The organism is Chryseobacterium sp. OV279 (genome assembly GCF_900128945.1).
Taxonomy (GTDB): Bacteria; Bacteroidota; Bacteroidia; order Flavobacteriales; family Weeksellaceae; genus Chryseobacterium.
Genome location: NZ_FQUD01000003.1, coordinates 461,372 through 519,042, shown reverse-complemented (window position 1 = coordinate 519,042; position 57,671 = coordinate 461,372). Strand labels below are relative to the sequence as shown.

The following is a 57,671-nucleotide window of genomic DNA, read 5'->3' as shown; positions in this document are numbered from 1 at the left end:
CAAATCTTTTCCGCTTGCGGTTACTTTTACATCAATGATCTGTTTAGATCTGCCTAAACCGTCAAAATATTCTACGCTTTCAAATTGTTTGGCGGTAGAACTGCTGCTGGTTACAGGTTCAAGATACACCCGGCTGTGTACGTAATTTTCAGCCGTACTGATCTGAGCATGAAAAATGCCGGTTAGAAATATGGTACCTATTGGAATTATGAGTTTTTTCATCGTTTGTTAGTTTTTATAATTGTAATTGAATTCTTTCAATATACTTCCGTTAACATCTGCTACCTGCTTCAGCCTGTTTGCGTCGTCATAGATGTACAATTCTCTCATTCCCGATGGTGGAGTAAGACTTGTCACCCCAATCAAAGGATCATAGGTGTAGGTAGTAATCAGCAAACCAGCGTTGCTTTTACGGAAAATATCGAGTGCATCAATGAATGTATTTTGTGTACTTACATTAATATCCAAGCCTGATTTTGTGACCATATCATTATACCCGGCAAGAGCTATTGCCTGATCATAAGTAACTCCCTCAATTTTTGCAATAACTTTTGTATTGCTATATCCCCAGATAAGAGCTACAGGTATTCCTTCCTTACTGGTATACTGCAATAGATTTCCTTTAGCATCGTATCTGTTATACGTAACTTCTGTATCCGTACTGCTGAGATCGAGACCGCTTGATAAAACGGAAGAAGGAAGAAAATTGTTCAGGTTATCATATTTGGTTTCTATTCGACTTACAGCGGTAGCTTCTGAGGTCGTAGATATTTTTAAAGGTATTCCGGTCATACCCTTATTGATCAAACGTGTATTCCCTGTATCAGATGCATAGTCATAATTGGTCGTTATCACTTTACCCTCACTGGTTGTTAAGATACTCGTATCTAAATCACCGGAATTGGTATAGCTAAAAACTGTTTTTTCCACCAACGCTTTATTTCCAAAATGAGAAGTGTCAAACATACTCATCAGTCTTCTTTTACCTGTGATTAAAGGACTAAAAATAAAACGGTATTTAGTGGTTGATAATGGATTTTGGTAAGTATTCCCTGTATAGGACAATCCTATTACAGTACAACCATTTGAATAGGGATAAAAATTGTTGGAAGGATCCATTGAACCTACAGATGAATTGATCATACTAAATGAAGGATAAACCCCATATGTATTCGGTAGATCATCAAAAATATACCTCTGGGATGAAATTATATTTTGGTTATGGTCATATTTCTCTATCATCGTATTTTCCCCATTGGAAGGAATATCAACCCTGGGTACTCCTTTTACCAGTGAATTCGTAAATTCATTATTCGTAAAATAATATACGGTAGACCCTTTAGTTGTTCCGTCTAAAACATTAATATCTTTTTCTGTCACCTGGCTGTAGCCAAAAGGTTTATTACCACTTATTCCAAAGTCATTGGAATTAACGGAGAGGTCATTGAATATCGTAACATATTCCAAAAAACAGCCACCTGTCAGAACAGGAGGCTGACTTTTAGATGTTGCTCCCGGTATAAGTGTTAATGGTTCAAATTTATAAATTAGCTTTCCTCCCGTATACGTGTATGCTTTATGAGATAATAGAGTACTGTTTTCATAGTTCTTGATTGATTTTACTCTTATACCGCTCCCGTATGAGATAGATTTATCAATATTCGTATCATCATAATACCGGAACCGGGTTGATACAATGGCACGATGCATTCCGTCATTACTACGGTATTGAAGCGGGTTTTCTATACGCACATAGTACTCTGTGGTAGGGTCACTGTCATACGCAACGGTTAAGTCTTCATCCCAGATACGCGAATGGGTCTGTTCAAAAGTGGGTCCGGGTACATCTATTGCCCATTGCTTAATAAGAGTAGATACCTGCTGCCCGTTCACTGTTTTTCTTTTAAAAAATTTTATTTTACAGTCCCACATTCCATAAGGCTCGTAGTGTACTTCCGGATAAGAAGGTCCCATGTAGCCGTCGTAAATTGTGTTATAAAATTTGATGACCTGTGTCTGTGAGAGCTTAAAAACAGGACTTTCAGAAAAGTTATTACCACTGGGCTCTGCGCCTCTGTGATTTAAGCTGACATCCTTATTGGCAGACAATGCCTGCTGCGGTGTAGGAATAAACTGATTGGAAAATGTATTGGATTCATATTCAAATTCTGTACGCGCTCCGGTAGGGTAAAATACTTTTTCTAAAATATTTGTCGCAGTATACTGGGTATCTGTAAACCTCATTGTCCCGTTATAAGGATAATTAACAGTCAGTCCATAGTTTTTATAAGGACTTTTGTTGAGATAATCAAAAAATGCCAGATCAGGAAGAAGCGTACTGCTGTTTGAACCATTATTGTATCCGTAAAAATCCGAGCTTGACATTTTGGAAGGCATCGTCTTGGTCATATTATATTCAAAAGAATATGGTGGAGTACTCTGTACAGCGGCTCCCATTTCGTTATAATTAACTTCCTGGATAGAGTTCAGTTTTAATCTTTTATATCGGTAATTTTCCTCTGCTGAACCCGATGAAGGATTAAAATAACTGGTCCCAAAAACGAAACTTTTAATTTTTTTATTGGGGTATTTGGATTTGATATCTATAGAACTTAATTTTTTAATCGGTGTTGATAGAGAGGCCGGACGGATATCTTCTCTGTTATCCAAATTAAATTCAATTTTAGTGTCATCGGTTTCAATACCAATCAGTGTCTTTTTTTCATTGATCGTTGAGTTGTTATCATTAACTACACTTGAGCTTAAAGGCCCTGAAAAATTGGTAAGATGAGCAACCTGTGCAGGATATAGCAAGTTGGTAGTTTCATTCAGATAGCTGAACGTAATGGTTTTTCCACTGGTCAATTCTATTTGTGAAATCTTAAAGGTATACCCAATATCTGTATAGCTGTTTAGATCGGTTTTCGATTTTTCTACCGCATAAAAATAAAACTTATCCCCTCTATTAGTCGTAGCTACCCATCCCAGTCCATTTTTGGTAAATTTAACATCATCGTTACTTTCCATAAAAAGTATTTCATTGCCATTTTCAGGATTGAAGAAAAATTTACCGGAATACCCATAAAAATTATACGTAAAGATATCTGGTTGGCCTTTTTTCTCTTTTAAATCATTAATGATATAGGGCGAATCATCAACTGCAGGATTCGTTACAACCATTCCACCTGCATTGTAGCCATTATACCCTACCTGTAATCTTGTCATTTGGCTGTGTGCATGTACAGTGAAAAAATGACTTTTAAAAAGATTATATCCAGCATTATTGGAAAAACCATCGCCTCCTGATGTCCAATAATCTTCTTTTCCTCTCACCTCCTGCGTTATCGTTCCTTCAGGCATAAAATTCCAGCCTAAGCCTACCCAAGTCGCTTCATCAGCTACTTTAATTCCTGAAGTATGATAAGTCAGTGCCAGTGGGATTTCGATATTATCAACTTTTAAAGTATATAATGGGACAGATACCGCAGCAGTTCCTGTATAATGTCCTACCGGAATATCTCCGAATCTTCCCAGTAAGGCTACTTCAGGAGAAGTAGGAACATTTCTTACACTGGGATCGTATTGGCTCTGATTCCCTTGTCCGAATATATTGTTTAACGAAGCCAGTAGTATGATGGCTATTGTAGTTTTCTTCATGGTTATTTTTTAATCAGTTTGGCATTAGCCGTTTTGTTGTCATCGGTTTTAATGGTAATCAGATAAGCTCCCTGGATGAGGTTCTGCGTATTGATCTTGGTCACCTTATTTTTAGTTTTCACAGTCTGAAGCTGCCTTCCACCCATGTCATACAGGATAATATCAGCTTCTTTAAAGTCAAAGCCTATTTCTACATAGGTATAATCTGCTACAGGATTAGGATAAATTTTGATGTCTTGTTTTTCAATCAGCTTATCTAATTGTTTATCTCCAAGTTTCACAATCTTCCAGTTTTCTTTGCCCAGTTCCTCTGCACTGGTTCCCGCTAAAATTATTGAGCCATCTTTATTCAGTTTCAGATCAGAAAGTCTTTCCTCTTTTTTTCTGGATTCACCTTTCACATGTTTTCTCCACTGCTCATTTCCGTCCATATTCAGATACAGCATCCAGAAGGTCTCATCATCTTTTTCTATTTTTCCTTCTGCCTGAGTGTAGCCACCTACAAGGATACCTTTTGAGCCTTTATCATCTGCAGCATGCAGCACACTCATGCCCATTAAAATATCTCTGTTTTTAAAATTGTAGGATTTTTGCCAGATTTCTTCGCCTCTTTCATTTAATGAGATCAACCAAAGATCCGTTCCTTCTTCAATCCCTACGGTTTTGTTCCCTGACCGCTCAGATCTGGATTCACCGCCAATTAAATATCCCGTTGATGTTAATACTAACGTTCTTACATGATCATCGGCTTTCCCGCCATAGTTTTTTTCCCATTCTACTTTCCCGGTTTTATCCAGCTTAACGATCCAATAGTCGCCCCCACCGAAATTATCAGTAGACTTAGCGATTCGGGATACAGGATATGGGGTAGACACAGACGGCTTATCTGAGGAACTCGAACCCCGCATCTCGGAACTTCTCGAATACATTCCCAACAATGCTCCGCCATCTTTCGTAGGGATCATCTTTTCCACTTCATCCAATCCTTTTCCCCCTAAGAGGATTTCTGAAAGTACCTTTCCATTTTTATCCAGCCTGGTGACCACTACATCTTTGGAACCATATCCATCTGCTCCCTGAGAAGAATTAGCAGAAGGAAGACTTTGTCTGTTTCCTGCAACAAAAAATCCAAAATCAGTCGTCTGAATAACTGATCTGGCTTCTTCATCTGCACTTGAACCTATAGTCTTTTGCCATAATTCGTCTCCTGATTCGTTGATTCTGATCAGCCAAATATCTGAACCTCCTTTGGAATCATCTTTTTTATCCTGTCCTTTGCCGGAATAAGAGGTTCCTGCTAAAAGAAATCCTCCTTCCTGCGTCGCTACAGAAGTCGAAAGATAGTCGTGGTCCTGCCCGGAAAAATATTTTTCCCAGATCTGTTCCCCCTGTTGATTCAATTTGATTAAATGAAAATCGTAACCGTTGTTGGGTTTTTTGTTGGCAATTGCCTGCTGATTTTTTGTCTGAATACTGCTGCCTGTAATAAGATACTGCTGATCAATCGTTGTGATCACCTGGCTCAAAAAATCCTGAGTAGAGGATCTAATATCTTTTTGCCAGATAACTTCCTGACCAGAAACGCACAAGGCAGTGCATAGGAATAATGCACCTGTGTAGAGTTTTCGCATGGATTATTAGTTATTTATTTTTTGCTAAAATTTTGCTCGAATATAGTCTTTTCCACCCATTGGAGAAATAAGAAAAAAAGCAATTTTATGTGAAATTTATCATATTGTATCAATTAGGGACAAAATACAATAACAAGCCCTCTGGTCATGAATGGTTCAAAACAAAATCTAAATGATCCTAAAATAAAATCAAAAGACGGCAAGGAAAGAATTATTACAATATGTCAATCGTTTTGACCATTTGGAAAGATAATATGTATTAAATTGTGAAAATTTCACTGCAAGATTGTTGATTTATCTCATGAACAAAAAGTAAAAGAGGTCATAAATTCCAGATCTATAGTTTCTTTCGCTGTATTGACCAGACAGAGCCACAACAAATAAAATCCTGCAATGTTCATTACAGGATTTAAAATTTTAAAAATAGGTATCATCGTATTTAAGCCAAATAAAACTCCTGAAGCTTTTCCTCACAAAGTTCTTTTACCACTTCTATCCACCGGTCTTCATCATTCAGGCAGGGAATATAGTGGAACTGCTCTCCTCCAGCATGCTGGAACTGCTCTTTTCCTTCTACTGAAATTTCTTCCAGGGTTTCAAGGCAGTCTGAAACAAAAGCGGGACAAACGATCGCCAGGTTTTTCACTCCTTTTGCAGGAATGGTTTCTAAAGTTTCGTCTGTATACGGTTCCATCCATTTATCCTTCCCCAGCCTTGACTGGAAAGAAACGATTGTTTTTTCTCTTGGCAGGCCTAGTTTTTCAATCACTTTTTTAGTGGTATCAAAACATTGGTGCCGATAACAGAACTGATGGCTCGGATTGGTTTCTCTTGAGCAGCAGTCATTGAGATTACAGGTTTTGGTAGGATCTGTTTTGAAAATATGTCTTTCGGGAACACCGTGATAGGAAAACTGTAAAGCATCGAAATTTTCAGGAAGCTTTTCTTTAATACTTTCTGCCAGACAATTGATGTAGATATCCCTGTTGTAAAACGGCTGAATATAATTGATTTTTATACCCGGGAATTTCTTTTTTCGTACTTCTTCCGCTTTTTCTATCACAGATTCTGTGGTACTCATCGCATATTGCGGATACAGTGGGAAAAGTACAATTTCAGAAACGCCCTGATCCACCAATTTCTGAATGCCGGATTCAATACTGGGCTGTGCATATCTCATCCCTATTTCTACAGGAACATCAACGATTTTCTGAAGTTTTTCCTGCACTTTTTCAGTGATCACAATGAGTGGAGACCCTTTATCCATCCAAACTGTTTTATACGCTTCTGCAGATTTTGCAGGTCTGGTATTTAAAATAATCCCCTGAACAAGAAGAGCACGGAAAATCCACCGATAGTCTATTACTCTTTCATCCATCAGGAATTCATCGAGATATTCCCTTACATCCTTTACCGCTGTGGATCTTGGTGACCCAAGATTTACCAATAAAATTCCTTTTTTAGCCAATGTTCTATATTTTGGTTATACTCTTTTTCTAATCGTTGGTCAAAGACCTAATTCAATGCTTTCTTATACGTTTCCAATGCTCTTTCTCTGGCGAATTTGTGCTCGACCATCGGTTTTTGAACATAAGATTGCGGAAGCCATTTTCTGATGTATTTCAAATCTTTATCAAACTTTTTAGTCTGTTCTTCGGGATTAAATATTCTGAAATAAGGTGCTGCATCGCAACCACAGCCCGCCGCCCATTGCCAGTTTCCGTTATTGGCGGAAAGGTCATAATCCAGCAATTTTGTGGCAAAGTACGCTTCTCCCCACCTCCAGTCAATCAGAAGATGTTTGGTGAGAAAGCTCGCCGTGATCATTCTTACCCTGTTGTGCATAAAACCGGTTTCGTTGAGTTCCCGCATTCCTGCATCTACAATGGGATAGCCTGTTTTACCTTCACACCAAGCCTTGAATTCCTCTTCATTATTTCTCCACGGAATATCTTCGTACTTTTTCTTGAAACAATGGTTCACAACGTAAGGAAAATGAAAGAGGATCTGCATGAAAAACTCTCTCCAGATCAGTTCATTAAGCCAGGTTTCGTTATTTTCAAGAGCAAATTTCACACACTTTCTCACTGAAACAGTCCCGAAACGCAGGGCAATTCCTAGATGCGTAGTATGATCCATCGCCGGAAAATCTCTAAATTGGTGATAAGAGGCTACAATTTTCTTCTCAATTGTGGGTTTTGTGAATTCTATTTCTGTCTTTTTAAAACCGATATCTTCAAGGGTGAGAATCTCTTCGTGTTCTTTTAATAAGGAGAATTGACTGAAATCTGTACTATAAACTTCAATATTTCCTAAATTCTCTTTCCACTTTTTTGAATACGGCGTAAAGACTGTATAAGGAGACTGATCATTTTTAAGGATATCCTGTTTTTCGAATATCACCTGATCTTTGAAATCTGAAAATCTGATTCCTTTTTTTTCAAGAAAACCGGCTACCTCATCATCTCTTTTTATGGCTTGTGGCTCATAATCCCTGTTGCAAAATACGGTGTCAATTTCAAATTCATTCATCAGATTTTTGAAAATATCCAATGGTTTCCCATGATAGGTTTTCAATCCGCTGCTATGATTTTTCAGTTCTTGATTAATTGCATCTAAAGCCTGGTGGATATAATCTACCCTTTTGTCTTCCTTGTCTTCAAGATGATTCAGAATGTCGGTATCCAATATAAAAACAGGAATGACTTTAAGTCCGGAATTAAGAGCATGATACAGACCTGCATTGTCTTCCAGCCTTAAATCTCTTCTGAACCAAAATATATTAATTTTGCTCATTTTATCAGTTTTTTGAAGGCCGGGATCAGTTTTTTTCAAATGAATATTCGTCATATACGGTCCTGATCAGGTCTTTACTGTCAATATTCCTGCAGAAAATAGGATAATGAAAACGGTCCAGCTTATTAAGAATTCTGATAAGCTCCATTTTATCCTGATAGCCAAGATTTCCTGCCACAATATCCGTAGCGTTCCGGATTTTATCCATCTGCTGATCCAAAGCTTCAAGCCCGGCCGGAGTAATGCTGATCACTTTATTCCTTTTATCTATATCCGAATCTGCCTGCTCTATCCACCCGTGTTTCAATAATCTTGCGATAATCAGCATTCCTACAGGTTTATCCTGAATGTTCTTTTTAATAAGTTCCATTTTGGTCATTTGACCAAAGGCTTTTAAATTGATCAGATAAATAAAATCTTCCTGTGTCGCAAAATGGGAGTCTGAAATAGCAGATTTGGAATAGGTTTTTGCATACCTGTTGAGGTGTACCAGCAAAGTACTTATGGCACTTTCGGGCGTTCTTCCGTTTTCTTTCCCTTCCCAATAAGGTTCATTGATTTCAGGAGAAGTGGTTTTAGCAGACACCCACGCTTTAAAACCTTCAATGTCTGAACTATAAGAGCCGGAAGTATTTTCCGATTCAAATTCTTCCAGTAAAGTAAGTACGTCTTTTATGATGGGATAGTTCATTACAGTTTTTATAATTAAATACAAATATACTAATTAATAAAATATTAAAATATAAATAAACCATTAATCAAAGTACTAAAATATAAAACCCTCTAATTTTTAGAATTAAAGGGTTATTTTTTATGTTTCCAATAAATTTTATTAGTGTGATTAAAGATCATTTCATTGATTACTATTAGCATCACCTGAAGCCTGCCACTCAGCCTTATTGATCTGATAGACAAGATTCGTTACCGGCGGTTCCCCATTAAATGAGCGGGTATCTTCTCCTACCCTTCTGGCTCCAAGTTTTTCGGCAGCCCGGTAAGATCTGATATTAGACTGGCCAATATGCAATACCACATGATCAACATTTGTGAAAGCATAATCAAACATCAGTGATTTCACAGCCTTATTATAACCATTCCCCCAATAATCCTTTCCGAGAAAAGTATATCCTATCGCTACATGATTCTCAATACTGTTATAATCATAAAATCGTGTAGTCCCGATCACTTTGCCCGAAGATGCATCAATGATGACAAGTGCTGCATTACTGGATAAAGCCTGATCAAAGAAATGATCAAAAGAAGATCTTTCATGACGGTCCTTATTCGGATGCAATTCCCAAACCTGAGGATTGGCTGCCTGCTGAAAAAGCTCTTCTCTATGGTCCGGCAACAGAGGTTTCAAAATGATCTGATCTGAAAATAAATGAGGCTGAAAATCGAAAGTCATAAGTATTTTAAAATATTGACCGCGAATTTCGATATTCTTCGTGTACGTTTGCAAAAAACTATATTAAATTTTAAATAATTTTTGTCCAACCGTTTTACCACATCCTCATTTCCTTAGTCGAGCCATAAAGTTCCGATGGAATAGGTTCTAGCCTGCCCGCTGATGATTATTCTTTCTCCTTTGTTTTCACAGAGGAGTTTTCCCAGTCGTTCAGAAACCTGCATTGCATAAAGGTCATTCTTACCAAGCTTTTCAGCCCAATAAGGAATCAATGAGCAATGAGCAGAGCCGGTAACAGGATCTTCTAAAATGGAAGCTTGCGGGGTGAAAAATCTCGAAACAAAATCGCAATGATCCCCTCGTGACGTCACGATCACTCCACCGGGATCAAGATTTACCTGATCAAATAATACCCTGTTTATTTTTATATTTCTTACTTCAGTTTCAGTCTCGTATACCAGGACAAAATCTCTGGACTTTAAAACTTCTTTAGGCTGAATGTTCAATGATTCTTCAATATTCTTTGGCAAAACATCAGATACAGGCATCCGTGAAGGGAAATCCATCCGATACAGCTGATCCTAAACGGTAACCTTCAGATCCCCACTTAAGGTTTCAAAAACAATTTCATTGGCGGTATAATTCAAGATCGCTTTTAGGGAATGCGCGGTAGCGAGAGTAGCGTGGCCGCATAAATCCATTTCTATTTCAGGGGTGAACCATCTCAAATGTATTTTTTCACCTTTATCTACAAAGAAAGCTGTTTCTGCCACTGCATTCTCTTTTGCTATTTTTAACAAAATGTCGTCATCAAGCCATGCATCCAAAGGTACTACACAAGCTGGATTCCCTCCAAATATGCGATCTGTAAAGGCATCAACCTGATAGATATTATATTTCATTGATTTTTCTTTAAGCGGCTAAATTACAAAAAGTAAAAGATTGAGGTATTTGACAAAGCTTACATTAACTGATAATCTTATAATACGCTCCTACTAAAGATTTAGATGTTATAAAAATAAATTTTCCGGCAAAATAAACCTACTGCTATTTATATCTTCTTACAATTGATAGACTGCTTGCCCTGCGTCAGTTTTATGCCTGTCACTTTTCCTTTTTCGTTGAGTATTACGCTTTAAATAGGCTACTCATTGGACTCATTTGTTCTAAACTTTTGAAACAAATAGATATTCCACAAAATCATTTCATACCCATATACCGTATCTTCAACCGGAATGGTAAGCATTCTTATCCCTATAAAATTCTCAGGATTGTAGTTCACAACAGGAGATTCCAGACCGGTTCCGGTAAGTATGCCGTTTACAATGAGGAATCCCGGCATCAGTAAAAGATAAATCAAAGAAGCTTTCCCTATCCATCTTGCTTTCAGCGCAAAATACAGGGTGAACATACTGATGGCTGTGGATAAAAAAGTAATCAAAGTATAGATTTTATCATGAAAATAAACAGCCATTCCCAATGCAGAAATGATGGAAATGATCACAAATACTTTCTCTGGAAGCGGTTTCCAATCCAGGCGGAAAAATTTGTCAAGGCAGAAATAGGTGAACATACATGAAAACGGAATACAGAAAAAAAACAGTATTTCCTCAATTGGAAGGCCACCGATTCTGATTCCCAAAAGATAGGCATCATTGAACCACCAGACTCCTCTGCTGGTAAACCATATATCCCAAAAAATAAAGACAAGAGCCACTATGAACGCTGCCTTGAAAAAAGCAGGAAAATGTCTGTTGAATTTTATTTTAGAATGAAATGAAAAAACAAAACAGATGATTACTGTAAAAAAATTAATCAAAAGATAGGTGTAGTGCAACATGGTCAGACTTTAGATTTATTGAAATACATTTTAAAATATTTGATGGGCACCCAAAGAAAGCCAAAACACTCTCCTTTTTCTTTTCCGGTATGTTTATGATGCTGTTTATGGGCACGTCTGATAGCCAGCAGATATGGATTCTCTGTATTGCGAAGGATTTTAAGCCTTTGATGTATAAAGATGTCGTGGACAAAAAAATAAGCCATTCCGTATAATGCTATTCCAACCGCTATATAAAACCAGGCATTAAAATGCTGTGTTGTCCCGTAATACATCAAAAGTATTGTAGGTAAGGCAAAAATGAGAAAGAAATAATCGTTTTTCTCCATACTCCCTTCATTGCTGTGATCATGATGATCTTTATGAAGCATCCAGAGAAATCCATGCATGATATATTTATGGATGAGCCAGGTCATCCCTTCCATGATCAAAAATGTACTTACTACAATCAGGAAATTCATTACTTTATTTTTTTATTGAAACGTTCTTCTAAAACGGTGTACCTGTAGCTGAAAACATGCTCAAGCTTTTTTCTGACAAAGATTTTGTGGGCAATTTCACCCAAAAACCCTAAAGGAAGTTCATAATGTACCGTATCTTTCATTAACACTCCTTTTTCATTGACTATAAATTCATGGTGGTGATTCCATAGTGTATAAGGCCCTTTTTTCTGAAAATCCGTAAAACTTTTTTGAAAATCGACCTGAGTAATTTCCGTTTTCCATTTCATTTTTATTCCCAGTACAGGAGAAACATAATAATCAATAATCATCCCTTCAAAAATTTCATCATCCTCCATTTTCGTAAGCACTATAAAGTTCATATCCTTCGGGGTAATTTCAGAAAGATTATGGGCGGAAGAAAAAAACTTCCATGCTGTTTCTATATCACAATTGAGTTGCTGTTCCCTGTAAATTTTATGTATCATTTTCTATATGATTTAAATGTAAGTGAGTTTAAAGAAGCGACACTTTATACTGCAGATAGCTGCTCATCATTAAAGATAATTTTTTACCGTTGGATATTCTGATTCTCTGGTTAATCATATTAACGGCAGAAGTTCGTTTAATTTTCCGGAAAAGCGAGATGTAATACCGGTAAGCCAAATAAACCCCGAATCTGGCAGAGCCCGGCAGTTTTTTGATCCCTTCCAAAGCCATTTTAAATTCTTCTTCAATCTCTTTTTCAATATGAGCTTTTACGGTATTGTCAAAATACGAAATATCAACATTTGGGAAATAGCAGCGTCCTAAAATCTGATAATCATCTTTCATATCCCTTAGAAAATTGACTTTCTGGAATGCAGATCCCAGTATCATCGCATACGGTTTCAGCCGTTCAAATTCCCTGGAGTTTCCTTCCGTAAAAATATGAAGACACATCAGTCCCACTACTTCAGCAGATCCTACGATATATTCTTTATATAAATCTGAATTATAATCTATTTTCTGAAGATCCATTTCCATACTTTTCAGAAACTGATGGATAAGACTATAATCAATGTTATATCGGTGTACCGTTTCCTGAAACGACTGCAAAATCGGGTTAAGAGAGATTTTTTCTTCCAATGCCTCAAAAGTCTCGGCTTTGTACCTTGACAGAAGTTTATGCTTATCATAATCATGAAAGCTGTCCACGATTTCATCGGCCAGACGGACATACCCGTACACAGCATATATGGGATTTCTTATTTTCGGGGAAAGCGCCATTATTCCCAGAGAAAAACTTGTACTGTATTGTTTCGTTGTTTCTCGGCTTACTTTGTACGAAAGGTCGTCAAACAATTTTTTCATAATTAATTTATTTTACTGGCTTCGTTAGCTGCTATTTTACCTGAAATAATCGAAGGAGGAACTCCCGGACCAGGAACGGTAAGCTGTCCTGTATACAGAAGATTTTTTATTTTTTTATTCCGGATGGATGGTTTTAAGACAGCGGTTTGTGATAATGTATTGGCAAGACCATACGCGTTTCCTTTAAAGGCATTATAATCTTCTTTAAAATCGTTAATGCAATAACTTCTTTTATATTCAATTTTTGAAATAAGATCTGAAGTTCCGGTATGTTTTTCGAGTCTTCCCATCATTTCGTTAAAATACTTTTCCCTCATTTCCTCACCATCTCCTATTCCGGGAGCAACGGGCATTAGCAGAAATATATTTTCACAGTTTTCCGGAGCGGCAGCCTGATCAGTCTGAGATGGACAACACACATAAAATAAAGGCTTTGTAGGCCATTTTTTATCTTCATAAATTTCATGGGTATGAAGCTGCAAATCGTTCTCAAAGAAAAGGGTGTGATGTCTCAGATTCGGCACCTTTCCTTTAATCCCCAAATAAAAAATAAGACATGACGGGGCCAATGTTTTCTTCTCCCAATAGGACGATTTATAATTTCTGTATTGCTCAGGAAGAAGTTCACTTTCTGTATGCTGATAGTCTGAAGAAGCAATGACCATATCAAATTTTATGCTTTTTCCATTGACTATTAAACCATTGGTCAGACCTTTATCAACTGTAATCTTTTCTACATTTGAATTAAAATGAAAACTCGCTCCCTGCTCTACGGCGATCTTCATCATGGCTTCGGTCAGTTTTGAAAAACCTCCCATAGGATACCAGGTTCCCAACTTGTATCCTCCGTAATTCATCAGACTGTATAATGCCGGAATATCTTTTGGAGCTGCTCCGAGAAAAATAACCGGAAACTCCATTAGAGTAATCAGCTTAGGATTTTTAAAATATTTTCTGACGAAGCGCTTAAAATTGGTAAAAAGATCTAAGTTCAACGCACTTTTAGCTATGGTAGGAGAAACAAATTCCAGCCACGAATGACATGGCTTATTGACAAAATCTTTCATTCCCACTTCATATTTGTACTGCGCGTCATTCATGAATTCATCCAACTTTTTGCCTGCACCTGATTCTAAACATTCAAACAGGTCTTTCATTTCCTCAAAACCACTGGGAATTTTCATAATTCCATCAGAAAAAACCATTTCAAATTGCGGATCTAAAGCGACCAGGTCGTAAAAATCGGATGCTTTTTTCCCAAAATCCAAAAAGAATGCTTCTATAATATCCGGCATCCAATACCAGCTAGGTCCCATATCAAACGTATAGCCGCTTTCTGTTTTGAACGCTCTTGCCCTTCCGCCCACGCTGCTGTTTTTTTCGAAAACATGAACTTCATGTCCGTCTTTCGAAGCGTAAGCTGCTGCAGAAAGTCCTGAAAAACCTGATCCTATAACTGCAATTTTCTTTTTCATCTCCAGTTTTTTTTAAAATGAGTATTGGTTATATAGGATCTTCATAGATTCTCCCGGTAACGTCAGTATATTTTTTATGATGCGATAGTTCATTATAACGACTAATATAGTATACAAATATACCAATTTATACTAAAATAAAATATTTATATACTAAATAATTTTAAAACAGTTCACGACTATGGTTTCAAGGCATTTAATTTTCTATTGCAAAAATTTTATTACACGTCAAGTTCTGTCGTTACCCCGATAGATATTTGTTTAATAAAATTAATCAAGATGGAAAGGAACATTAGAAATCAGGGTGGACATCTTTTAGTCAGAAACCACCTTAAAAAATAAGACTAAATGAAGAGTACTCTACTAAAAAGAGCCTTCAATCCATATCAATTAAAACATTCTAAATTTTTAAGTTATGTCAAACTACATCGAACTCAACGCAAACAAAGTATATCCAAAAGGAAATGCTAAGATTTCTAAAAAAGATTCAGGAGAAATCCTGGTCACAGAATTATCTAAAAGTACCGACGGGGTGACCATCGATACCAACGGAGAAAATAAATTTGAACTTTCATTACAGCCGGTTAATATTAATGCCGGGCTTGTATTTGGAGCTTCCATGAATATTCTTGACAAATATAAGCGTGTAAAAACAGTAGCTCAATGGGCTTATCACTATGAACCCGGAAAAGACTATTCTGTTTTGGCGGTCAACAGTTTGCTGGAAGGCAAAGAGATTTTAGTCCAGTTCTTCAAGAATGGACAGGAAGTTCATCAATATACGGTAATCAACCAACCCGACTCACAACATACAAACTGGATCGGATTGGTATTAAGCCTGGTAGCCTCTGTAGCAACAGCTGTCATTTCTGCCATTGATTATGAGAAAACAACAACCGTGACAACCGGACCTGATGGGAAAACAACCACAACGGTAACCACTAAAAAATCTTTTGGCGGCGGTGGTTCAGCTAAAAAATCATCATCTCCGAACGACCCGAGCGGGCATGTAGATTTTGATCATATTTATATCACATCAAGCAGAGTCTTCGATACGGAAGTGTATGAAGAACTGGATGGCCCAATTAAAGAGGTAGTCTTTACCGGTAATTTTGAAAAGTTGGAATTACAATCAATATCTAATATATGATTCTAAAAAAGTGAGAAAGAAGATTAACAATTAATCTTCTTTCTTTTTTATGAGCAGACTCCAAGGTCGAAGAGTCATTTTCTATTAATAGTAATGTGGATTAATCACTTGAGCTGTGATCTGCTATTAACTGTTCAGCCAAACCAATCAGCAGTCCGTCCTTTGCACGAATATAGCATAAACGATAGGAATTTTCATACTGAACCAGCTCGCCTGCTAATGTCGCGCCGTGTTTCAGAAGTCTGGATACCAGTTCATCAATATCCTCCACCGTAAACATCACCCGAAGATAGCCAAGCGAATTCACAGGAGCGGTCCGATGGTCTGAAATCGTGGGTGGATGTATAAATTTAGAAATCTCCAGTCTGCTGTGTCCATCCGGAGTAACCATCATAGCAATCTCTACATTTTGTGATCCCAGTCCGGTAACCCGGCCGGCCCATTCTCCTTCAATGGTTGCGCGCCCTTCCAGTTTCAGTCCGATTTCCTCGAAAAAAACAATGGCTTCATCCAGTGATTCTACGACAATGCCGACATTGTCCATTCGCAGTAATTTACTTTTTGGCATAATTTGAATGTTTTAAATAGTACTTAAAATGAATACATTATGATTTAAAACTTACCTGTTAAACGGATATTCATTGATCCAGTGAAAACCACGCCTGTTCAGCTTGTAATCTTCCTTTTTCTTTTTTATTGTTTTCATCCTTACAGAGTCGCTACCAATATTTCCTGCAAAAATGATGCTGTCTTTCTGAACATTGTAATGCAGATAAGCGTATATATTATCCCTTTCCGTTTTACGAAGGGTAAGCGTTTTTTTTCCTGTATCTACAAGACCCTGAAACGCCCTGGTACTGTCATTATTAAGAATTATACTGGTCTTGCCAGCGTGACTGATTAGTATTTTTTTCCAGCCAACAGAATCGTTGCTACAGAGCGGTACTCTCTGATTGTTTATTATCAATTTTTCAACACTGTATGCGCCCTCCATAGGTACAGCCGGAGGTGTATAGAACAGCATTGATGAAGAACTGAATATAAAAAAAGCTATCACTAGGCACTTCACGCCAATTAGGGTATTACGCTTCCATCTTTTGTCGGATGTCCGTTTTTGAAAGCGTAATTGTGATGGCTGATGCAGAATAAAAAAGCGATACAACGCAATGGCATCACCGCTTACCATAAATACACAAAACAAAACAATATGGCTGGAAAATATTTTTACCGGCACATCATAGAAAAAATTAAGCAGGGCCACATTGATCATTACCGTCATGGAAAAAAGCGCTCCAAAAGTTTTGGTTCGTCTGAAAAGAAGCAAAAATCCACCCATCGCTTCCAGCAGTCCGGAAACAAATGTATACCCGGTGGAAGATCCCATCATGGTCCATACCATACCCATGGGTGACATATCGCCTACTTTTTCTTCCAGCCTCCCAATTGAGTTGGCGGGAAACTGACCATTGTGCAGTTTTGCAAAACCATATGAAAGCATGATCATTGCTACATAATAGCGCACCACCACTACCGTAAACCAATGAAGATCTTTAAATGTGCGCTGTTTTTTATCTGTAAGAATTACAACGAGTGCAGCTATTGCGGCTAAGCCAATATTGACAGCCACTACCCAATAATCTAATGTCGTATCGCCACTGCCAGTCATCTTAATATACTCCACCTGCTGCTGCTGAAAAACATGTTTACACAGCCACAAAACTCCGTTTTTATATAATTGTTCTAATGGCGAAAACTGTGAAGTGAAAATAAAAAAATACACATAAGAAATAACATAAAGGTGCAGGAAACGCAATACAGCATTGCGTTGTCTTTGATTAGGAAAATTGACGGTATTGTTATTGTCCATTATAATTCTATTTATTTAAAGGTAACAAAATTGAGTATACCAATTGCTTAGGTATGTAGTAAAAAAGGCTACCAATGGCAGCCTTTTCTATTATTAATCCTAAAAATTAATTATTTTTTTATTGTTTTCAAAGTTTTGATACTGCCATCATTCATTTTTAAGGTTATAAAATAAATGCCCTGTTTTAAATCACCAAGATGAATAGATGCAGATGGTTTCTCAATAGTTTTTACCCATCTTCCTAAAGCATCTGTAACGTTAACAGATTTTACTTTGGATATATCAGAAATCGTAATCAGATCACTGAAAGGATTTGGTGATACGCTGATCTTTTTTGCGTTTTCCGCTACTTCCTGGGTAGACAGCGCTGTACTGTCGTATGCTGAAATCTGGAATTCTCCACTACTTTCACCCGCATCATATTTCCATGCACTGATATACAATGTAGCTCCTGGAGTTTGTCCGGTTAAAGAAATCAGAGAAAAAAGTCCATCGCCGCCATCATCATTACAACCCACTTCTGTTAAAGAACCACAGGTTCCGCTAAAGACAGAAACGGATGAGTCTCCAAATGAAGACCCGGAAGTTTCTTTGGTTTCTATCGTCAGGTTACCGCTTGCCGGAACCACTACACTAAACCAAATATTCTCAACGGCATCAGCATTACACGAAGGTACTGCCCCGTCTGTTGTAGCTCCGGAATTGTTGGAAGTGATGGTTCCTGAAGCAAAATCTGTTCCTACAGTTAATGGTGTAGCCCCTGAGCAATTATCATTCGAAGGTGGCAAAGGATCATATGCTGAGATCTGGAATTCTCCGTTATCTGTATCTGAATCATATTTCCATACACTTACATAAAGCGTGGTTCCCGGGGTCTGTCCGGTTAATGAAATCAGCGAAAAAAGTCCCGAAGCATCGTCATTACAGTCAATCTCTGTTAAAGATCCACAGGTTCCACTGTACACAGTAAGTACTGAATCATCAAATAAAGACCCGGAAACTTCCTGGGTTTCTATCTTCAGGTTTCCACTTGCCGGAACAACTACGCTGAACCAGACATTCTCCACCCCGTCTGAATTACACGATGGAACAGAACCGTCAGTAGTAGCATTTGTATTGGTGGAAGTAATGGCACCTGATGCAAAATCGGCACCTACAGTTAATGATGTTGCTCCTGAACAATCATCATTTTGGGCGTATGCCAATGTGGCCGCCAGTAAAGACATGCAAAATAATAGTTTTTTTTTCATAATATTTTTTTAAAAAGTTTTTGGTGTATACCGTAACGATGATAGCATTGCTTTATTTTTTCAGTTTGACAGATGGACTCTCAGTCTGACTAAAATGATAACAATATTATTATTCTATTAACGGTGATCTCTTATCACAAATATATAAAATTAATCAAACACACTCCTTTTTAATATATTATATTCTTAAACGATCCAATTTTTAAATTTTTAATAAGGAAAACTTAGAAACAGCAAAGTCTCCCGGTTAACGTTCTAACGGATAAAACAGGCTGCTATACCCTGTTGATATTTACATTTATTCAATTTCTAGCAAAATGATTAATAGTCCGGAAAAATTACCTTGATTATACAAATGCAGTTTGATAAAGCGTAAACAATAGCCATTGAGTAGCTAAACACCACAGTTTTATTCCAGATTAACATTCTGAAATTCGTTTTTTTTCAGCAACTGCATCCCAGATAAATTTTAGAATCCCAGAAGTTTAAGCTTAAATTGAATGGCGAAATTATCTTTAAATTTTGGAGTATTGTAATAGCCTACCCTGTAGAAAAACCCTAAATTAAATTGGGAGGATAAGAAATTATTCCATTCCAGACCCAGTTCATTATATAAATGATCTAATTTTTTAAATTCAAACTGATGAAATTCCGGATTCTTCATATCGCCGATGGTTCCTCTGTAGATCACATCGAAACTGGAAACATTCTTCCCAAAGCTTTTGAAATACCAAGGCAGTCTATGCGTAAGATAAGCACCTACAAACTTGTCATTATAATATTTCCCGCCTTCCATGGTGGCAAAACCCAGATAGGAAGTAAGGTTGAAATTCAATCCTCCGTTTCCATTACCCAGCCCGTTCAGCGTAAAATTCTTCCAGATGGGCGCATCACCGGTAACCAAACCTCCATAAAGCCTCACTCCTGTTAAACCTAGCTTAGTCTTAAAATTATGGACAAATAGCGCATCAAATCTACTGAACTGAACATCACCTCCCAACGCTTTATATCCCTGTTCATAATTAAGATAGAGCTCCGGAAGATTCTGCTCGTAGGTGTATTTTCCGGTAGGAGTCATTATATTTTTAGAATTGGGAGAATATTTTAATGTGATGGTTGATGATGCAATATCGAAACGGCTTCCTAGCTCTTTAAAATTATAATTAAATTTTGATTCTTCCTGGGTTCTTTTAGTTGCAATATTAATCGTTAAGGCATTGGTAATGTCATTTTCATAACTCACTTTAAAACCTTTATACCCAAAAAAAACGTTATTATTCAGAGCAACTCCGGAGTTCATAATTTTCATTCTGAAATTCCATAAGTTTTCAGAAAAACGACCCGCTGCCATCACATCATCAAAGTATTCAGCCCTGAAAAATGAATTTTTCTGCAACGTTGTACGTACGTCTACTCCAACTCCGTATTTAAAATCCTGATCATAAATACCATACGCAAAATAAGCATCCGGAGAAATAAACTTATTGAACTTTTCATTCAGTTTGACACCGGCACCCAAACGGATGTGCTCATATTTATTGTAACCAATTACCCGAGCCAGGTCAAAATCAAACATTCCCAGTCTTACTTTGCCTTTGAGTAAACCGGTTAATGCTTTTGCCCTTTGGTTGAGTTTATATTTAGCACTTAAGCTATCGATTTTGGTATAAGTAGCTGCTTCCCGGCCGGTCAGATTTTCGGTACGGTATTGATCGATGCTGTTTCCGTCTGAATTTTTCACGCTCATCGTGTAGCCTTTAAAATCTTCAGGTATTTCTTCAATAGAGGTTTTGAAATCAAAATAATCAGCAGTAACAAAAGCATAACTGCCAAACTTTTTCATGTGCTTTTTAGCGGATTCTTTCTCCTCTTTGGTTTTATTTTTGTCCTTACTATCCTCATTATCAAAAGAGGCAGAACCCATTTTCAACTTGTAGTTTTCTTTGACAAGGAACCATTTATTTTCAACAGGTTTCCAGATGCTCGTAATACTGCCTTCACTTTTAATTTTACTGTTGCTTTCTATTTTTTTCAGCGCGTAGGTTGCTTTGTCCACATAGAGATACCCATTGTATTTTGTTTGTTTTGCAGACTGTTTGTAATCAACCTGTCGAAAGCGGATGACATAATTCTCCCGTCCTTCTATTTCGATAGAATCTGTTAAAAAGAAACGATAAAGATTCCTATTTTCCTCACGGACTTCCTTTGGAATCTGATTTCTGTTGGAACGGAAAGCCATCAGTTCATAGATAGGCTCTTTAAGACCTGCCACTTTGTTATCTAAAATATTGATTTTCTCCCCGTACTTTTTTGAATAGAGATTTTGAGAAGCTCTTTCCCACAAAAACATTTTACTTCCGCCTACCAGCTTCATCAGATTAACAGACTCCAGAGAATCTTTTCTCTCTGCAGCTTTCATGGATCGTTGCGGCAGCTTCTTAAGCGAGTCGATACGGTTGGTGATATAAGCATTGTAAGCATTGATACTGTCTTCATCAAAATCCAGAGAAATTTTCTCATAGGACTTGAATGAATAAGAATCTAAGCTCTTAGGAGAATTCTGCTGGTAATTTTCGTTGACTTTCCTGAGAATTTCCAATGCCTTGGGATCACTTTTATTCTCCAAAACTATGGCCTGAATATTTTTGACGTTGGGATCGGTCTTAGCTAAAAAGACTTCCATTACTTTATCAACAACAACATCATCACTCTGGAATCCGCTTGCAGAAATTTCTACTTTTTTACATTTTGTTGTAAAAACAGACATCCCTGATGCATCTGTCCTGCCTATTATCTTGCTGTTACAGGAAACGGTTGCATTAGAAATGGGTGACTGATCACCGGAATTTTTGACCATGACTTTTGACTGTGAAAAAATGCTGAAGTATCCGAATGATAACAGCAGGATAAGAGTTTTTTTCATATATGTTTTTTTCGCTATGTGATTTAATAGTTTATCAGCATATCACTTTATTTTCATATTATATAAGCAGTAAAGTAATATAAGCTTTAGTAATTCTAGCAAAAATTGGGCTAGTGTATCCTATTCTATCATTTAGAGGAAATCTATTGCTGAAAAATAATGATGATCATGTGCTTTATGACCAATGTAATAAATCCTTTTGAGCTCCAGGAATTAAAAATCCGCTTTAATACCCAGCACAAAATTTCTTTTCGAAGCAGGATTAAAATACCGGTTTCCAAAAGCATTACTATCAAAACCGGAAACATAGTTCTCATTATAAAGATTCTGAAGCTGCAAGGACAGATTTAGTCTTGTTTTATCCAAACTGACCGGAAACCTTAACTGTATATTTCCGATTAAACTCGGCTCTGACCATACAGAATTAGCATCATTCAAAGGTATTTTTGAAGTGTAAAAATGGGAATAATCGACAGACAGTTTTTTGAAAAAAGTAAAATTTAGCAAGCTGTTAAGCGTCGTTCCGGGAACCCCTGTCAGATCATTCCCGGAAAAATCATTTTCATTCTGCCGGTAATTTTGAAATCTAAACTGGTAAAACGCTCCTGAAAACCGAAACTTTATTCTATTGAAAAAATCATTTTTCAGATCAAAATCTTTAGTTTCCAAAAAAAATTCCCAACCTTTCTGAACTGTTTCTCCTGCATTGACAAAATATTCCTGGCCCGCTTCATTTTGCCTTCTCACAATCGCATCTTTCATACGGAAGTCAAAATAACTCCCTTCTATAAAAAGATAATTCCCCAACTGCTTTCTGATGCCAGCCTCTTTATTCCATCCGAATTCAGGGCTTAGGGTAACATTAAATTCCTGAGTGGATGATCGTATTTCTTCATTGGTAGGAGCAGAATTTCCCTTACCTATCTTTGCTCTGACTAAAAAACCTTTTGCCAGCATATAGGTCAGTCCAAAGTTGGGAAGCCATTGGTCCTTAAAATGTACGCTGTGGTTCTGTGACTGAGGATAAAGTCTCTCTCCTTTATAGGAATTTGAATTGAGACTCAAAGAAATGTCAGTAAAAAGTTTAGCATTAAAATTCAGTTTCTGGGACAGAAAATAAAAACCTGAAGTATTTCTGATCCGGTCAAAATTTTGAGGATTGCCTATATATCCCTTATTATTATCATAGTTTTTCACTAGGATATCGTTGAGGCCTCCTTCGAAGCCAAACCGCCAGGCTAATGAAATTTTCGTCCAGTTTTTCTCATAATTTAAATGGGTTCGTAAAGCAAAGTTCTTTTCAAAACGGTTCTCAAAATTGGTAATGAACGGGTTTTTAAAATCAACATATGATCCCTGAACTAAAATAAAATGGGAAAAAGCGGGAGTAAAATTATATTCATTCGAAAGACCTGCCAAAATCATTTTATTGCGGATTCCTGCATTTTGTTCCAAAGCACCAGGCAGCGCAGGAGTCGCAGGCCTTGCCAGTTTTCTATCAATTTGCATTTGTCCAAGAGTTAATCCCCCGGGAGTCCGGTAGTCCAGATCAGTATACATGAGCATAGCCCGGAGCAACCCTTTTTCTGAATATTGAAAATGATCTTTGATGAAGATCTGCTTCCTGAGCATTTCAGACTGCTGTCTGTACCCATCTGTCTGGTAGTGATTCTGAAAAATTTCAAAAAAATGTTTCCCAAGCTGTTTTGATAGATTAAAACTCTCATTAAAAGTTCCATAACTTCCAATGGAAAGGCGTGCAGAAAGGTTTTCCGAATCTTTGGTTTTAAGAAGAACAGTACCTCCCGTAACGGCTCCATAGTCTCCGCTTTCCGGGCCTTTGTAAATTTCCATCCTGTCGATCAGCTCAGGAGAAATCACATTCAAATACGTATTTCCGGAAGCATCAGATAAAATAAAATCATCCAGATACACTTTTACATTACGAACACCAAAAGGAGATCTCAAAGTGCTGCCTCGAATAGAAAGCCTGTAACTTACCGGAGACCTTTCTTCCATCCTGACACCAGCCGTCTGATTGATGGATTCCAGCATTCTTTCGGGGGTATTTTGACGGAGTAGATTTTCAGAAACCACAGAAACTGATTTTGTGGAAGACATAAAGCCTGACGGTTTTTTGTAAGCCTCAATTTTAACTTCTGATACAAGGGTTGCCGAATCTTCCTTTTGAGAAAATAAAGCCGTAACATACAATATAGAAAAAAAGAGAGATATTTTTTTCATAAACCAGGAATACGTAAAACTATACTTTTTCTTTCTATTGAACAACGAAAAAAACAGGGTCAGTACTCCATGATTGACTGAATATTACTAACAACAGGATTAAAGAAGCGTTTCTTAACTCTCTTTTCCAATCTTATCTATTTGCCACTAAAATATCATGGATAGAGCCATTTTTAAAAGAAATGAATGACTTGATCTAAAAATAAAAATCCTGTATTTCCGAAGAATTACAGGATTAATAAACTTTTCAAGCGTATTTGATGAAATTTAAATCATCTGCTCAGTGGAGAATACGGGATTCGAACCCGTGACCTTTTGACTGCCAGTCAAACGCGCTAGCCAACTGCGCCAATCCCCCTACTTGTTTAAAGCGATACAAAAGTAAGTATTTAAACCGCATATCCAAATATTTTCTCACTTTTTTTCTCAAATTTTACAGTAAACTTTCCTTTACTACTAACGATTTAAAGAGATTCATAAGAAATTTCGCAATTGTATTATCAACAAATAACTGGCAATCAATATATTTACTTTGAATTCTTTAATTGCAATGCCCTCTGATAAAAAGACTGCTCAGCAATTTTGGCTTCTGCTTCGTCAATAGCCTTCAGAAGATGATTTTGATTATCGGCAATCTCACCCAATACTTTTGAGACCAAATCCCAAACGGGTTTCATTTTTTCAATCAGTTCAATGCCTTTTGGAGACAGTACAATCAGTCTTCTGCGCTCATCCTGTTTGTCTTTTTTTGACTGGATAAGCTTTTGTTTTTCGAGTTCTTTAAGCAGGCTTATGGTTGAAGGATGCGTGTATCCTATTTCGTTTGCGATCTCTACAACGCTCAGCATGGTTTTGTGATGCAATGTAAAAATGACAGGAAACCATTTCGGCTCAAAATCAATTCCAAAGGATTTATAGATCAAAGCACCATCTTTTCTAAGTTGCTCACTGAGACGCTGAAGTCTGGTGGAAATTGCAAGAATCCCCGATTCATCTATTATATTCATACCGTCTGGTTTATGATTAAAGAATAAAAAACATTATCCGCACTCATCAATGGAAAACGGGCCGGCAGATTTTCTTTTTCCACCTGTACAAAATGGTTTCGTTCGTAAAAACGGATGGCTGCTTTTAATATATTAACTGTTCCCAGGTAGATCGCATCTATTCCACTTTCACGGCAGAAAGAAATCAATACTTCCAGAAGCTCCTGGGCAATATTCAGTTCTTTTCCTCTGAATTCCTTTTTGACGAACATTTTTCTGACTGCTCCTTCCCTTTCATCAAATTTAACCAATGCTATGGAACCCACAAGCTCTCCGTCAATAAAAGCTCCCCAGAAGTTTCCACCTGCTTCCGTGTAAAAGCTTTCGATCTGTTTAAGATCAGGTTGGTCTTCAATAGTAATAGGCACATTAAATTCTTTTTGCTGGATAGTTAGAATCATCTCGATAAGCTGATCGGAATACGTATTGTCTAGTTGTTGAATATGTACGTTCATGTCTTGTTTATTTTACAGTACAAAACTACGTAGTTTACTACATATATACAAATAAAATTATCCATTCTGTTGTTTTCAAATTTTAATAGACTATTATACTGACCTTTAATAATGATGTTTTTATTGTTGGAAAAGCGCAAAGGCGCAAGGATTTCAATATTAAAACGCAGATTTAAGGCGCAAGAAAATCAAAGATTTTCAGCTAAGGAAGATGATGAGATTGCTTCGTCGTTACACTCCTCGCAATGACAGTGTTCATCAATTTTATCGCAGATAAAATCTTTGAGCCTTAAAGCATAACCAAAGTCATTTTATTTGCGACTTTGCGTTTACCAAAAAAGCATTCAAAATTAATACTAAATAATTATTGCTGGAGAACGCTAAGACGCATAGGCTATTAATTTGGCCTTAGATCAGAGTCATATAAATTTTCAGTGCGTCTTTTCGATTAATCCAACAAACATACAGCCAATAAAAAAACGCACATCATTTCTGACGTACGTTTTTATTACTGATTGAATGAAAATGATTATTTCCATCCACCACCAAGAGCCTGATACAGCTCTACGGCAGCTTTCATTTTATTGTATTCCGCATTGGAGATATTCAACTCTGCGTTTAATGAATTCACACTTGCATTCAGTACTTCAAGATAGTTGGCCATACCGTAGTTGACTAATTCCTGAGAGTAGTCAACAGACTTTTTGTAGGCATCCAGTTCTTTCTGTTTTAATTCAATAAAAGAATCCTGAACTGAAAATACTCTGATCGCGTCTGAAACTTCTTTTCCGGCTGTAAGAACAGTTTTTCTGAAATTCAGATAAGCCGTTTCCTGATTCGCAAGGCTGACGTCGTAATTCGTCTGGATCTGTCTTTTATTTAAAATTGGCTGGGCAAGACCGGCAACCACATTTGCAAACAGTGAGTTCACACTGAACAAATGATCAAGGTCCACCGACTGCAATCCTCCGCTTCCTGTAAGCTTTAACGTAGGATAAAACTGAGCTTTTGCTGATTTGGTAAGCTCGAAGGCATTCATCAGACTATACTCCGCTCTCATCACGTCCGGACGGTTAGCCAGTAACTGTGCAGGATACCCCAATTTAAGATCAATCGGAAGTTTTTGTGTTTCCAGCGTAGATCTTGCAATCGAATGAGAAGGTTCTCCAAGAAGAAGGCTCATCGTGTTTTCAAGCAACTGAGTCTGCGTTTCAATATCGATCAGCAGGGACTTTGCATTGAAAACAAGCGCCTCACTCTGCTGTACCGCTACTTCAGTAACATTTCCTGAGATTTTTAATGCTTTGGTAGTTTCCAGGTTCTTTTCTCTTACCGCTATGGTTTCATTGATGATTCTTTTTTGAGCATCAAAAGTCAGAAGCTGGTAATAAGCCGAAGCAATAGAAGCTACCAGATCACTCTTAACCGCTTTATGAGCAGCAACAGTTCCTAAATACGTCGCCAGCTGAGCTTTTTCCTGAGCTTTTAATTTTCCCCAAAGATCTGCTTCCCATCCGATAGTTCCTGTAATATCAAACTGATTGACATAACGTCTTTCTCCAATGATCTGTCCAAACTGTGTATTGATAGACTGCGTCTGAAATGTATAGTTCGGTCCTACAGAAAGGGTTGGCTGGTAGGCCGCTTTACTCTGCTTCAGGTAAGCTTCTGCGGAACCAATGCTCTGCAGCGCAATCCTGATATCTAAGTTGTTTTCCAAAGCTTTGGAAATATGTCCCTGCAATACAGGATCCGTAAAAATTTCCTTCCACGAAACGGTTCCTACACTTACACTGTCCGAAGGAAGCATATCTGTACGGAAAAGCTTTTCGTCTACAACGTTTTTCGGTCTCTCATAGTCTTTTCTGGCCATACATGATGTAATGGCTCCCAGTATGACAGCTGAAAAAGTTATTCCTTTTATGATGTTTAATAAACTCTTCATTATAAAAAATTAGAAATTAGATGTTAGAGGTTAGAAGCCAGACAGGATTTTAGACTAATTTCTAATATCTAGCTTCTAACTTCTCTAATTAATTTTATTCTGCTAAATTGATATCTTCTCTTTTAATCGGCTTCACTTTTTCCTGTAAAGTCTGGAAAATCACATACAGAACAGGAATTACGAAAAGTCCTAAAATGGTACCTATTAATAATCCTATCGCCGCACCTGTTGCAATAGACCGGTTACCTACCGCTCCAATTCCACTCGCAAGAACCAATGGCAATAATCCGAAGATGAACGCAAATGAGGTCATCAGAATCGGTCTTAACCTGGCTTTTGCAGCATTGATGGCAGACATGACAATGGTTTCCCCATGATGCCTTCTCTGAACGGCAAATTCGATGATCAAAATGGCGTTTTTCGCGAGCAATCCGACCAACATAATCAAAGCAATCTGGAAATAGATATTGTTTTCCAAGCCCATTATTTTTTGTCCGAAATACGCTCCCATTACCCCAAGAGGAAGAGAAATGACCACAACCAACGGAAGGATATAACTCTCATATTGAGCAGAAAGAATAAAGTAAACGAAAATTAAACTTAATCCAAAGATCAAAAGGGTCTGAGATCCTGAATTTAATTCTTCTCTTGTTAATCCCGTAAATTCTACATCGTAATTTTGATTTAAAGTTTCTTTGGCAACATCCTGTACCGCTGTAATCGCGTCCCCTGAACTGAATCCTGCAGAGTTGGCACCTGTAATCTTCACAGAGGTAAACAGGTTATACCGGCTTACCGACTGTGGTCCGTATGCTTTTTTCAGCGTTACAAACTGAGAGATTGGTGACATGACTCCGGATGCAGTTCTCACATACAGTTCATTCAAGTTATTGATGTTCTGTCTGTTTTCAGGAAGTGCCTGAACCATTACTCTGAACTGTTTCCCGTATTTTGTAAAGTCGGCAGTGTAAACCCCTCCGATATATCCCTGCATCGTACTTAAAATCGTGTTTACAGAAACACCCATCTGCTTGGCCAAAGGAACATTGATGTCCATTTGATACTGAGGGTATTTTGTATTAAATGATGACTGGGCAAATTCAATCTCAGGTCTCTGCATCAGCTTCCCGATGAACTCGTTGGTTTTGTTGTCGAGATCAGCATAGTCTCCTCCTGATTTGTCCAGCAATACCATTTCAAAACCGGCACTGTTACCAAAACCTGGTACACTTGGCGGCTGGAAGAATACGATTTTCGCATCCGGAACTTTTCCTGAAATACCGAATAATTTTTTAGTAATATCTTCAGAGGTCTGCCCGTCTTTTTTCCTTTCGTCAAATGGTTTCAGCTTCACAAAGGCAAGACCGTTGTTACTTCCGTTTCCGGATAAGAAACCTCTACCGGTAGAAATCGTTACGTTTTGTACTCCCGGAACTTTTAAAGCATTAGCCTGAAGTGTTTTCAAAGCGTTGTATGTTCTTTCCATAGAAGCTCCCGGAGGAAGCTGTACATCTGTAAAGATAATCCCTCTGTCTTCTGTAGGTACGAAACCTTTTTTCATAGTTCCACTTGCCCAGTAAAGGATCCCTGCCGTCACAGCAAAGATGACCAGTGTTACCCATTTATGTCTCAATAAGAACACAAATCCTCTTCCGTAACGGTCGGTTGCCGTTTTGAAAGCAATATTAAACTTGTAGAAAAACTTCTGTAACAGGTTTAAGTTTTTATATTCTGAGTGATGCTCTGAGTGAGGTTTTAAGAATAATGAACATAAAACCGGGCTCAGCGTTAATGCATTAATTGCAGAAATAATGATCGCAATGATCAGCGTAATACCAAACTGCTGGTAGAAAACTCCCGTTGGACCTGTAATAAACGTCACCGGAACGAATACCGCTGCCATCACCAAAGTAATGGAGATAATAGCTCCTGTGATTTCATCCATCGCCTCGACGGTTGCTTTTTTAGCATCGGAAATACCGTGTTCCATCTTGGCGTGAACGGCCTCGACGACGACAATCGCGTCATCCACCACAATACCAATTGCAAGCACTAATGCGAATAAGGTTAAAAGGTTTAATGAATATCCGAATAAATTCAGGAAGAAAAATGCACCCACAATAGATACCGGAACCGCAATGGCCGGAATTAAGGTAGATCTGAAGTCCTGTAAGAAAATATACACTACGATAAATACCAGAATAAAGGCTTCAATTAAGGTATGAACTACCTTTTCAATGGATGCCTCAAGGAATTCGTTGGTATCGAAGTTAAACGTATATTTTACCCCTTCAGGGAAGCTTCCTTCTGCTGATTTCAGATAGGTTTTGATGTTTTTAATAATTTCCTGGGCATTGGAACCCGGCGTCTGGAAGATCCCCATACTGATGGAAGGGTTATTTCCGTTTTCACCGACTCCTGTGTAGGACTGTCCTGCCAATTCAACTTTAGCTACATCTTTCAGCATTAAATTCTGTCCACTTGGAAGCGCTTTAATGATGATATTGTCATATTGTTCCTTTTCGTTGAATTTACCGACATATTTAATGATATATTCAAAAGAGCTACCGCTGTTTTGCCCGATAGAACCGGCAGCTGCTTCTCTACTTTGCTCATTAATTGCAGCCGTAACATCATCCGGAGTTAATCCGTAAGCTGCCATTTTTGAAGGATCAAGCCAAACTCTCATCGAATAGTTTTTACCCCCGAAAACGTTGGCATCACCTACTCCATTAATTCTCTTTAAGTTCGGAATAACATTGATATTCAAAAAGTTCTGAAGGTATACATCATCCAGGTCTTTATTTTCAGAATAGAAAGACATATACATCAATGCACTGGTCTGCTGTTTCTGTGTTACAACTCCGGAACGGGTCACTTCACTCGGAAGTAAGGGTGTTGCTCTGGTCACACGGTTCTGTACGTTTACCGCGGCAATATCCGGATCAATTCCCTGTTTAAAGAATACCTGAATTTGTGCTGAACCATCATTTCCGGCACTGGAAGTAATGTAATCCATTCCTTCCACCCCGTTGATCTGTTCTTCCAGAGGTACTACAACACTTTTCATAACAGTTTCCGCATTGGCTCCCGTATAGTTCGCTGAAACGCTTACTGTGGGCGGTGCAATATCCGGATACTGTGTGACTGGCAGGGCAATTAACCCCAAAACCCCGAGAATCACAATCAAGATTGAGATTACGGTGGATAAAACCGGTCGGTTTATAAAATTTTTAATCATTTTAGAATTTCGGTTTTATAGATTGTACAAGGCTATCCATTTTTACTGGTTTCGGCTTTACGGCAGTTCCTGTTTTCAATCCTCCGATCCCTGCAGCAACAATCATTTCACCTTTATTGATACCCGTTTTTATTAAGGCCATATTGTCAATTCTGTCGATCACATTGATCACCACATTTCTTGCCGTATCTCCTTTATCCACTTTATACACGTAAACGATACCCTGCTGTTCGTAAGTTGCGCTTTCCGGAACGACCAATACATTATCATACGTTTTTGGAAGTCTGATAGATCCACTGTTCCCATTGCTCAGCAATTTCTGCGGATTGGCAAAAGCAACCCTGAACTGAATGGTCCCTGTTGTTGCATCAATTTGCCCTGTAATAGCTTCAATTCTGCCTTTTTCAGAATAGATACTTCCATTGGCCAACTGAAGCTCAACCATCGGAAGATTTTTGATCTTCTCTGACATACTGGCTCCCGGAGATTTTTCAAGGAAATCAAAATATTCTTTTTCATTCATGGAAAAATAAGCATACAATTCAGAAGTATCTGAGATAGTCGTTAAAGCAGTCTGATCTGTAGGGCCTACTAAACTTCCCACTTTTAAAGGAAGTCTTCCTATTACTCCTGAAATAGGCGCACGAATGACCGAGTACTCGATATTGGCTTCTACCCCTTTATAATTGGCAACCGCCTGTCTTTTGGCTGCTGTAGCCTGCTGCAACTGAGCCTGAGCTTGTGCAAGATTAGCCTGAGCGGTCTGCAGCTGTACACTGCTGATGATATTTTTCTGAACAAGAGGTTTCAGTTTGTTGACTTCCACCTGAGCTGCATTTACAGAAGCCTGTGCTGCTGCAATGGTAGATTCGGCTGCACCGATACCGGCTTTGGAAGCAGCAGCATTTTCGGTAAGGATATTGGTTTCAAGACGGAACAAAGGCTGTCCTTTTGTAACATACTGCCCTTCGTCTACTAAAACCTGAGTGATATATCCCTGTATTTTTGCGCGGACATCATTGTTAACCCTTCCCTGGATGGTAGCCGGAAATGTCTGATAGCCTACGATATTTTTCGCCTCCACGTTGATCACAGGATAAGGTTTTGGCCCGTCCTGTTTTGGAGCTTCTTTTTTGCAGGCCGTCAGTGAAAACGCTGCAATAGAAAGTATAACTAGCTTATTATTCATTTTAAAGTTTATTAAGAGATTCCTGAATATTTTCTATGTTTTTATATAAGAGTGCTTTGTAAGCTTCTACGCGTTCGTTGTATTCATTGTCATGATTTTTTTTAAAGTTGTTTAGGTCATCCAGCAGTTTGAGTTCGTCCTCCATTTTTTGAACAATTTTTTCAAATCTGATCTTCTTGTATTCATCATTGATGAAAAAATACCGTTTTCGTTCATCCATCTTGTTGTGGTCGATGATGAGCTGTGCATTCAGCAGTAATGAAATACTGGTGGAAACAGAGCTCTTGCTTGCAGAAAGCACTTCGACAAATTCGTCAAAAGTAATACCTACTTTCTCGTAATCGAAAAGCAGGTAGGCATAGATTTTTGACGCTAAAGGCGGTAGGTTGAAAACGGTGCCATAAAACTTTACGGCATCTTGAAAAATTTTTTCATCAATTTCTATACTTTGGTGCATAATATAAAAGTTTTGACAAAAGTAGAAATTAGTTCAGAACTAAACGAACAAACATGATAGAGTTTATAAATACAACTTCTTTTAAAAATTCAATGAAAGTTGATTTAACTTTTGGCTTAAATTATAATCTTCTCATAAGCCTTTCTCAGTCCGTCCGCCAAAACTACTTCACCACAATAGGAATAACCCTTGCTTTCAAGGATTTTAAGCATGGCAATATTATCGTAATTCGTATCTACTTTTATACTTTGGATTTCATGGGATTTTGTAAAATCTTCAATATGGTCAAATAATTTCTTCACCATTCCCTGGCCGGCAAATTTTCCATCAACCGCCACTCTATGTACAACAACGAATTCCCCGTCACTCAGCCATGCTCCTTCAATAGTGCTGTAAGCCGGTTCATCATTTAAGATCAAAGCCGCATATACAGCAATCTCTCCGTCTATGGTCATCACATATCCAAAGCCTTTTGCAATATCACTTTCTACCGTTCCCATATTAGGATAACCATTCTGCCATTGGGTGCTTCCGTCCTGTTTTCTTCTTTCAATGGATTGTTGGATAATGGCCCAAATGGCGTTTCTGTCTTCAATTTCAGCTTTTCTCAGCTTAGTTTCTGCATTCATTGTTGTTTATTTTATATTGGAAATTTAGAGATTATGAGATTCGGGACTTTTTGTTTTGGCTATTATGCTTACCTCTAAGGCGGGCTAAAGCCCACCCCTATTGAATATTTTATCCCACAGAAGACAAGGCCACAATTTTTAATTCTTTAACCTTTTTAATCCGGATCAAGGCGGCGGGCTAAAGCCCACCTCTGTTGGATATTCTATTCAAAAGCAATAGTCCAAAATTTCTTAATTCCTTAATCTTTTAATCTTTAAATTTTTAAATTCTTAAATCTTTAAATAATGATTATTACAATTTGAATCAAAAAACCGAAAACTAATTAAAATTAATTTTCGGTTCGAAGTAGTAAAATTTAAAATTATGAAATTGTTTTATTGATTTTCACTTTGTTGAAGATAAGCATCTATAATTTCGAATGCATTCTTCTCGTCTTCCAGATCTACCATCACTTTCAGCGACGTTGCGGTAGGCGTTGTCGTGAATGTAAGATAACTGTTTTCGACGCTGTTTGTAATTTGTGCATCATCCAATTTAGACTTTATTAACTGGATTTCTGAAGGCTTATCACTTTCAAAAACCGATACTCTCGTACTTCTTTCCATATTCTATATCGTTTGAGTATCTAAATGTACAATGTTTTTTTGAAAATTACAAATCTTTGATTTTAAATTTTGTTAAGATTGTTCTCGATTTTATCTAATGCTAACTGAATTTCTTCCTGTGTAACATTAAGATGCGGTCTGAAACGAAGTGACTGATCTCCACATGGAAGAATGATCAATCCGTCCTTGAAAAGTTCGTTCATTAAATGGTTTCTGTCTTCTGCTGAAGGAAGGTCAACAGCACACATCAGGCCTCTTCCTCTTGCATTTGAAATTTTCTCAGGATATTTCAGAGCCAGTTCTTTTAGTCTTTCCAACAGATAATCTCCAACCACTCTTGCATTTTCCACAAGGTTTTCTTTTTCGATTACTTCCATCACCAACTGGAAACGAAGCATGTCGATAAAGTTCCCTCCGAAAGTAGAGTTAATTCTTGAGCTTTCTCTGAAAACGTTGTTCGGAACCTGATCAAATTTTTCTTTGTTCGCTAAAACTCCGCAAACCTGAGCTTTTTTCCCGAAAGAAATAATATCCGGTTTTGCTGTAAAATGCTGGAACGCCCACATTTTCCCTGTAATGGCAATACCTGTCTGAACTTCATCAAAGATCAGCAGGATCTCATTCTGATCACACAGTTTTCTTAAGCCCATTAAGAACTCGTCTCTGAAGTGATTGTCACCACCTTCAGCCTGGATAGGCTCAATAATGATGCACGCCACCTTATCAGGATTCATCAGAATAGCTTCCTCAATCTGAAGAAGAGCTAATCTTTCGTTCTTAATCGTTTCCTCTAAATTCTCCTCTGTGATAGGGAAAGATAATTTAGGATTTAAGATTCTTGGCCATTCAAACATCGGGAAATACTGATATTTTCTTGGGTCAGAAGTATTGGTTAAGCTCAATGTATAGCCGCTTCTTCCGTGGAATGCCTGTCTGAAATGTATACAGATCCCGGCTTCCGTCTGAAGTCCTTTTTCAAAATTCTTACGCGTTTTCCAGTCGAAGCACGCCTTCATTGCATTCTCTACCCCTAAACTTCCACCTTCAATAAAGAAAGCATACTGCAGTTCCTCAGGAATCACTACTCTTTCAAACACTTCCAGAAAGTGAGCATATTCTTCTGAGTACACGTCTGCCAAAGTTGGCTTGTTAACCGCCATTCTTCCCAGCCATTCTGATCTTTCTACAAGATAAGGGTGATTGTACCCTACAGAAGCTGATGCAAACATCGAGAACATATCCAGGTACTCTTTGTCTGTAAGCTTGTCATATAGCCATGAACCGTGGGATCTTTCAATATCCATCACAAAATCAAAGCCGTCTGCCAAAACGTGTCTTCCTACTGTTTCTTTTACTTTATTTGCTTTTATATCAATTGTTTGTTCCATAATTAACTGTGTTTGATTTAAAAATTGAATGCTTAAAAAGATTTAAACATTCCAGGTTATTAATTTTTAAATTTTTAAATCGTTAAATGATTTAAATTAGAATTTTTACAGGTCAAATTTAATCCCTTGTGCTAAAGGAAGTTGAGCTGTATAATTTATTGTGTTGGTTTGTCTTCTCATGTAGTATTTCCAAACGTCAGATCCTGATTCTCTTCCGCCTCCGGTTTCTTTTTCACCACCAAAAGCACCTCCGATTTCAGCGCCTGAAGTTCCGATGTTTACGTTCGCAATACCGCAGTCTGAACCTGCATGAGAAAGGAATAATTCTGCTTCTCTAAGATTCTGAGTCATGATAGCAGATGACAATCCCTGAGGAACATCGTTCTGGATAGCGATCGCTTCCTCCAATGTTTTGTATTTGATCAAATATAAGATCGGCGCGAAAGTCTCGTGCTGAACGATCTCATAAGAATTTTTAACTTCTGCGATACACGGCTTCACATAGCATCCTGATTCGTAATCTTTTCCGCTTAGAACGCCACCTTCAACCGCAAATTTTCCGCCTTCTTTTTTACATTTCTTGATAGCTTCTTCGTACTGATTAACAGCATCCACATCGATAAGCGGTCCTACGTGGTTATTTTCATCCAACGGATTTCCTATTTTCAGCTGTCCGTAAGCTTTTACCAATCTTGTTTTTACTTCGTTGTATACGCTTTCGTGGATGATCAGTCTTCTTGTAGACGTACATCTCTGTCCGGCCGTGCCTACAGCTCCAAAAACAGCTCCGATGATAGACATGTCAATATCTGCATCTTTAGAGATAATAATAGCGTTATTTCCACCTAATTCAAGGATAGATTTCCCGAATCTTTCTGCCACTTTGGAAGAAACCATTCTTCCTACTCTTGTAGAACCTGTGAAAGAAACCAATGAAACTCTTTTATCATCTACCAGTTTCTGCCCAATCTCATGGTCAGCTACCAATACGCTTGAAATACCTTCAGGAAGATTGTTTTCCTTTACTACTTCAGCCATAATGTTCTGACATGCGATGGCACACAATGGTGTTTTTTCTGATGGCTTCCAGATCGTCACGTTTCCGCAGATCCATGCTAAAGCGGTATTCCACGCCCATACAGCAACCGGAAAATTAAATGCAGTGATGATTCCCACCACGCCAAGCGGATGGTACTGCTCGTACATTCTGTGACCAGGTCTTTCTGAATGCATGGTATAACCGTGAAGCTGTCTTGAAACCCCAACTGCGAAATCACAGATATCGATCATTTCCTGAACTTCTCCAAGACCTTCCTGAAGGGATTTACCCATTTCATAAGAAACCAGTTTTCCAAGGTCGTCTTTATATGTTCTTAATTTCTGGCCAAGCTGCCTAACGATCTCTCCTCTTTTAGGAGCAGGGATAGATCTAAACTCCTGAAACGCCTTCTGAGCCGTCTCAATTACTTTGTCATAATCACTTTCTCCGGAAGTCTTAATTTTGGCGATTAGTCTGCCGTCTACGGGAGAAAAACTTTCTATCGTTTTCCCCGAAGCAAAATATTTTCCGCCCACTGAAGTCCCCTTATTTTCTTCTTTAATACCAAGGTTTTTGAGTGTTTTTTCGATTCCGAAATCCTTTACTTTTTTAGACATAAAATGTTACTTTTCGTTTCCTCTAAAGATAGAAATATTATGCGAACCTCAAAATTTTAATTTTTAAGCCGCTTTTTATTTGGACTAATTATAAACATGCTTATCTTTGCAGCGTAATCTTTTGAATTTCAGGAATGGAAAATAACAAGACCGTAGAGGATACTCATACAGCAGAGGAAAAGAAGACTTCCAAATGGAAAAGTCTGGTGAAAAAATTTGGGATAGGCGGGATTATATTCTTCACGGTAAAAGGAATTATCACTTCTACACTGATCTATTTCCTGGGTAAGAATTTCTGGACTGTGATCAGCAATTACTTTACCACTTTATTTGAATAACACCCCATTTATTAAAAATATAAAAAGCAGAGAAAATTTCTCTGCTTTTTTATTGTATGGAGGTTAATTGGGTTAGTATTGTTCTGGTATTTGAAAGCTTGCCGGTGAAGGTTTATTCATCCGTGTCTTTCTTTTTCCTCCCCGAATTGACCAGGCTTTGATGCAACAGGTATTCGATCTGTCCGTTTACGCTCCTGAACTCGTCATTGGCCCACTTCTCCACCTGCTTGTAGGTAGATTCATCGATCCTGATAACAAAAGATTTTTTGCTTTTGCTTTCGGAGGGTTTTGAAGTTTTTTCCGATTTCATTTTTTCTCTTTGCCTGTTTAATAATTCTTTTCAACAATGCACACGATGCAAAGGCATTTTACTCAGCTGAGTCTAAGAATTCATTCATTTAATAAAGCGTTCCTGCATTTAAGATGGGCTGCGCTGCTTTTTCACCGCAAAGTACCACCATTAAATTGCTTACCATAGCTGCTTTTCTTTCATCATCAAGTTCTACGATATTTTCTTCAGACAGTTTTTTCAATGCAAGGTCTACCATTCCTACGGCACCTTCCACGATCTTCGTTCTTGCTGCTACAATGGCTGTAGCCTGCTGTCTCTGAAGCATCGCTCCTGCAATTTCTGAAGCATAAGCCAGGTGAGAAATTCTCGCTTCCTGAATGATAATTCCCGCTTTTGAAAGACGGTCAGTCAGTTCCTGCTCCAAAATAGAATTGATTTTATCTCCTCCTTCTCTCAAAGTAATCGGTGCATGATCATCTTCTAAATTGTCATACGGAAAACTCATCGCCAAATGACGTACCGCCGCTTCACTCTGCATTTTAACAAAGTCTGAATACCGCTCAACATCGAATGCTGCTTTATAGGTATCTCCTACTTTCCAAACCATCACGACTCCGATTTCAATAGGGTTTCCCATTTTGTCGTTTACTTTCAAAGTCTGCCCCTGAAGATTCTCTGAACGCAGTGACATTTTCTGTGACGAGTACAAAGGATTGATGAAAAATAATCCGTTGTCTTTTACCGTTCCTACGTACTTTCCAAAGAAATTTAATACTCTTGAATGGTTCGGCTGAATGATCATCAGTCCTTTCAGAAAGAAGCAGAACAGCAGAAAACAAAGCATCGCAATGATCACAAACGTAATACTTTGCTCAACTCCGGAAATAAAAAAATAGACGGCTCCCGCAAATAAAATAAGACAGAAAACTAATGCCAGATAGCCCGACATGGGCTTTAATACTTTTTCCATGATTACAATTTTTAATTTGATATTGTTTTGATATCATAAAGATATAAATTAGTTTTGAATTTTGAGTGATGAGTGATGAGTTTTTTTGATGCAGGGTTGAAAGATTGGGAGTTTATGAATGGAATGATCTGAATGCTTGTAACTACCGCGTCTTTTTGCTTTGCATGAGGGAATGGGAATGATGGTTTAGAACAATTGGTGACCCATAGAAATTGCAGGCAGTATTCCGAATCCCGAAACCCCTCATCTCACAACAAACTCATAACTTACAACATATAATTTATAACCCGGAAACCGTACCACGAAACCCGGAAACCCGAACAAAAAAAATCCCGGAAAATAAATTCCAGGATTTCAGTTATTATATTATTAACGTTTTATTTCTTCGTTAAGGTTCTAAATTTGAAATAAGAAGCTACTGATAAAAGAAGCATTGTTCCTAATCCGATGTATACCCAGGCCGGAACCGGAACCGGATCTCCTGCTGCGTAGGAGTGAAGTCCGCTCAGGTAGTAATTTACTCCGAAATAAGTCATTACCATAGAACAGAATGCAAACATAGTTGCTACGTGGAATGCCCATCTGCTTCTCAATCCCGGAACCAATCGCATGTGCAATACAAAAGCATATACCATGATGGAGATGAATGCCCATGTTTCTTTCGGGTCCCAGCTCCAGTATCTTCCCCAAGATTCATTAGCCCAGATTCCTCCTAAGAAGTTTCCTACTGTTAAGGCGAAAAGACCAATAGTAAGAGACATTTCAGAAACGATAACCAATTCTTTTAACGTCGTATCGTGGTGAAGTTTGTAGGTATCTTTATCTGAAACAATATAAAATACAAGGGAAATCACAGCAATAATCATAGACAGGGCGAAGAAACCGTAACTGGATGTAATGATCGCTACGTGAACAATCAGCCAGTAAGATTTCAATACCGGAACAAGCGGTGTAATCTGAGGATCAAGCGCTGAACCTCCGTGCGCAAATCCCATCATAATAACGGCCACCATAAATCCTGATGCAGGAATTAATGCGTTAGATTTATTTTTAGTGATTAATTGCTTTGCAGCCAATACAGCTTTATCAGCTAAAGAAAGTCTTCCGAAACCAAAATAGAACATAAGTCCCGCAGAAATACCGACCCATGAAATAAAGATAATGGCTTCATAACCATTACTCCAAGGTGCGTGTCCTGAAATATACCATCTTGCAACAAGACCAAGGAAATGTAAAATATATCCTACAAGTCCCACATAGATAATTATTCTGATAGCTGTATTTAAAGCTTTACTTGGCTTAAACAATTCAACAAAACCAAAAATCAATAATAATCCACCTATTATGGTATAGAAAATCAATAATTTGAAATTGATATTAACTTCGTTCATGAACACCTCAAGATCTACTTTAGATTTTGCAGGAACTACTGCTTTACCCCATTTCTGCTGATAGTCTGAAAGTTTTGCCAATTCAGTATCTGCCTTGCTCCAGTTTCCTGTTTTCTGAGCGGTAAGAGCTTCTGCAAAATAAGGTCCCATTACCTGCTGCGATTCCATATCCGGTTCGAATTTCTGGTCAAGCCACGAATGCCATGTGTGGTTCGCATCATTTTTTACGGGAACAATTCTCATAAACTGACCGCTGAAGAACTCATTGAAGATCTGTACCCTTTCGTTTACAGAAATGACTTCTTTATCGTAATTGGTCTGCTCAGACGGTTTTTTACGGAATGCAGTGTTATAATCATGCTCAAGAAGATAAGTCAGATTACCGTTAGCATCTGCAGGGAAAAGGTTCATCAGTGAAGTGTAACCTTCGTCATCAGCCTTTGTTTTATTTTTCAGCTCATCACCTCCTTTCGTCCCTACTTTGATCATAGGAACCATCGTCCAGCTTGGGGTGTCTGTATTGATTGACAGGAACCACTGGTTAGCCGTAAGCGACTTTCCGTCTGTTCCTTTGAATTCGTCTTTTTTGTATAGTTTTCTTAAAACATCCAGCGCTTCCGTGTTGATCGGAACAATTCTTCCGTCGAAATTCTGCACCAAAAGGTATCCGAATTTATCTGCATGTTCTTTGCTTATTCTGTTTCTTGCAATAATCTCATCCGGAGAAATAGATTTCATTCTGCTTAAAGGAGCTGCCAGTGAATTCTGCTTGGGAGCAGCACCATCAAGCGGTTGAGCACCCGGAGCGGGAGTGTGAGAATGATTATCTCCTTCCACATGAATATGTTCTCTGCTTCCGTCAGTCGTACCGTGAGTTTCAATTTTTTGTGCATTTAAGCCTAAACTTAAAAACACTAAAAGAATGGCAGCGTTTTTCTTTCTGTTGATATCTGTCAGCATTTTGTTCAGTTTCCAGAAGTGAGTTCCTTTCCAGAAGAAGATCACAAACATTCCTAAGAACAGAAGTCCGTATCCGATGTAAGAGATAATGGTTCCCCAGAAATCGTGGTTTACAGACAATACAGTTCCCATTCTGTCCGGGTCAAAGCTTGACTGGAAGAAACGGTATCCTTTATGGTTCAGAACGTGGTTCATGTAAATTTTATAAGGGGTTTCTTTTCCTTCGTCAATGATCTTTATGTGGCTTTCATAAGCACTTGGAGATGTACTTCCAGGGTAAGTTTCCATTACGAAATCATCCAGTTTCAAAGCGAAAGGCGTGTTATATACTTTAGGTCCGAAACCTACCATAATATTCAGCCCGTCCATGGTTACCTGTTTGAATGCATTTGGGTTTCCTTTTTCTACAGAAAGATCAACCAATTGTTTTGTTTTTGGCCCCTGAAGCTCTATTCTAAGCACATCAGGTACCATCGCATCTTTCTTTTTGTCCCCTTCGAAAGCCATCAGTCTTCCTTTTTTAAGACCTTCAGGAACAACCAGTTTCAATTCGTTGATGGTATATAAACTTCTCAATACCAAAGGCTGGAATTCATCTTTCTTGGTACTTCCCGTCGCCTGCGTTGCCATGGTCATAAAGGCAGCATCAACAGGAGTTTTGATGAATATTTTTCCGTCTTCTTTTTTAAATTCTACAGCCCCTTCGATCGCTCTGTTGAACGTTACCAAAGTTCCGTTGATGGATTTTGTTTCGCCCGGTTTGATGTAGATATTCTGTCTTCCTGTAGTTCCTGTAGAAACCAGATGAAGATATTCTGTACCGTTGGGCTCAGCAATTAAGCTGTCTTTTTTTCTCTGGATATAGTCTTTTGTAAAAACCTTTACTTCTTTTCCGTGGAAATCGTAAGTTGCTTTAAAGTCTTTGTGCAGAGGAGACATCAGATAAGGAACATCCTGATAATTAAGGACATCTCCTTTATCCTCGATCTGGATTTTAAAGAAATTTTTGTCGGTCACAATCTCATTGGAAGTTTCCCCCTCTCTGATGTGCATGGTACCTTCAAAACTGATGTATCTTGTAATGGCACCTCCTATAAAAATAAGGATAAAGGCAAGGTGAAAAACAAGAACCGGCCATTTTTCTCTTTTCCACAGTCGGTATCTTGCGATATTTCCTACGAAGTTAAGAATGAGCAGAAACATGATTAATTCAAACCATTTTGCTTCATAAATTAGAGCCTTAGCTGTAGGAGTTCCGTAGTCGTTTTCTAAGAACGTTGCATAAGCCATCGCAAATGCATACACCAGTAACAGCACAGCCATTGTTCTGGTTGAGATAAGAATATCTTGGAGCTTCTTCATGATTTATTTTACTTGACATGCAAAAATAAGAATGATAAACAACAAAGGGGCTAAAAAAAGCTGTTTTTTGTCACTTTGAGGCCTATTTAGGTTATTTTGAACCATTCTTAATAACGCGAAATTTATTAAGGAAAATTCAATTTTTAATATCATAAAATTCAGGATATAATAAACCTATCTATGTTATTGAAGCCTTCTATTCCCTAACAAGCCTTACTATTACTTAAATCAATGATATTCAGTCCACTACTTATTCAAAGAAGTCTTCTTCCGGATCTTACTTAAAAACTCATGGGTAATTCCCAGATAAGAAGCTACCTGCTGCTGTGTCAGTCTCTGTTCAAGGCCGGGATATTTCTCTAAAAATTCAAGATAGCGTTTATCGGCAGTCTTTCCGGTTAAAGAAAGAATTCTTCTCTGCAAAGATACCGAAGCCTGCTGATTCATGATCCTGAAAAGCTTTTCTATCTGAGGCATATCCTCGTAAAGCTTCTCTTTATCCTTTTTTGAAATCATCAACACTTCGCTGTCTTCAAGGGCTTCTATGTTCAGAATGCTCGGGACATCATTGATGAGGCTGTCGATATCCGTGATCCACCAACCTTTTACGCCGAAATACAGGGTTTGTTCAGATCCGCTTTCATTCAGATAATACACTTTAAAACATCCCTTCACGACAAATCCTTCGAAAAGGCAATACGCTCCTTCTTTGAGGACCACCTCTTTTCTTTTAAACACCTGAAGTTCGAACGGTCTTCTGAACTGTTCAAATTCCTCATCCGAAAGTTGGATATGTCTGCTGATGTTTTCTAAAAGGAGATCTGACATGCTCTGTTATTTTTATTTCTCATTATCTTCTAAAAGTCCTTTTTTCCCAAGATCCTTCAAAATCTCCGATATAATCATCCGGGTCACTTTTTTTGCAACGACTCGTTTTCCGAAAAACATGCCTAAACTATATATAGGGCTCATGATAAAATCACCTGCTTTGTCTAACCCGTTTTTGCCATATTTTTTCCTGATCCATTTTTCTGCTACTGCGTTTTTTATAGTAACGTTATTTAAAACTTCACCGGAATCACGGGACTGAATGACATCAAAAATTTTACTAACCCTTTGCTTCAGTTTCTTTTCCAGCTTAAACAATTCTTCAGGACGATAACGTGGTGTTTTGGGAATGTCATATTGAGTTCTCCTGCTCAGTTTTGTTTCCTCACTTTCTGACAAAAGATAAAGATCAGGAATGATGGGCAGATAAAACTTACCGCTGTTTTTAACCTTTTCAAATTTGAAAGCATCAATCATGGAGTCTGTCCAGGTTTGATGGATAGGATGAATATCATTATTAAGTTTATCATAAGGAAACGAAAAGAAATACCGTAAGAAATTTCTCGCGTTATTCCGTCCAAGGAAAAAATCATGCTGTCTGAAACTCTTATCTAAAAACCCTCCAAATGCCATTGCCGAAGCGCAAGTTACGGTATCCGGCGGTCCAATGATTTTATTTTCCGTATTGGTTTTCCATTTTCGCGGGAATACAATACTCTTAAAATATTTATTAGAGTCTGTCTCCAGCATTTCTCTCCTTTTAATTCTGGACTGATCCAGTAAGGTTCCGATAATCCCTTTTGCCACGTCAACAGCATCGTTAGGTCTTGAATAGGATTTCTGCGACTGAGCTCTGTCGGGAAAAGGATCGATCATAATGATCCCGTAACGAGGATACCCATCATCCGTAGCTTTACTGTTCTGATGTTGAAGAACACTAAGAACTTCCCTGTACGGTTCATTATTTATAGCTCCTCCGTCAATGACAACAGATGAATAATTTTTAGGAAAAAACTTTAATTTAATATTCTTGGCTGAAGGATTATCATCTCCAAATTCACCTGTGATAATCCGTTTTATCGTGGTTTTTAAATAAGCATCTCCCAAATCCTCCGTTTTAAATTCCCGAAAAGCCAGGCCAATTGGAAAAGCTCCGGTAGCAATTGTGGAAAGTTTTAATGTATCTGCATAGGGTTTGTTATATGGATTTAACCACAGATATTTTTCTTTATCCGGCTGTAATCCGTTATTTAATCTGTACTGTGTGACCATGTAGTGCTCAAAAGTACTGTGATTGGGGATGACACTTTTCCTTCCAAACTTAGAAATTGAGGTTTCGAAATTCACATCGAGAGGAATGCCTCTTAAAAAGCAATGGGAAAATAATAATTGTAAATCTTTAGAAATGTAGGACGGAAGTTGGTCAACCTTTTGTTTTAACACAACTTCTTTATCCACCAAAAATGCCTGGTCTGCGATAGAATCAACGAACTCTGAATTTAAGAGGGAATTGAATTTTCCTTTTTCCAGATCTTTTGTATCTAAAAGTTTTTCGAGGAGAGATCTTTTGTCATGGGGATCATTTTCACCCATCAAAACCCAACTGTCATACAGAATATTGTTTTTCGATTCATCTAAATTAACAGCTTCTTTTACCGGGTTTATAGTTCCGTTTAATGCATAAATTGCCGCCATTGTTGTAGTCATTCCACCAGCTGAGGCACCACCCATGGCATCAATTCTTATCTTATGTTTTGGAATTTTGTCGGCGTACTCTTCTAACACTTTCCCTTCTTTCGCTCTTTCCCAAAGATCAAGGATTTCAAAAAGATAATCCATAACCCCTGCTGTGTAGCATCCGGCAGATACAGCCCCTGCCATTGTGATCCCCAGAGAAAAGATTTCAGTGTTATTCTGATTTTGCATAAAAACAATTATTAGTTTGGCGAAAATTACAGAATTTAATTTGACGCCGCAAAACAGGATACGATGATCGCTTATTTTATGAGAAATTATCATCCTTGCCAATGTTTTGAATCTTGACAAGGATGAAAAGAGAAGGTTTATAGAAGAAAGATATATCAAAAACTTCCGACATCACTTACAATCTCAGCATACAGATTTCCCAAAGCGGACATTCCCGCCAGAAAAGAGCTCTGTACTTCGGCTGCTTTTATAACCTGCCCGTTCAGCACTCTGTCTCTGGTTGCCGTTGCATTTTCGATCACAGTGTTTTTAAATCCAAGATCAAAGGCGGCTCTGACCGTAGAATCCACGCAGACATCAGTCATCATTCCTGTAATCACAAGATGCTTAATTCTTTTTTTCTGTAAATATTCTAACAGATCTGTCCCCCGGAAGCTGTTGGGAAAATGTTTGATGATTATTTTCTCATCATTTTTTGGTGAAACCGATGAATGAATTTCTGCTCCGGAAGTATCGGGAAGAAAAAATTCTGCGCCTTCATTCACCGCAATGTGCTTGATGTGAATAACGGGAAGATTGTTTTTTCTGAAGTACTCCAGTGCCTTCTTTGCATTGTTGGCCGCCGGTTCCGCTCCGGCCAGTTCCATTTTCCCTCCAGGGAAATAATCATTCTGAATGTCAATAATTAATAAAGCCCTGTTTTTCATGTTTCTTTTTTGTTGTGCGTTAATGAATATGAGTGAAAATAAAGTCAGGCATAATGCCACGCTACTTTTGAATAAAATATTCATGTTTTTCTTATTTTTTAAATTAATGGAACAAAATTAGTGGAGCTGTAAGCAATGGCATTTGAACTAGTTCAAAAAACACCTGTCGCATTAGATTTTAATGAAAAAAAATATCTCAAAAACGCTGTGTAATTTTAAAAAATAAACCTAAATTACGCTATCTTTTGAACAAAAAAAGATTCTATTAATGTTGAAAAAACATTAAATTTGCCCACATTGATATTATGGATAAAAAGACACAGACAAAACCGACTGAATCGCCTGATAAAGGCAAAATCTTATCTAAGCCCCGTATATTTTTCGGGCTTACCTTCATTCTTTTCTCTGTCGTTCTGACCCTTTCGTTCGTCTCTTATCTGATGAACTGGAAGGCTGATCAGAGCCAGGCAGGAACAATGACCGATAAAACTATACAATCTTCAAATATCTTTGGGAAGGTAGGCGACTGGCTGGGGAATATTTTTATATTCGAAAGCATAGGAATTGCCTCATTTATTATCGCCTTCTTATTTTTGGTGGTGGGCACCCTAATTCTTAAAAAAAGAACCTTCAAGCCATGGAAAACCATCGGCCATTCTCTGTTTTTTATCTGCTGGCTGCCTATCTTCATGGGAGCAGTGACTAAAGGACAGGGTGTTTTGGGTGGTGTGTACGGTTACCAGATTATGGATTATCTTAATGCCATTATCGGTTCTGTAGGACTTTGGGTGGTTTTAGCGGCCAGTATCCTTCTCTATTTCATTTTGGAATTCAATCTTCGTCCAAGTTCTATTAAATCTAAGCTGGATAAGATCAATGATAATACAATTGGCAGAGTAAAATCTATGATGCCTAGCTCAGAGGAAAACTTTGAAGCCGATGAAGAGCTTGAAGAGGAAGCTCAGGAAACCGTTTCCAATGTTACTGTAACAGATGTCACCAATAAAACGAAAAAGAAAGAACAGGAACCCGTAAGCGTACCAAAAGGATTTCCTGAAGTTCAGCCTTCAACGGATATAGAAGCGATTGTAACGCCTAACCATACTTCTTTTGAGGAAGAGGAAAAGCCTGTCAGCTTAAATCTGAACACGAAACCTTCTGTTCCCACTTCAACTCCGGAACAGGCATTTGATATGACGCCGGTAAGTCCGGCTATCACTCCGGCTCCTCCTGTCTCTACAATGCCGGCGCAGGATAACATTAAATTCAATGTGGAAGTAGCTCCGGTTATTGATGTGTTGGATGATACAGACAGAAAATCACAGGAACTGGTAGAAAAACACGGCTTGTACGATCACAAGCTTGATCTGGCCGGATTCCAGATGCCAACGGTAGAATTACTGAAGGATTATGGTAATGAAGAGATTTCCATCAACAAAGAAGAATTAGAAGAAAACAAAAATAAAATTGTAGGCCTTTTAAAGAACTTCAACGTGGGTATTTCCGAGATCAAAGCGACGATCGGGCCAACGGTTACTTTATACGAAATTGTTCCGGAAGCAGGAATCAGAGTATCTGCCATTAAAAAGCTTCAGGATGATATTGCGCTGAATCTTTCCGCTCTTGGGATCAGGATTATTGCACCAATGCCAGGAAAAGGAACCATCGGGATTGAGGTTCCGAGAAAAAATCCTACCATGGTTTCTATGCGTTCCGTGATAGCTTCTCATAAATTCCAGAATACGGATATGGATCTTCCGGTGGTTTTCGGAAAAACGATTTCCAACGAAGTCTTTATGGCCGATCTTGCAAAGATGCCTCACTTACTGATGGCAGGTGCTACAGGACAGGGTAAATCTGTCGGGATTAATGCGATCCTTACTTCCCTTCTTTACAAAAAACATCCGAGCGAACTGAAATTCGTGATGGTGGATCCTAAGAAGGTAGAACTATCCCTGTATTCAAAAATTGAAAGACATTATCTGGCTAAACTTCCTGATGCTGAAGAAGCCATCATCACAGATACCAATAAAGTGATCAATACGCTGAACTCTCTTTGTATAGAGATGGACACGAGATATGATCTTCTTAAAAATGCATTCTGTAAAAACTTAAAGGAATACAACAAGAAATTTACTGAGCGAAAACTGAATCCTGAGAACGGACACCGTTTCCTTCCTTATATTGTACTGGTTGTAGATGAGTTTGCAGACCTTATTATGACTGCCGGAAAAGAGGTTGAACTTCCCATCGCCAGACTGGCACAGCTTGCAAGAGCCGTAGGGATTCACCTGATTGTAGCTACACAGCGACCTTCTGTTAATGTAATTACGGGGATGATCAAAGCCAACTTCCCGGCAAGAGCTGCCTTCAGAGTAATTTCCAGCGTCGATTCAAGAACGATCCTGGATTCTCCGGGCGCAGATCAGCTGATCGGTAAAGGAGATATGCTTTATTTCAACGGAAACGAGATTTTAAGACTTCAGTGTGCTTTTGTAGATACACCGGAAGTGGAAAGACTGGCAGAATATATCGGTGAACAGAAAGGATATTCATCAGCATTCTTATTACCAGAATTCGTTTCTGAGGACTCCACAAGTACAGTAGGTGCTTTCGATCCTAATGAAAAAGATGCCTTATTTGAAGAAGCGGCAAGAATTATCGTTTCTACACAACAGGGCTCCACTTCTATGCTTCAGAGACAGCTGAAATTAGGATACAACAGAGCTGGAAGAATCATGGACCAGCTTGAAGCAACCGGTATCGTAGGTGGATTTAACGGAGCAAAGGCAAGAGAAGTGATCATCAGTGATCTTCATTCCCTGGAACAGTTTTTAGAAGATTTAAGAAACTAATACATCATAAAATTCATATTATTTCCATGAAAATATTTAACAGAAACATTATTAAAATAGGTCTTTTTGCCTCAGTCCTTACCTTATCCTCATGTGCATTAAGATCAATCCCAAGTGATTATACCACCGTAAAATTAGAAACTGTAGACACCAACAGTCTTGGAAACGGTAAAGTACTGATCTACAATGGCGCAGGAATTCTGCATTCCATAGACAATACGGCAAGGCTGAACATATGGATCGGCGATAAATCACTGGGACAGATCAGACCCAAAGAATATCTGATCATCGATTTGGCAAAAGGAAAATACGAATTCACAGCACTGCATATCGATATGGTAAATATGAGAAGTAAACATCAGGTGGAAATTGATGAAAATACGAAAGTCATTAATATTGAACCTACCATCACTTCGAACAGATTAACCGTTACAAATACTCTTCCGAACAATTTTGAAAAATACGTCTATCGACCGGACAGATAGGAATTGAAATTATAGGTCTGTACATTTTAACAAAATAAAGGTTGGGTTCAGGTTCTTTATGTATTGGAACAGTTTTTGAAAGATTTGTATAGTCAAAGGGAAAAATGCTTCACAGAGCGAATCTGGAGGCATTAGAATGTTTAAAGTATATTAAATAAAAAAATGAAAAATATTATTTCAAAAGTTATAGTCGGAAGTTTTGTTATCGGTGCTGTAGGATTTGCCCCGGCACAGAAAATTGATGCGAAAGCTAAAAAGATTCTGGATGACATCACGGCCAACTACAAGTCTAAAAAGAATTCTTATTTCAAGTTTTCTTTCGGGACTGGCCTGAACGGACAGGTGACCAAAACAGAACCCGGTATTTATTACTCCGCCGGAGAAAAGTATAAACTGAAGATCATGGATACAGAACAGATCTTCGACGGAAGCAAAATCTACAACATCAATGCAGATGATATGGAAGTAACGGTTGCAAAACCTAACGGAAGCAGCAGCATGTTCTCCCCTATCAACTATCTTTCAACCTACAGAAATGATTATAATGTAACCTACAACGGAAAGAAAAATGTAAATGGCGTAAATGCTGATTTCATTAAACTGACCCCGGTGAAATCCAATGGAATTCAATATGTATACATTTTTGTAGACTCAGCGAAAAAGCAAATGGTAAAACTGGAGCAGCACGGGAACAACAAAGATGTAGCCGTAATTGCTATTAAAGAATACAAGGAAAACCAGGAACTGGATCCGAATATGTTTGTTTTTGACAAGAATAAGTTCAAAAATTACGTGATCACGGAACTTTAGAAAAGTGAAATGGAGAAAGGGTTAGTTTACAAATTTGCAGATTCCACTCTTCTTCTTTTTGCAGTTAAATAAAAAGTAATAAAAATTATACAAGCCACAAGTAAACTTTGTGGCTTTTTGATTAATTTTGGCACATGTTAAAAATACTAGACCGATATATCATAAAAACCTTCTTTGGACCGTTTTTCTTTATATTCAGCGTTTTGTTTTTCATCTTTATTGTAAACATTATCTGGGTTCAGCTGGGGCAGTTCATGGGAAAAGGATTAAGCTACTGGCAGATCCTGAAACTTCTTTTTTACCTTGGGGTAAGTGTGATCAGTATGGTGCTTCCGCTTACGATTCTTTTGGCGAGTATCATGTCCTTCGGTGAATTTGGAGAACGGTACGAGCTCGCAGCGATGAAGGCCGCGGGAATTTCCCTGACAAGAGTCATGGCACCTCTGATGGGAGTTGCAACAGTACTCGCAGTCATGCTTTTCTTTTTCTCCAATAATATCATTCCGGATTTCCAGAAAAAGGCTAAAAATATGCTTTTCAATATTGCACAGACCAAGCCTGCCTTAAACTTCACGCCGGGACAGTTCATCGACCAGATTCCGGGCTATATGGTGAAATTTGATAAGATCTACGGAGAAAACGGAGAAAGTATCGAAGGCGTTTTTGTGCACAGAAAAGCCAGCACTTATGAAAATCAACAGTCTATTGTAGCGGAAAAAGGAAAATTCGTTCCTGCTGCCAACAAAAACTTCCTGAAACTGGAGCTGTATAACGGATATGTATTTGAAGACAATTTCGCAGGAAAGAGTGAAAATGTAAGACTGAAACAGCCGGATCAGGCTATTAAATTTGACACATTGGTTTCACACTTTGACATCAGTGAGATCATCAACAAAGCCATTGAAAAGGAACAGATCACGGATGACTACCGTTTTCAGACCTATGGACAGCTTAATGCTACTGTTGCTAAAAGTAAAAAAGACAATAATGACTTTTTCACCTCCATCAGTTCTGATGTCCTTAGCCAGACCAATTCTGTGGTGACCTATATGGATAAAACCAAGTCTAAAAGCGTTGCCAAACAACAGGTAAAACTGGATACCGTAAAAGGAGAAAAGAAACTGCAGATCATTTATAATTCTTACAGCAGACTGGAAAATCTGAAGGCAACAGCAGAAGGAAAAAAGAATGAGTTCAGCTCTAATATAAAATACTTCAGTAAGGTCGTTATTTACCAGCAGAGGATTATTTCTTATTCTGTAACCTGTATCATCTTCTTCCTGATTGGAGCCAGTTTAGGATCTATCATCAGAAAAGGAGGAATGGGACTTCCGGTGATTATCGCGATTGTTATTTTCATTATTTTCTACGTAATGAATCTTGGTATCGAGAATGTTGCCTGGGGAGGCGGAATGAGTCCTTATTTAGCAGCATGGCTCCCCAATCTGATCCTTCTTCCATTTGGAATATGGATGACGTATAAAGCGCTTACCGACTCACAGCTGTTTGATGCTGAAAAGTATAAAGCATTGTTTAAACCTGTTACAAAGTTGTTTGTTAAAAATAAGGAACATAAGAGATATCAGTAATTTTTTTATTGAAAGATTTAAAAATTTTAATGATTTAAAGATTATAGGACCCGGAGTTTTTCGGGTCTTTTTATTGGGGGTTAATCGTTGTAATTTATACCTTTTTGTCCTCAGTGGTAAAAAGCTATATTTACAGGAGGAAAAATCATTTAGTTAAAATAATTTTCATATTCTTTCATTGTGAGGAACACCACTCTATTATCTGTCATTTTATTCTTTTCATTTACATTCTCTAAAGGACAGCACCAGGCTACTGTTTACTGTTATAAAGGAAATCCTGAATTTCTCAGCCCTGTCTCTGTGGAAAAAGACAGTGTATTTTTAATTCGTGATAATGATAAAAAAGAACTTTGGGGAATATTGAAGGAACACAACGGAGCTTTTCTGATGCAGTTTTACAAAGCTTCTTTAGATGGAAATTACATACTTCATCCTGTAAAAGTAACATCCAGGATTTTTACTTTTTCAAACGTAAAGCCCGGCGATATTAGTTTCGGACAGGGATTGGTATTCAGGAAAAGATTTTGCAGATAATTTTGTAGTTTTAAGGTTCACCAAAAAGTATAATATGAGAACCTTATTCCTTGCTGCCGGATTGGTTTTTATTTTTTCATGTACAAATGATAAGGATAAAACCGCTCTTCAAACACCGCTTTCCAAGGATAGCCTTGCCATTAAAAAGGATTCAAAACAAATAAAAAATGCAGTGGATCCTATAGAAGAGATTAAAATCGAATACAGCAATCTTCAGAAACAGCTTGAATCAAAAAAACTGACTTCCACAGGTTTTACCTACAACTGCAACGACGAAAGATCAGGAAAAGTAACGTATTATTCCGATCAGAAAGAAATCCGGATCATTGAGCATTCCTACGATGAATACAGTCATTTCGGTTCAACGGAACAGTATTTTATCAAAGACGGAAATCTGTTCTTTATTTTTAAGGAAGACACAGGATGGAATTTTGACGGAGGCACACCAGAAAAGCCCATCACAAAAGACGACATCACGGAAAGTCGAATCTATATCCGGAATAACAAATCCATCAAATGCCTGGAAAAGCAGTATTCTATAAGATCTAATGCCACTGAGAAACCTTCTCCGGATAAAATTCCAAACAAGGAAACCCAATGCAATACAGATGAGTTGATGAAAACCTACCAGTCTTTGCTGAAAAACAGGGATAGGAAAGGTGAAATAAAATGTCTGTAAAGAAACTCACATACTTTCAAAACATTCATTTAAATCAATTATTTTCTCAAACTTATCCTAAAATTTTTTATTTCTGAAATTGTCAAATGTCAATTAGTGAACGAAAAGTCTTAGGTATATTTATACTTCGATTTTAATCTTAAAAATGCAGAAAATACTAATTTATCAGATAGACTCTTTTACCACGGAAAAATTCAAAGGAAATCCAGCCGGTGTTGTTCTGAATGCAGACGGACTCAATGATGAAAATATGCAGGCGATAGCCCGGGAACTCAATAATTCAGAAACCGCTTTTATTTTTTCTCCTACAGATGCTGAAAGCGATTATACGGTTCGCTATTTCACCCCATCCATAGAAGTTCCTTCATGCGGACATGCGACGATTGCTGCGCTGTATGCCAAAGCAGTGGAAGACCATCTTGAATCCTGTGTTTTAAAGATCAATACTCAAATTGGAATCCTTCCTATCGAAATTGAAAAATCAGATGATGATTACCAGATCACGATGACGCAGGCTGCTTTTACACTAAGCCCGGAGTTTGATGAGATCACAACCCAAAAATTGCTTTCCGCATTGAACCTTAAAGTTTCTGACCTTGAAGAAAACTGCCCTATACAAATTGCATCTACCGGCCATTCAAAAGTGATGATCGGTATTAACAGTAGAAAAACATTGAATGAATTTCAACCGGATATGAGCGCTCTGACGCAGTTAAGCTCTGAAATTGGATGCAATGGATATTTTGTATTTACATTTGACTCTGACCGTGAAGATGTTCTGACCTACGGACGAATGTTTGCTCCAGCCATAGGAATTACAGAAGATCCCGTCACCGGAAATGCAAACGGTCCTTTGGGCGGATATCTGGTTCAAAATAAACTGGTCAAATATCAGAATGATTATTTTGAATTTAATGGCAGGCAGGGTGAGCAGATCAACCGTCTGGGAACAGTGAATGTGAAAGTAACGGTGAATCATGGAAAGCCAGAACAGATACAGATCAAAGGCAATGCGGTTGCCATTTTCAAAACCACCATTTTAGTATAAAAAATAAAAGCACCTGTAAAAAATTAACAGGTGCTTTATATATTGAAAAGTTGAAAATTATACTTTCATAATTTCAGCCTCTTTCGTCTTAAGATGCTCGTCGCAAAGCTTTACATATTTGTCTGTAAAACCCTGGATTTCGTCTTCCACGCCTTTTACTACATCTTCAGAAACACCTTCCAGTTTTTTAAGTTCTTTCAAACCATCCTGTCTTGCATTTCTTACAGTAATTTTTGTGTTTTCAGCTTCTACTTTAGCCTGTTTCGCCAGTTCTCTTCTTCTTTCCTCTGTTAAAGGCGGAACATTAAGAATAATATTTTCCCCGTTATTAGAAGGTGCAAAACCAAGGTTTGAATTGATGATAGCTTTTTCAATAGCACCAATAGCCGTTCTGTCCCAAGGCTGAATAGAGATGGTCATTGCATCCGGCACAGAAACATTGGCCACCTGGTTGATAGGAGTCGGAGCTCCGTAATATTCTACCATTACATCCTGAACCATTGACGTAGAAGCACGCCCTGCTCTAATTCTTTGAAATGCATGATCCAAGTGCTTTATAGCGCCTTCCATGTCCTGCTTTACAGATTCTAATATAAGATCTAATTCTTCCATTATATAGTTAAAATTTGATAAGTTACACATTTTTATAAATGATGAATAATAAGGTATGGTAATGAGTAATAAGCTATGGGTAATTTCTGAATCTTTTAATTTTTAAATCATTAAATATTTAAATCTTCAATCACCTCTAATCTCCCCCTGCTCCCTATAAATCCACTAAAGTTCCTACATTTTCTCCTTCTACAATCTTCAGTAAGTTCCCGTCTTTATTCATATCGAATACGATGATCGGCAATTTATTTTCGTGGCTTAATGTGAAGGCAGTCATATCCATTACTTTAAGGTTTTTAGCATATACCTCGTCGAATGATAATGAGTTGTATTTCACAGCATCAGCATTCTTTTCAGGATCACTGTCGTAGATACCGTCTACTCTGGTTCCTTTTAATATTACATCCGCCCCGATTTCGATAGCTCGCAAAGTTGCTGCCGTATCCGTGGTAAAATAAGGGTTTCCGGTTCCGGCTCCGAAGATCACAACTCTACCTTTTTCAAGGTGTCTTACCGCTCTTCTTTTGATGAAAGGTTCAGCTACTTTATCCATTTCAATGGCAGACTGAAGTCTGGTTTTGATTCCGGCATCTTCAAGAGCTCCCTGAAGCGCCATCCCGTTGATCACGGTAGCCAGCATTCCCATATAATCTCCCTGCACTCTGTCCATCCCTTTTGCAGCACCTGCTACTCCACGGAAAATGTTTCCTCCTCCAATAACGATTGCTACTTCGCAGCCTTTTTCTACTACTGTTTTGATCTCAGCAGCATATTCCTGCAGTCTTTCATTGTCAATACCATATTGTCTGTTCCCCATTAAGGCCTCACCACTCAGTTTTAGAAGGATTCTTTTATATTTCATCTTTAATTTTTAATAAGCTTTACCGGAGCTATTTTCTCCGAAATTTGATTTTGCAAATATAATCATTAAAAATATTGAAAAAAGAAAAATATTTACGTAGAAATAATGTCAGAAATATTTTGATAAGTACGAAAAAGGATTATTTTTGCATTAATTATAAATTGAATTGAAGAAAATTGTCATTTTTTCATTATTTCTGTCAGGAATTGTTTCTTATGCGCAAACAGGAACAAATGTTTATCCTTTCTTAAACATCCCTGTATCTGCCCGACAGGCTGCTCTGGGTGGCGATGCAATTTCCGTCAGAGACCATGATGTTTCCTTTGCTATTGCAAACCCGTCCCTTTTAAACAGAGATTCAGACAAACAGCTTTCCGTGAATGCCACAGCTTACCTTGCCGACTCTAAGTATGGTACCATCGCCTACGCAAGAGATTTCGACAACGGGCATATGGCCACTGTGAATGCCAGATACATGACCTACGGAAGCACTCCCAGAACCGACGAAAGCGGTGAGCAAAACGGAGATTTTAAAGCTTCAGATGTAGCGATTGGTGCAGGCTATGCCTACCAGTTTGAAGAAGACTGGACGATTGGTGGAGGCATCAATTTCATCACTTCAAAAATAGACAACTATACATCTTCCGCAGTTTCCGGAACTGCAGGAATTACCTACCATAATAAAAAGAACAAAGAAGCCCTTTCTCTTGTGATGAGAAATTTCGGTTTTCAGCTGAAATCTTTTAACGGAACCAGAGAAAACCTTCCCTTCAGGATAGATATGGGTTACACCAGAATTCTAAAAGCGATACCGCTTGCCATTACCATTACTGCTCACGATCTTCAGCAGTTCGATATTTCGCAGGAATATAATGTAAACGGACAGGAAGTAGGCTTCGGAAGAAAACTGGCAGACCACTTTTCTGTGGGCGCTGAACTTTTTCCCGAAAAAGGCTTTAATATAAGGCTTGGATATAATGCGAAAAGAGGAAATGAGCTTGCTGTGGCAGATCAGAGAAACTTTTCAGGGCTTTCAGGAGGATTCGGAATTAAGCTAAGAAGATTCCGTATAGATTATGCCCATATCCGCTACCACAACTCTTCCAATGTGAACCAGATAGGAGTTTCTATGGACCTTAGCAGCCACGCTGGAGAGTAGCTCAACCATAATCTTTAAGAATAATAAAGAAATTTTTTCTGCGTTCCCTTGATTTTTTAAAAAAAATCTTGAAATTTGCGGTATGAAAAAACCTGTAATAGCTATCGATGGGTACTCGTCTACCGGAAAAAGTTCAATCTCTAAAGTTATTGCCGAGAAACTGGGCCTTATACACCTGGATACCGGCGCGCTTTACAGGGGAGTTACGTGGTTTGCATTACAGAACTGCATGAACGGAGGTGATTCTATCAATCTTCAGGAACTGTTTTCTTCTTTAGACCAGATCGAGCTTGAATTCAGAAACAATGAAGGCGAGCTGGTGCTCTACCTTAATCATATTGATATTTCAAAGCAGATCCGTACCAACGAAGTTTCCGATAATGTAAGTATTGTGGCCAAACAGAAAGAAGTAAGGGATTTCCTGCTTCATTCACAGCGTTCGCTGGCAGAAAAAGGCGGCATTATTATGGACGGACGTGACATAGGGACAGTAGTTCTGCCAAATGCGGACTATAAATTCTTTCTGACTGCCAGTATTGACGAAAGAACGAACAGAAGATATTTTGAACTGGCAGGCCTGGGAATTCAGGCAGACAGAGAGCAGGTAAAACAAAATCTTATAGATCGCGACAAGATCGACAGTGAAAGGGAAATCGCCCCATTAAAGCAGGCTGAAGACGCCATTATCATCGACAATACAGCCCTTACAAAAGACGAAACGATAGATCTGATTCTATCTCACATCAAAAAGATTTAACACTTTTTAATAGCCACTATACCCCCTTTGGTATACAAATTGTACATTTTGACCCAGTAAAAAACTAATATTTATTAACTATTAAAAAAGCTAAAAAATGTCTAAAAACGGAAAAAATACAGCAGGTATATTGGCAGGACTTCTAGCAGGAGCTGCAGCAGGTGTAATCTTAGGAATGCTTTATGCGCCTGAAGAAGGTAAAGAAACAAGAAAAAAAATCAAAGATAAAGCAGGTGACCTAAAAGACCAGGCTAAAAACAAATACGGCGAGGTTTCTGAAAAAGTAAAAGATCAGTACAGTAACATCTCTTCTACTTTTAAGGACACAGCAAGTAATGTAGCCCATACGGTAAAAGACGGATACGATAAATACAAAGATCAGATTGTTTCCAAAACTGCAGACGTAGTAAAGGATGTAGAAGCAGAACTGAACGATCTTAAAAAATAAATAGTTTATTTTTTGAGTAAATTATGGGAAGGAACTTTTTGTGTGAAAGTTCCTTTTTTTGTAACTTTAAAAAAAAACAATGATAGAGACTATTAAAGAATATGCATCAAAGAGAATAGATCTTCTGAAAATTGAAGCTACTGAAAAATCTTCTCTTTCTGCAGGGCTCATTACCTACTTTGTAGTGCTGCTAGTTGCTTTTACTTTTTTTATTATCCTTTTTAATTTTGGAATCGCATTTCTTATCGGTAAAGCGTTGGATAATACGTCTTACGGATTCCTGATTGTTGCTGGATTCTATGTGATCGTAATGGCATTTATTATTGCTTTTAAAAATAAGCTTGTCAATATGGTCGCAGATCAGGTTATTAAATTTTTAAATCATTAAGCTATGGGCAGAAAATACGAAAGCA

At 38.0% G+C, this 57,671-nt stretch carries 49 protein-coding genes, 1 tRNA gene and 1 pseudogene (2 of these 51 running past the window's edge); 14 read left to right on the top strand and 37 right to left on the bottom strand.

All coding sequences use genetic code 11. The annotated features are described in order from the left end of the window. The 13 genes and pseudogenes from BUA72_RS14710 to BUA72_RS14650 all read right to left on the bottom strand — a co-directional run. Positions 1–222, bottom strand: the beginning of a protein-coding gene (locus BUA72_RS14710; RefSeq protein WP_072923591.1) for a DUF6443 domain-containing protein. The gene continues 3,378 nt to the left of window position 1, outside the view; 222 of the gene's 3,600 nt are visible here — the first part of the coding sequence; the start codon lies at positions 220–222; its stop codon lies beyond the left edge, outside the window. A 6-nt stretch (positions 223–228) separates the two neighbouring features. After that, positions 229–3,657, bottom strand: coding sequence for an RHS repeat domain-containing protein (locus BUA72_RS14705; protein WP_072923589.1), 3,429 nt, complete (start codon positions 3,655–3,657; stop codon positions 229–231). A gap of 2 nt (positions 3,658–3,659) precedes the next feature. Continuing rightward, on the bottom strand, positions 3,660–5,288 hold the full coding sequence (locus BUA72_RS14700; protein WP_072923588.1) for a T9SS type A sorting domain-containing protein: 1,629 nt from the start codon (positions 5,286–5,288) through the stop codon (positions 3,660–3,662). 439 nt (positions 5,289–5,727) lie between these two features. Then, entirely contained in the window at positions 5,728–6,756 is a 1,029-nt protein-coding gene (hemH, locus tag BUA72_RS14695; RefSeq protein ID WP_072923586.1) for a ferrochelatase, read from the bottom strand. A gap of 47 nt (positions 6,757–6,803) precedes the next feature. After that, entirely contained in the window at positions 6,804–8,084 is a 1,281-nt protein-coding gene (locus BUA72_RS14690) for a cryptochrome/photolyase family protein (protein ID WP_072924110.1), read from the bottom strand. A 25-nt stretch (positions 8,085–8,109) separates the two neighbouring features. Continuing rightward, entirely contained in the window at positions 8,110–8,775 is a 666-nt protein-coding gene (locus tag BUA72_RS14685; protein WP_072923584.1) for a MarR family winged helix-turn-helix transcriptional regulator, read from the bottom strand. A gap of 162 nt (positions 8,776–8,937) precedes the next feature. Beyond that, positions 8,938–9,492 (bottom strand): GNAT family N-acetyltransferase, encoded by a 555-nt coding sequence (locus tag BUA72_RS14680; protein WP_072923582.1) that lies wholly within the window; start codon positions 9,490–9,492, stop codon positions 8,938–8,940. Positions 9,493–9,605: 113 nt separating this feature from the next. Further along, positions 9,606–10,394 (bottom strand): annotated as a pseudogene (locus BUA72_RS14675) (PhzF family phenazine biosynthesis protein). A gap of 242 nt (positions 10,395–10,636) precedes the next feature. Continuing rightward, a complete protein-coding gene (locus BUA72_RS14670) occupies positions 10,637–11,332 on the bottom strand; it encodes a lycopene cyclase domain-containing protein (protein WP_072923581.1) in 696 nt (231 codons plus the stop codon). A gap of 2 nt (positions 11,333–11,334) precedes the next feature. Next, positions 11,335–11,793, bottom strand: coding sequence for a sterol desaturase family protein (locus BUA72_RS14665; RefSeq protein ID WP_072923579.1), 459 nt, complete (start codon positions 11,791–11,793; stop codon positions 11,335–11,337). After that, positions 11,793–12,260, bottom strand: a complete 468-nt coding sequence (locus tag BUA72_RS14660) for an SRPBCC family protein (RefSeq protein WP_034731287.1) — start codon at positions 12,258–12,260, stop codon at positions 11,793–11,795. Before BUA72_RS14660 ends, BUA72_RS14665 begins: the two co-directional genes overlap by 1 nt. A gap of 28 nt (positions 12,261–12,288) precedes the next feature. Next, a complete protein-coding gene (locus BUA72_RS14655; RefSeq protein WP_047453231.1) occupies positions 12,289–13,125 on the bottom strand; it encodes a phytoene/squalene synthase family protein in 837 nt (278 codons plus the stop codon). Positions 13,126–13,127: 2 nt separating this feature from the next. Then, complete coding sequence (locus tag BUA72_RS14650) at positions 13,128–14,600, bottom strand: phytoene desaturase family protein (protein ID WP_072923578.1); 1,473 nt, start codon at positions 14,598–14,600, stop codon at positions 13,128–13,130. A 415-nt stretch (positions 14,601–15,015) separates the two neighbouring features. Between BUA72_RS14650 and BUA72_RS14645 the strand changes: the two genes are divergently transcribed. Further along, positions 15,016–15,750, top strand: coding sequence for a hypothetical protein (locus BUA72_RS14645; protein ID WP_072923576.1), 735 nt, complete (start codon positions 15,016–15,018; stop codon positions 15,748–15,750). Positions 15,751–15,850: 100 nt separating this feature from the next. Here the strand turns inward: BUA72_RS14645 and BUA72_RS14640 are convergent, their stop codons facing one another. From BUA72_RS14640 to BUA72_RS14565, 16 genes are all read right to left on the bottom strand, one after another. Further along, the gene (locus BUA72_RS14640; RefSeq protein WP_072923575.1) at positions 15,851–16,318 is read right to left on the bottom strand and encodes a VOC family protein; all 468 of its coding nucleotides are present in this window, start codon (positions 16,316–16,318) and stop codon (positions 15,851–15,853) included. A 51-nt stretch (positions 16,319–16,369) separates the two neighbouring features. Continuing rightward, positions 16,370–17,617: a hypothetical protein gene (locus BUA72_RS14635; protein ID WP_072923573.1), complete on the bottom strand. Its 1,248-nt coding sequence runs from the start codon at positions 17,615–17,617 to the stop codon at positions 16,370–16,372. Between the two features lie 110 nt (positions 17,618–17,727). Then, positions 17,728–18,867, bottom strand: a complete 1,140-nt coding sequence (locus BUA72_RS14630) for a T9SS type A sorting domain-containing protein (RefSeq protein ID WP_083544224.1) — start codon at positions 18,865–18,867, stop codon at positions 17,728–17,730. A gap of 469 nt (positions 18,868–19,336) precedes the next feature. Continuing rightward, the gene (locus BUA72_RS14625; RefSeq protein ID WP_072923570.1) at positions 19,337–21,790 is read right to left on the bottom strand and encodes a hypothetical protein; all 2,454 of its coding nucleotides are present in this window, start codon (positions 21,788–21,790) and stop codon (positions 19,337–19,339) included. Positions 21,791–22,003: 213 nt separating this feature from the next. Then, positions 22,004–24,034 carry a TonB-dependent receptor gene (locus BUA72_RS14620; protein WP_072923569.1) on the bottom strand — a complete coding sequence of 677 codons (2,031 nt, stop codon included), beginning with the start codon at positions 24,032–24,034 and terminating at the stop codon, positions 22,004–22,006. Between the two features lie 284 nt (positions 24,035–24,318). Further along, positions 24,319–24,392 (bottom strand) — tRNA-Ala (locus BUA72_RS14615). 169 nt (positions 24,393–24,561) lie between these two features. Further along, a complete protein-coding gene (locus tag BUA72_RS14610; RefSeq protein WP_047453247.1) occupies positions 24,562–25,041 on the bottom strand; it encodes a MarR family winged helix-turn-helix transcriptional regulator in 480 nt (159 codons plus the stop codon). Next, complete coding sequence (locus BUA72_RS14605; RefSeq protein WP_072923567.1) at positions 25,038–25,535, bottom strand: GNAT family N-acetyltransferase; 498 nt, start codon at positions 25,533–25,535, stop codon at positions 25,038–25,040. The genes BUA72_RS14610 and BUA72_RS14605 overlap by 4 nt, the downstream gene beginning before the upstream one ends. A gap of 529 nt (positions 25,536–26,064) precedes the next feature. Continuing rightward, on the bottom strand, positions 26,065–27,480 hold the full coding sequence (locus tag BUA72_RS14600) for a TolC family protein (protein WP_034727868.1): 1,416 nt from the start codon (positions 27,478–27,480) through the stop codon (positions 26,065–26,067). A gap of 94 nt (positions 27,481–27,574) precedes the next feature. Then, positions 27,575–30,721: an efflux RND transporter permease subunit gene (locus tag BUA72_RS14595; protein WP_072923566.1), complete on the bottom strand. Its 3,147-nt coding sequence runs from the start codon at positions 30,719–30,721 to the stop codon at positions 27,575–27,577. 1 nt (position 30,722) lies between these two features. Beyond that, positions 30,723–31,910, bottom strand: a complete 1,188-nt coding sequence (locus tag BUA72_RS14590; protein WP_047453255.1) for an efflux RND transporter periplasmic adaptor subunit — start codon at positions 31,908–31,910, stop codon at positions 30,723–30,725. Position 31,911: 1 nt separating this feature from the next. Then, positions 31,912–32,367 carry a transcriptional regulator gene (locus BUA72_RS14585; RefSeq protein WP_034727861.1) on the bottom strand — a complete coding sequence of 152 codons (456 nt, stop codon included), beginning with the start codon at positions 32,365–32,367 and terminating at the stop codon, positions 31,912–31,914. Between the two features lie 116 nt (positions 32,368–32,483). Next, the gene (locus BUA72_RS14580) at positions 32,484–32,996 is read right to left on the bottom strand and encodes a GNAT family N-acetyltransferase (RefSeq protein WP_047453257.1); all 513 of its coding nucleotides are present in this window, start codon (positions 32,994–32,996) and stop codon (positions 32,484–32,486) included. 375 nt (positions 32,997–33,371) lie between these two features. Continuing rightward, positions 33,372–33,602 (bottom strand): DUF2007 domain-containing protein, encoded by a 231-nt coding sequence (locus tag BUA72_RS14575; RefSeq protein WP_034727856.1) that lies wholly within the window; start codon positions 33,600–33,602, stop codon positions 33,372–33,374. A gap of 62 nt (positions 33,603–33,664) precedes the next feature. Then, complete coding sequence (gene lat, locus BUA72_RS14570; RefSeq protein ID WP_047453260.1) at positions 33,665–34,990, bottom strand: L-lysine 6-transaminase; 1,326 nt, start codon at positions 34,988–34,990, stop codon at positions 33,665–33,667. Between the two features lie 105 nt (positions 34,991–35,095). Next, on the bottom strand, positions 35,096–36,646 hold the full coding sequence (locus BUA72_RS14565) for an L-piperidine-6-carboxylate dehydrogenase (protein WP_034727851.1): 1,551 nt from the start codon (positions 36,644–36,646) through the stop codon (positions 35,096–35,098). 134 nt (positions 36,647–36,780) lie between these two features. On the opposite strand from BUA72_RS14565, the gene BUA72_RS14560 reads away from it, so the two are divergent. Next, entirely contained in the window at positions 36,781–36,984 is a 204-nt protein-coding gene (locus BUA72_RS14560; RefSeq protein ID WP_072923564.1) for a hypothetical protein, read from the top strand. Positions 36,985–37,096: 112 nt separating this feature from the next. Here BUA72_RS14560 and BUA72_RS14555 read toward each other — a convergent pair whose 3' ends face one another. The 6 genes from BUA72_RS14555 to BUA72_RS14530 form a co-directional block, all read right to left on the bottom strand. Then, the gene (locus BUA72_RS14555; RefSeq protein ID WP_047453265.1) at positions 37,097–37,294 is read right to left on the bottom strand and encodes a type II toxin-antitoxin system antitoxin; all 198 of its coding nucleotides are present in this window, start codon (positions 37,292–37,294) and stop codon (positions 37,097–37,099) included. Between the two features lie 88 nt (positions 37,295–37,382). Then, positions 37,383–38,246: an SPFH domain-containing protein gene (locus tag BUA72_RS14550; protein WP_047453267.1), complete on the bottom strand. Its 864-nt coding sequence runs from the start codon at positions 38,244–38,246 to the stop codon at positions 37,383–37,385. 377 nt (positions 38,247–38,623) lie between these two features. After that, a complete protein-coding gene (gene ccsA / locus BUA72_RS14545) occupies positions 38,624–41,959 on the bottom strand; it encodes a cytochrome c biogenesis protein CcsA (protein WP_072923563.1) in 3,336 nt (1,111 codons plus the stop codon). Between the two features lie 246 nt (positions 41,960–42,205). Continuing rightward, positions 42,206–42,787: a Crp/Fnr family transcriptional regulator gene (locus tag BUA72_RS14540; protein ID WP_072923562.1), complete on the bottom strand. Its 582-nt coding sequence runs from the start codon at positions 42,785–42,787 to the stop codon at positions 42,206–42,208. A 12-nt stretch (positions 42,788–42,799) separates the two neighbouring features. Beyond that, entirely contained in the window at positions 42,800–44,713 is a 1,914-nt protein-coding gene (locus tag BUA72_RS14535) for a patatin-like phospholipase domain-containing protein (RefSeq protein ID WP_072923561.1), read from the bottom strand. A gap of 155 nt (positions 44,714–44,868) precedes the next feature. After that, the gene (locus BUA72_RS14530; protein ID WP_072923559.1) at positions 44,869–45,420 is read right to left on the bottom strand and encodes a cysteine hydrolase family protein; all 552 of its coding nucleotides are present in this window, start codon (positions 45,418–45,420) and stop codon (positions 44,869–44,871) included. 305 nt (positions 45,421–45,725) lie between these two features. On the opposite strand from BUA72_RS14530, the gene BUA72_RS14525 reads away from it, so the two are divergent. From BUA72_RS14525 to BUA72_RS14495, 7 genes are all read left to right on the top strand, one after another. Continuing rightward, complete coding sequence (locus tag BUA72_RS14525; protein ID WP_072923557.1) at positions 45,726–48,275, top strand: FtsK/SpoIIIE family DNA translocase; 2,550 nt, start codon at positions 45,726–45,728, stop codon at positions 48,273–48,275. A 26-nt stretch (positions 48,276–48,301) separates the two neighbouring features. After that, positions 48,302–48,760 (top strand): hypothetical protein, encoded by a 459-nt coding sequence (locus BUA72_RS14520; protein ID WP_072923555.1) that lies wholly within the window; start codon positions 48,302–48,304, stop codon positions 48,758–48,760. Between the two features lie 162 nt (positions 48,761–48,922). Next, positions 48,923–49,570: an outer membrane lipoprotein periplasmic chaperone LolA1 gene (locus BUA72_RS14515; RefSeq protein ID WP_034727837.1), complete on the top strand. Its 648-nt coding sequence runs from the start codon at positions 48,923–48,925 to the stop codon at positions 49,568–49,570. A 134-nt stretch (positions 49,571–49,704) separates the two neighbouring features. Continuing rightward, a complete protein-coding gene (locus BUA72_RS14510) occupies positions 49,705–51,159 on the top strand; it encodes an LptF/LptG family permease (RefSeq protein WP_047453279.1) in 1,455 nt (484 codons plus the stop codon). 180 nt (positions 51,160–51,339) lie between these two features. Further along, positions 51,340–51,693, top strand: a complete 354-nt coding sequence (locus tag BUA72_RS14505) for a hypothetical protein (RefSeq protein ID WP_072923554.1) — start codon at positions 51,340–51,342, stop codon at positions 51,691–51,693. 34 nt (positions 51,694–51,727) lie between these two features. After that, entirely contained in the window at positions 51,728–52,372 is a 645-nt protein-coding gene (locus tag BUA72_RS14500) for a hypothetical protein (RefSeq protein ID WP_072923552.1), read from the top strand. A 145-nt stretch (positions 52,373–52,517) separates the two neighbouring features. Continuing rightward, on the top strand, positions 52,518–53,420 hold the full coding sequence (locus BUA72_RS14495) for a PhzF family isomerase (protein WP_072923550.1): 903 nt from the start codon (positions 52,518–52,520) through the stop codon (positions 53,418–53,420). A gap of 57 nt (positions 53,421–53,477) precedes the next feature. Here BUA72_RS14495 and frr read toward each other — a convergent pair whose 3' ends face one another. Together frr and pyrH are read right to left on the bottom strand one after the other, a co-directional pair. Then, positions 53,478–54,032 (bottom strand): ribosome recycling factor, encoded by a 555-nt coding sequence (frr, locus tag BUA72_RS14490; protein WP_047453287.1) that lies wholly within the window; start codon positions 54,030–54,032, stop codon positions 53,478–53,480. A 154-nt stretch (positions 54,033–54,186) separates the two neighbouring features. After that, the gene (gene pyrH, locus BUA72_RS14485; protein ID WP_047453289.1) at positions 54,187–54,894 is read right to left on the bottom strand and encodes a UMP kinase; all 708 of its coding nucleotides are present in this window, start codon (positions 54,892–54,894) and stop codon (positions 54,187–54,189) included. A 166-nt stretch (positions 54,895–55,060) separates the two neighbouring features. Between pyrH and porQ the strand changes: the two genes are divergently transcribed. From porQ to BUA72_RS14460, 5 genes are all read left to right on the top strand, one after another. After that, entirely contained in the window at positions 55,061–56,053 is a 993-nt protein-coding gene (porQ, locus tag BUA72_RS14480; RefSeq protein ID WP_034727823.1) for a type IX secretion system protein PorQ, read from the top strand. Between the two features lie 82 nt (positions 56,054–56,135). Beyond that, positions 56,136–56,810, top strand: coding sequence for a (d)CMP kinase (cmk, locus tag BUA72_RS14475; RefSeq protein WP_072923548.1), 675 nt, complete (start codon positions 56,136–56,138; stop codon positions 56,808–56,810). Positions 56,811–56,907: 97 nt separating this feature from the next. Beyond that, positions 56,908–57,258, top strand: coding sequence for a YtxH domain-containing protein (locus tag BUA72_RS14470; RefSeq protein WP_034727820.1), 351 nt, complete (start codon positions 56,908–56,910; stop codon positions 57,256–57,258). Positions 57,259–57,337: 79 nt separating this feature from the next. Further along, positions 57,338–57,646, top strand: a complete 309-nt coding sequence (locus BUA72_RS14465; RefSeq protein WP_034727818.1) for a phage holin family protein — start codon at positions 57,338–57,340, stop codon at positions 57,644–57,646. 3 nt (positions 57,647–57,649) lie between these two features. Then, positions 57,650–57,671, top strand: partial view of a hypothetical protein gene (locus tag BUA72_RS14460; protein WP_034727817.1) — the 5' end (the start) only. Its footprint extends 476 nt past the window's final position; 22 of the gene's 498 nt are visible here — the first part of the coding sequence; its start codon is at positions 57,650–57,652; its stop codon lies beyond the right edge, outside the window.

Coding starts and splice junctions, on each gene's coding strand:
- BUA72_RS14605 (WP_072923567.1), bottom strand. CDS start 25,535: ATGAACGTACATATTCAACAACTAGACAATACGTATTCCGATCAGCTT.
- BUA72_RS14555 (WP_047453265.1), bottom strand. CDS start 37,294: ATGAAATCGGAAAAAACTTCAAAACCCTCCGAAAGCAAAAGCAAAAAA.
- BUA72_RS14650 (WP_072923578.1), bottom strand. CDS start 14,600: ATGAAAAAGAAAATTGCAGTTATAGGATCAGGTTTTTCAGGACTTTCT.
- BUA72_RS14495 (WP_072923550.1), top strand. CDS start 52,518: ATGCAGAAAATACTAATTTATCAGATAGACTCTTTTACCACGGAAAAA.
- BUA72_RS14620 (WP_072923569.1), bottom strand. CDS start 24,034: ATGAAAAAAATATCTCTCTTTTTTTCTATATTGTATGTTACGGCTTTA.
- BUA72_RS14560 (WP_072923564.1), top strand. CDS start 36,781: ATGGAAAATAACAAGACCGTAGAGGATACTCATACAGCAGAGGAAAAG.
- BUA72_RS14690 (WP_072924110.1), bottom strand. CDS start 8,084: ATGAGCAAAATTAATATATTTTGGTTCAGAAGAGATTTAAGGCTGGAA.
- BUA72_RS14630 (WP_083544224.1), bottom strand. CDS start 18,867: ATGAAAAAAAAACTATTATTTTGCATGTCTTTACTGGCGGCCACATTG.
- BUA72_RS14580 (WP_047453257.1), bottom strand. CDS start 32,996: ATGAATGCAGAAACTAAGCTGAGAAAAGCTGAAATTGAAGACAGAAAC.
- BUA72_RS14595 (WP_072923566.1), bottom strand. CDS start 30,721: ATGATTAAAAATTTTATAAACCGACCGGTTTTATCCACCGTAATCTCA.
- BUA72_RS14465 (WP_034727818.1), top strand. CDS start 57,338: ATGATAGAGACTATTAAAGAATATGCATCAAAGAGAATAGATCTTCTG.
- cmk (WP_072923548.1), top strand. CDS start 56,136: ATGAAAAAACCTGTAATAGCTATCGATGGGTACTCGTCTACCGGAAAA.
- lat (WP_047453260.1), bottom strand. CDS start 34,990: ATGGAACAAACAATTGATATAAAAGCAAATAAAGTAAAAGAAACAGTA.
- BUA72_RS14685 (WP_072923584.1), bottom strand. CDS start 8,775: ATGAACTATCCCATCATAAAAGACGTACTTACTTTACTGGAAGAATTT.
- BUA72_RS14565 (WP_034727851.1), bottom strand. CDS start 36,646: ATGTCTAAAAAAGTAAAGGATTTCGGAATCGAAAAAACACTCAAAAAC.
- frr (WP_047453287.1), bottom strand. CDS start 54,032: ATGGAAGAATTAGATCTTATATTAGAATCTGTAAAGCAGGACATGGAA.
- BUA72_RS14635 (WP_072923573.1), bottom strand. CDS start 17,617: ATGGACAATAACAATACCGTCAATTTTCCTAATCAAAGACAACGCAAT.
- BUA72_RS14705 (WP_072923589.1), bottom strand. CDS start 3,657: ATGAAGAAAACTACAATAGCCATCATACTACTGGCTTCGTTAAACAAT.
- ccsA (WP_072923563.1), bottom strand. CDS start 41,959: ATGAAGAAGCTCCAAGATATTCTTATCTCAACCAGAACAATGGCTGTG.
- BUA72_RS14590 (WP_047453255.1), bottom strand. CDS start 31,910: ATGAATAATAAGCTAGTTATACTTTCTATTGCAGCGTTTTCACTGACG.
- BUA72_RS14660 (WP_034731287.1), bottom strand. CDS start 12,260: ATGATACATAAAATTTACAGGGAACAGCAACTCAATTGTGATATAGAA.
- BUA72_RS14550 (WP_047453267.1), bottom strand. CDS start 38,246: ATGGAAAAAGTATTAAAGCCCATGTCGGGCTATCTGGCATTAGTTTTC.
- BUA72_RS14500 (WP_072923552.1), top strand. CDS start 51,728: ATGAGAACCTTATTCCTTGCTGCCGGATTGGTTTTTATTTTTTCATGT.
- BUA72_RS14510 (WP_047453279.1), top strand. CDS start 49,705: ATGTTAAAAATACTAGACCGATATATCATAAAAACCTTCTTTGGACCG.
- BUA72_RS14575 (WP_034727856.1), bottom strand. CDS start 33,602: ATGGAAAGAAGTACGAGAGTATCGGTTTTTGAAAGTGATAAGCCTTCA.
- BUA72_RS14530 (WP_072923559.1), bottom strand. CDS start 45,420: ATGAAAAACAGGGCTTTATTAATTATTGACATTCAGAATGATTATTTC.
- BUA72_RS14645 (WP_072923576.1), top strand. CDS start 15,016: ATGTCAAACTACATCGAACTCAACGCAAACAAAGTATATCCAAAAGGA.
- BUA72_RS14610 (WP_047453247.1), bottom strand. CDS start 25,041: ATGAATATAATAGATGAATCGGGGATTCTTGCAATTTCCACCAGACTT.
- BUA72_RS14515 (WP_034727837.1), top strand. CDS start 48,923: ATGAAAAATATTATTTCAAAAGTTATAGTCGGAAGTTTTGTTATCGGT.
- BUA72_RS14525 (WP_072923557.1), top strand. CDS start 45,726: ATGGATAAAAAGACACAGACAAAACCGACTGAATCGCCTGATAAAGGC.
- BUA72_RS14700 (WP_072923588.1), bottom strand. CDS start 5,288: ATGCGAAAACTCTACACAGGTGCATTATTCCTATGCACTGCCTTGTGC.
- BUA72_RS14655 (WP_047453231.1), bottom strand. CDS start 13,125: ATGAAAAAATTGTTTGACGACCTTTCGTACAAAGTAAGCCGAGAAACA.
- BUA72_RS14585 (WP_034727861.1), bottom strand. CDS start 32,367: ATGCACCAAAGTATAGAAATTGATGAAAAAATTTTTCAAGATGCCGTA.
- BUA72_RS14640 (WP_072923575.1), bottom strand. CDS start 16,318: ATGCCAAAAAGTAAATTACTGCGAATGGACAATGTCGGCATTGTCGTA.
- BUA72_RS14665 (WP_072923579.1), bottom strand. CDS start 11,793: ATGAATTTCCTGATTGTAGTAAGTACATTTTTGATCATGGAAGGGATG.
- BUA72_RS14600 (WP_034727868.1), bottom strand. CDS start 27,480: ATGAAGAGTTTATTAAACATCATAAAAGGAATAACTTTTTCAGCTGTC.
- BUA72_RS14625 (WP_072923570.1), bottom strand. CDS start 21,790: ATGAAAAAAACTCTTATCCTGCTGTTATCATTCGGATACTTCAGCATT.
- BUA72_RS14535 (WP_072923561.1), bottom strand. CDS start 44,713: ATGCAAAATCAGAATAACACTGAAATCTTTTCTCTGGGGATCACAATG.
- BUA72_RS14470 (WP_034727820.1), top strand. CDS start 56,908: ATGTCTAAAAACGGAAAAAATACAGCAGGTATATTGGCAGGACTTCTA.
- BUA72_RS14520 (WP_072923555.1), top strand. CDS start 48,302: ATGAAAATATTTAACAGAAACATTATTAAAATAGGTCTTTTTGCCTCA.
- pyrH (WP_047453289.1), bottom strand. CDS start 54,894: ATGAAATATAAAAGAATCCTTCTAAAACTGAGTGGTGAGGCCTTAATG.
- BUA72_RS14680 (WP_072923582.1), bottom strand. CDS start 9,492: ATGACTTTCGATTTTCAGCCTCATTTATTTTCAGATCAGATCATTTTG.
- BUA72_RS14670 (WP_072923581.1), bottom strand. CDS start 11,332: ATGTTGCACTACACCTATCTTTTGATTAATTTTTTTACAGTAATCATC.
- BUA72_RS14540 (WP_072923562.1), bottom strand. CDS start 42,787: ATGTCAGATCTCCTTTTAGAAAACATCAGCAGACATATCCAACTTTCG.